Here is a 55940-nt window from a genome sequence, read left to right as displayed (position 1 = left end):
ATGTATAAGAAATATAAAATTAAGATGTAATGATATATAAAGGTGGGATAAAAGTGTATTGGATGTCATGTATTATATTTGTTTTTACATTATGTACTTTGTTCTTTGTTCTATGGAAGATATATAAAATAAATGTTATGAAAAAAAGTGCTGGAAAACTTATTGCAACATATCCTCGGGTGAAACGACGTTGGATTGCGTCACTTGGACCAGCGTATTTCATCGGACAATGTATGTATACGTATGCTCAATACGTAAGTGGTGATATTGGTACAGCTGATCAGTTTCTCGTTCAGTCAGGTAGTTATGCTGTAGCAAGTTGTTTTATGACTTTATCATTTTCCGACAGAAAACTCCCACCTCAAGGAATGGCGTTTAAAGGTTCTTCTTGTTGAAGAATCAGTATAGGTATCGTAATCAGTTCGTTCCTATAGAAAGAAGATGCTACATATCCGAAGCATTCTTACATCTATGGAATTGTTCCATTGTAAAAGTTCTTTCATTTGTATATTTTTTTGAAAGGGAAAGAGGACTTTCGACAAAAAAGAAGAAATGATACGTGATTAGTATTTTTTTGCTATATTCTGATATCGTTCTCATATATGTCGTGAAAAAGATTGTAAATAAGTAAAAATAAGAAGTGAGGTGAAAAGCGGTGCTCACCCATAAAGCGTATCAGTTTCGGATCTATCCTAATGTAGAACAAAAAATTGGCATTGCAAAAACAATGGGTTGTTCTCGTTTTGTATTCAATTATTTTTTGGAAAAGTGGAATGAGGTATATAAAGAAACAGGAAAAGGATTAACGTATGGCGCCTGTTCTTCGCAATTACCTACTCTCAAAAAAGAATTTGTATGGCTAAAAGAAGTGGACAGCATCGCCCTTCAATCCTCTCTTCATCACCTCGCTGATTCGTATACACGATTCTTCAAAAAACAAAATAAAGCACCCAAATTTAAGTCGAAAAACAATAAAGTCCAATCGTATACAACGAAGTGCACGAATGGGAACATCGCGATTGTAGGTAATAAAATAAAGTTACCGAAACTTGGCCTTGTCAAATTTGTGAAAAGTCGTAAGGTAGAGGGACGGATTTTGAACGCTACTGTCAAAAGGAATCCAAGCGGGAAATATTTTGTCTCGATTCTTGCTGAAGTGGAAGTACAAGGATTACTAAAGACAGGTTCCGCTGTTGGCATAGATGTTGGTGTGAAAAACTTTGCCATTCTTTCAACAGGCGAGGTATTTGGCAATCCAAAATGGTTTCGGATATTAGAGCAGAAGCTCGCTCATGCTCAGCGTATTCTATCTAGACGTACAAAAGGCGGAGCCAACTGGCATAAACAGCGAATTAAAGTCGCTCGTATTCATGAACGAATCAAAAATGCAAGAACGGATTACTTGCAAAAACTCTCTACAAGGATCATCAAAAACCACGATGTGATTGGGATAGAAGATTTGCAAGTAACCAATATGTTGAAAAACGGTAAGTTAGCGAAAGCGATTCAAGAAGTATCATGGTCACAATTCAGAGCGATGCTTTTGTATAAGGCACAATGGTATGAAAAGCAAGTAGTTGTAGTATCGAAAACATTCGCCAGCTCTCAACTTTGTTCACATTGTGGCAATAAAAATAAAGACGTAAAAGATTTGAACTTGCGTGAATGGAAGTGTCCTTCTTGTGGTATGCATCATGATAGGGATGTGAATGCAGGACAAAATCTGAGAAAAGAGGCCGTAAGGCTTCTAACCGTAGGGACTACGGAGATCGCCTACTCATATAACTGAGGGATACCTTGGTGTTCGTAGGAATCCCCCACTTCAAACAGTTCGTTAGAGTGTTAAGTGGGGGTAGTTCAAATCGCGGGCGAGAGAAAATGAATGATAATGTTAATTTACTTATTAGAGAAGAGGATATGGATGAGTTGGAAAATATCCTTCAAAGATATATTCCTAAACTAATGATGAAATAGAAAAACTCCGGTCTTATAACCGGAGTTTTTCATTAAAATACACGATTCACAACTTCTTTTACTTCTTCAAGATAGTGTTTGCGTACATCGTTGTCCACAGAAGGAACGCTTGTATAGAATGTATGCTCAAGTGTTTCAATTCCTGTAAATTCAAAAATACCAACATCAGTGGTTTTCTTCATTGCGTCAAACATACCGCCTGCTGTGTATGCTTCTTTCGTATTTCCCATTGTAGATAATAATAATCCTTTTTTACCGCTTAATAATTTTTCAATGCCACTTTCGCCGTAAGCATAAGCGAAACCGTAGCTAAATACACGATCAACGTATCCTTTTAAAATAGCAGGAAGTCCTGCCCACCAAACTGGATAAATAAATGTAATGCTATCAGCCCAAGAGATATGCTCTTGCTCTTCTTTAATATCTTCTGGTGTGTTTCCTTGAGAAAATGAGATGAAATCGGAAGCTCCTAATACAGGATTGAAGTTTAATTCGTATAAATCACGAACACGTACTTCATGGCCTTTACTTTCTAATTCGCTCTTTACAGTTTCTAAAATAGCATGGTTGAAGCTTTCTGGATTCGGATGTGCATAAACGATTACATGTTTCATTTTTCTTCCTCCTATTTGTGGATATGTGAATAGTTATATTTAACATACTCGTGTAACTATTATGATTACTTCATTTGCAAGAGTCAACTTTTCTGACGTGATAAATAAATGTTGATATATGACAAAAAAATACAAAATAGTAGGGATTTTGCATTCTTAATAGAATATATAGATTGGTAAATAGAAAGAGAAGGGGATAACTGGATGAATATTATTGAAATTGAAAGGTTAGAAAAATCGTTTGATATTGGCGATAGTAGAGTAAAGATATTAAAAGGTATCAATCTTCAAATTCAAAAAGGAGATTTTGTTTGTATTATGGGGGCAAGTGGGTCGGGGAAAACGACCTTACTTCAGTTGTTGGGTGGATTAGATATTCCAACAGTAGGTAGTATACGAGTAGATGGTACGGAGATTTCAGCATTAAAAGAAAAAGCGCTCGCTTTATTTAGAAGGCATAAAATCGGTTTTATTTTTCAACAGTTTAATTTAATCCCAGTGTTTAGTGCGGAGGAAAATGTAGGATTACCGTTACTGTTGGATAATGTTTCACAAAAGAAGGCGACGGTGACAGCAAATCGCTTATTAGATCTTGTTGGATTGAAGGGAAAAGAAAAGCATTTACCAGCACAGTTATCAGGTGGGCAACAGCAAAGGGTTGCAATCGCGAGGGCTTTTGCGAATGAGCCAGCTATTATATTAGCGGATGAACCAACAGGAGCATTAGATTCAGAAAATAGCAAGAATATAATTTCGGCCCTTCGTAACGCATGCGATGAGTTAGGACAAACAGCTGTCATTGTAACGCATGATCCATTCGTAGCAGCCCATGCAGATAAAGTTATTTTCTTACTAGATGGTGAGGTAATTCATGAACATGCAGAGAGTAAAGGATGGAAATTCCGTAATATTCAGCAGCAAGTTACTCAAATTCAAGAAATTATGAATCGTCACTTTAAAGTAGGAGGTAAAGGTGATGCGATGGGTAATTAAGTATGCTGTAAAATCGATGAAACAAAATTGGTTACGAAATATGTTGATTGCCCTTGGTGCAGCTTTAGGGGTTATGTTAGCGACTATGTTATTACTAGGTAATCAATCTGTCGAGCAAAGTGTGAAGGAACAAGTAGTAAGTCGTTATGGAGATTATAATTTGCAATTTGGATATATAAAAAATGATATGTATTTAAATAATGAAAGTTTAAAAGGGATAGATGGCCTAGAGAATGTTGAAAAAATATCAAAAGTACTTATACCGTATCCTTTGGCCAATTATAAAGAGTTATCGGGAAAACCATCTTATTGGGGTGTTGAGCAAGATTCTCCAGATATGCGTTCTTATAAAATAGCAGAAGGACGATATCCGAAAGAAGGTGCTGAGGTAGCGCTGACAAGAGGATATACAGACCGTGAAAATATACGTGTAGGAGATATGATTAAACTTCCATTTCCGCCAAATGGAGAAAAGACTGTTAAAGTTGTCGGGATTTTGAATCCACCGTTAATGTCGGCAATGGGACATAGTGCTTATTTTCCAATTCATTGGCTTCAAAAGGAATTAAATCTACAAAATCAATTCAATCTCGTTCAAGTTAAAACAACGGATATAGATGTAAAAAGAGCAATTGCTCTTGAGGTAAATAAGAAGATTGAAAATATAAAGGTAGACCAACGTACATATGTAGATAAGGCGTTTGAACGACTAAATGTGATGGAGCCATTGATTTTTAGTTTAGGTGGTATTGCCTTATTTGTTGTAGCACTTTTAATAATGGGAAGCTTTTTCTTATCTGTAAGAAGTCGATTTAAGCAGTGGGCGTTATTGCGTGCGCTTGGTAGTAATCCAAATCAAATCATATTGGTCGTTTTATTAGAGGCTGTATGCATTGGAGCAATTGGATCTCTGGCAGGTATTATTCTTGGGGTGAGTACGCACACAATTGCGGCATCTTTCATTAATAAGTGGGTGAATGTCGAGAGCACAGGGCAAGAATCTTTCTCTATTTCGGGTGAGATTTTACTCATTACGTTTTTATTGGGAGTTATTATGTCTGTCATAGGAGCGATTATACCAGCTTTTATGGTCAGAAAGATTCCTCCAGTTCAAGCACTTCGACCAGGTCTTCCTAGTAATGAACAGAAAGAGAAAAGATGGAGTGCTTTTAGTTGCAGTATTTTGATAATTGGTACTGTCATAGGATTAGCCGGCAACGTATTAGAGCGGTATATCGGTTTTAATCCAAGTGCGATAGGAGCACTTTTATTTGCAATTGGTTTGTTATTTGCAATTCCATTATTTATTCGTATGATAGCGCCAGTTATTGCGAAGCCTTTGCAAATGATATTTCGAATTGAAACGACGATTAGTAGTCGAAATGTAATTCGTTATCGTAATAAGGCAGCTGTTTCAGTTGCTATACTAGCATTTGGTTTTATGCTAGCACTTGTTGGAACGATGTATGTAAACTCTATGTATGAAGGCACGAAGAAAGGGTTACAAAAGCATTTACCAGCTGATTTAGTAATACGTGTACCGATGGAATCGCAAGGAATTGAAACTTTACCGTTTAGTTGGATGGAGAAGGTTAAAAAAGTTGACGGTGTAGAAGCGAGTGTAGGAAATGCTACTGACTTCACAGCAAAACTTGTAAATTATGATTTTAAAAAAGCTAATCAAGAATGGTATGAACATGTGAAAAAAAATAATCTTAATTATGATTCAATGGAAGTTGTAGGTAATGATATTGTAGAGTATCAGAAAGTAACAAAGGCAAAAGTGATTTCAGGACAAAATTTAAATAAGCCATTACAAGATGGTGAAGGAGTCGTGACGAAAGAAACGGCTAAAAATTTAGGTCTTCAGTTGCATGATACGATTGAAGTACAAGGGAAAGGAAAAGACAAACAAACGATTAAAGTCGTTTCGATTATTGAGCAAGGGTTAAGGTTAAGAGGATCAGATATTTTTGTAAATGAACAATGGGCCCGTGATAAGTTTCACGTACAAGGGTATGAAGCGATTCAAATTATGACAAATTCTAATCAATCATTTGAAAAGACTAAGAAGCAATTAAAACAAATTACAAATAATAAAGATAACGTAGAGGTTATTAATAGTTATGATTTATTGAAAGAGCAGGAGCAGTTATTATCGCAAATGGTAATGTTAATTCGTTTATTAGTTGCGATCATTTTTATTATTTCAGGTATAGGGCTAATGAATGCGATTGTTGCTAGTTTACATGAAAGACGTGCTGAAATTAGTATGATTCGTGCAGTAGGAGCTATTCCAAAGCAAATGAGACGGATTGTTTTATTAGAAGGTACACTGCTTGGAGCGATAGCTGGTTGTATCGGGGTTTTAGGTGGAATTTTGTTTAGTTATATTGTGCTATCAAGTCTAGAGCTAACGGTTATTATCATTCCGTATAATCAAGTTTTAATATTGGCTCTAGCTAGTATTATACTCGGAGCAGGAGCAGCAATTATTGCTTCATTACAATTAAGAAGGTTTAAATTGAGTGATACTTTAAAGGAATTATCAGCATAAAAAACTTTTATATCCCACTCATACAAAGAACAAAGAAGACGAATAAAATGATGATAATACCGATACCAAAATTGAATACAAGTGTAGTGTCCATATATGTAACCTCCTTGTTTGAAAGTAAAAAGCACCCTGGCTGGAGTGCTTTTTATTATCCGAATCTGTAGCAATTGACTTCAAAACCTATATAGAGGGATTAATGTGTTTAAAGAGTCATATTACTGTATGCATTTATTTTAATGAATGAGCAAGTCCTGTTAAGAAAGAAATAGTGAAATATAGAAAAAAAGACACTCTTTTGAGTGTCTTTTTCGATGACATAATGTGTCAATTGCTTGAGTTTGATAAGACGCTAATTTCCGTTTAACGCCTTTTCTTTAATCAAGAAGTGTAGCAACAGCGATTCACATAAATTGTAGCACTTTTCAAATGGAAGTGCGTATGTAATTATGCATATTACGATTAGAGGAGAATCAATTGTGAAAAATGAATGAGTAAATATATGTAAATCAGTAGAGTAGTTGATAAGGAGTGAGATGAATGGATATACATAAGTTAACAGGAGAAGAAGCAAACGAAATAAATGCGTGGGTATACGAGGAACCGTATACGTTATATAGCTTTTCAGGAGATGCTGAAGTAATAGAAGAATTATTAGATGGGACATATTACGGTTGTTGTGATGAGAAGGGAGACTTAATCGGCTATTTTTGCTTTGGAGAAAATGCACAAGTGCCAGGCGGAAGAGATGCCAATTTATATGAGGGCGAAGATGTAGTAGATATAGGACTTGGAATGAAGCCGGAGTTAACAGGGAAAGGGATGGGGGAAATGTTTTTTCAAGCAGGGATAGCATTTGCTGCTGAGGAATTCAATTCGAAAATGTTTCGACTGAGTGTGGCGACATTTAATAAAAGAGCGATTAAGCTATATAAAACAATTGGATTTCAAACAGGGCCTATTTTTTTGAGTCGAGGAAGAGAGTTTATACTTATGGAATATGAAAGACCGTCAGTATGAAACTGGCGGCCTAGAAAATGTTATTATCCGGCTAATGCCGGAGTGATGCGGGCTAATAATCAGTGAAGGAACAAAACCCTACTGATTACCGTTTCACTTCGAATGATCAGCTCGGTGCGCTAAACGACTTGAAGCAGCGGCAGCGATTCCGCCAACGATATCATCAAGGAATGTGTGCACCATTCCAGTTGATTTATCATTTAAGTACTCTAAAATACCCGGTTTTAATTTATCGATATATCCAAAGTTCGTGAAACCGATAGAACCGTACACGTTAACGATTGAAAGTGCGATAACTTCATCAATTCCGTATAAGCCTTCATCACGTTTTACGATATCTTGTAACGGCGCGCTTAACATTCCTTTTTCAGCAAGGACATCAAGTTCAATGCCTGTAATAAGTGCGTTTTGTACTTCGCGTTTGGATAGTACACGCTCAACATTATAGCGACATTCTGACATCTCTAATTTTGGATGGTATGTTTTTTGAAGAAAATGAACAAGTTCAGCAATATCGTCAATTGTTACACCGCGTTCTTGTAATAGTTGTAATGCTCTTTCTTGTAGTTGATTTGATTCTTTCATGTTTATCACCTTTTTTTCTTTTTAGTATTTATATACGTTTCGTTGCTTTATCATGTGCATAGGAATGAAAGGCGAGCACAAGCTCATATATATAAAGAAAAACCATAGGTGGCGACTGCGATGATTCAGCATATTTATGAGCATTATCACATGCATGTTAAAGAATTAATCCCCCTTGGCCCCTATAAAAGCTTTTGGATTCGCAACAAAATTTATGTACTTGTTCCAATTGGAGAAATGGAGGAAGAAGTACTTGTAGAGATGAAAAAGCTCAGTGATTATATGAACCAGCAAGGGGATATAACTGTTGCGACTTTCGTTCCGACTATACACGGCTACTATGTGAGTGAGATAGAAGAAAAAAATTATTGCTTATTAAAAGGTATGCGTATGTTAGAGCGACATGCTACATCATTAGGAAGCGAGCTTTCTATATTCCATAAACGTGGTGCATTCTTTCCAGAAGAAGTTGAGCAATTAAGCCGCATTGGTGAATGGAAAGCGTTATGGGAAAAAAGGCTCGATCAATTAGAAAAGTTTTGGCAATCGCAAGTGATGAACCATCCTTCAGATGTATTCGATCAATTGTTTATTGAATCCTTCCCGTATTACTTAGGAGTTGCAGAAAATGCTATTCAATATGTTGTCGATACAGAAATGGATGATACACCACAAATAACTGACGCAGCAACCATTTGCCAGGAACGATTTACACCTTTATTATGGCATCAAACGAAGCGTCTCAAACTTCCTTTTGATTGGGTGTACGATCACCCAAGTAGAGATATAGCAGAATGGATTCGCTACATGATGATAGAAAAAAAGCAAGACTGGGAGCAAACCGTAGTTCAATTCATTACAGATTATGAACGTAATTATTCGCTATCCTCATTTGGTTGGCGCTTATTATTCGCAAGGCTCCTGTTCCCGCTTCACTATTTTGAAACAGTCGAACGATATTATCAAACAGGAAACGAAGAGCAAAAAGGCATATATAGAGATCGCTTAGAAGCCATTTTACACGATGTGAACCGCTCTGAGCAATTTATGAAGCATTTTTATGAATCCTTTCGCTTACCAGTTGATAAGTTAGGGATTAGGAAATTAGATTGGCTATCTTAAAAGTATAAAAAAGAGGCCGATTGAGGTCTCTTTTTTATACCGCAATTTTATGTAATAAATTATGCTCCTACTTTTTGATCTGTACATATATTTAAAATGAGTTGATGTCTTTCAATTTTCTCATTTACCTTATTTAATAATTCTTGCTGAATTTCTTTAAATAAAAATTGATAGCTCGTATTCCATGTCGGTATAACGGGTGAAAGGCTTAATAAATATTCTTTTTTCTGTTCTAATTCTTGAAGTGTAGAAGAGATATTTATAATTTTTGGCATGTGTCGTCCCCCTATGTTTTACTTTTCTTTCTGTGAACGATTTACTATATAAATAATTATCACATTTTTTGAGAAGGATTTCCAATTATGTTTTATGATGTTAAAAGTGGTGAGGTGCGGATTTACTATTTGGAGGAGAAGTGCATGCGAAAAAAGAGACCAAAATTGGTCTCTTTTTGAGAAGGGGTTCTAAAGATCCGCTCCTGCTTTTAAATGATATCTAGCTCCAGCGGCTAAAATGTTCGGTGGCTTCACTTCTTCCGCCGAGGCAAAAAGCGCCTCTATGTCAGAAGCTCCATCCCCCTCACATTTTGAACGATCCGCTCCTGCTTTTAATTAAAATACTTGTTCTACTTCAATAACGCCTGGTACTTCTTCAAGTAGTGCGCGCTCGATACCAGCTTTTAGTGTGATTGTAGAACTTGGGCAGCTTCCGCATGCACCCATAAGGCGTAGTTTTACGATACCTTCTTCAATATCTACTAATTCAACGTCACCGCCATCACGAAGTAAGAACGGACGTAATTTATCTAATACTTCTAGTACTTGTTCTTGCATATTTGGGTTTTCCATTTTTATCGACTCCTTTCATCAGTTTTATTATAATCAAGATACAGAGGAAAATCTATTTTTTCTGTTCTTGTTTTATTGTCGAAATATTGTATCATGTTTACAACGTGTTTTTTCAGTATAGGGGTATAGAATGAATTTGTAAAACGATGTGCTTATGTAGTAAGTCATCTGAATATACTGTTAGGACAAAGAATTGGGGGAGAAGAAATGGTTAATGTTCAAGTGTATGGGGCGAAAGTAATTTGTGCAAGCTGCGTTGGAATGCCATCTTCAACAGAAACGTTTGAGTGGTTACAAGCGGCGATTGGTCGTAAATATGAAGGACAAGAAAATAAATTTAAGTTCGAGTATATTGATATTCAAGAAGATCAAGAAGATAAAGATAAAAAAGCATTCGCAGAGCGAGTGGTGGAAGAAGATTTATTTTATCCAGTCGTTCTTGTAAATGGTGAAATCGTTGGAGAAGGAAATCCACGTTTGAAGGATGTTTATGAAGAAATCGAGAAATATTTATAAAGCAGGAAGTCTTTGCGAATTTGCAAAGGCTTTTTTATATGGAGGGATAGATATGGAAAATGTAATAAAACATGCTTTGCCAGAAGAAGTAAAGCAGTTAATGAAGCGGTACATAGTAGAATTAAGAGAAATCTTTTCGGATGAAAAGTTAGTCGGCGTATACGTTTATGGATCCATTGCTTTAGGGGCATTTCATATAGAAACGAGCGATGTTGACTTTGTTACGGTAATAAGTGATTCCGTGAATGAAGCTGAAAAACAACAAATTATAGAACTGCATAAAAAACTTAGTAAAAATACGTTAGGTAAAAGAATGGACGGTATGTATATTCCGCTTGCTGACTTAGGAAAATATAATCATGAAATGGACGAGTACGTATATTGCGCAGATGGTAAGGCAGATATTGGCCATTGGGATATTAATGCGGTCACATGGTGGACGTTGAAAAACCAAGGTATTACTGTTATCGGGAAAGAAGCAGATGAACTCCCGTTTCAAATAAAATGGGATGATGTAGTAAATACGATGAAATATAATGTAGAACATTACTGGAGTGAAAAAGCGAAGCGTCCCTATTTATTTTTTATAGAAGAATGGGTAGAATCAGCTGTCGTTACAATGGGGCGTATTTTATATACGTTAGAGCATAAAACGATCGTTTCAAAAGATAGAGGATTACAGTATATGTTAGAGTTTTACCCTCATAAATGGGAACCTTTATTAAAAGAAGTAGAGCGAATACGACATAATCCAAAAGAAAAGCGAAAGCTCTCAAGTTGGAGAAGGGCTGATATGACGAAGAGGTATTTGCTTAGTGTGATAGAGGAGTGTAGGGGGAAGTGGTAGGAGAGGATAAAATGTTTCCAATTGGTGATCAGCCGAAGATTATGAAAGACTTAGCAAGTATAGCAGGTGATTTAGAAGAACTAGCGATTGATGGGAAAACGAAAAATATAGAACTGTTATAAAGGATTAGTAGAAAACGCAATGTGAAATCACATTGCGTTTTCTAGTAGTTTTTTCATATACATATCAACTTTATGAAAGAATATCGGCTCTTTTTTCTCGTTATTAAGATGCACAGAGCAATGTAAATATTGCTGTAAGTAGTGATTAGCTTGTTCGTACTGTTTTAAGTTGTAGAAAGCGAAACATGTAAGAAGCAAAAATGCTTTTTCTTGTAATATCGGAACGACAGATAGTATTGGAGTAATGGAATGTCTATTTGTATTTACTAAATTTTTATATGAAGTCCATGTTTGAAACCAATCTTGAATGATAGAAAGGTAATACGGAATATGTGTAGTTTCATGTGAAACATTATGTAATAGACGGTTGGGGTACAATAGTGGAATAGTAATTTGACATAAGTATCTGTAATTAAAATAGGGAAAAGAACTCTAAAAGGGGTTCTTTTTTGTTAAACATATAAAATGTTTAACATGGTGTATTAAATGTTTTATATATAAGTATTCTAATATATTTAATGATAAAATGGAATATAAAATGAGGAATTGTCGGAATATATTCAATTTCTGTTCATTTTCATGAAATATGGCTACTTTTTGTTAGATTCCTTCTTTTTATTTCTTTACAATAAAATTATATAGAAATAAGAGAAGGATGATGTATGTGAAGGAAACTGCTGTAGAGGGAAAAATTTCTTCGCCAGAATTACATAAAGTTGTGCGCAAGAATACGGCGTATTACGACTTTAAATGGGGACAAGTGAAGAATCCTGAGAAAGAAAATACGTGGAATTGGGTAGCATTTATCTTTCCGCATTTTTGGTTAGCTTATCGTAAAATGTATAAGTTATTTATTATACTTACATTAATAGGAGTACCTACTTTAATTACACCTGTTTTTATTGATATGCCAATGTGGATAGATTTTATAATATATGTTGGAACCATGCTATTTACTGGATGGCAAGGAAATCGTTTATATTATAAGCATATTGTTCGTATTTTACATAAGGCAGAAGATGTGCCTGATTATAAGAAAGAGTATTATTTACAATCAAAGGGCGGCGCTCATATCGGAGTTATGCTTGGTTTACAAGCGATAGTAATTGCGGTATTTGGTGCAATTAGTTTTGGCTTATCTTATTTACCAACTGAACCGAATATTAAAAACGTTGTTCGTTTAAGTCTTGAAGGAGATGCTTTAGAAACTATAACGGATAATCCAAATTGGAAGTATGTTAAGAAAGAAAAAGATTATGATGTAGTAGAATTTACTGGCTATGATTTTGAAGAAAAAAAGAATGTGAAAATTAAATTCGCTGTATATTTAAATGATGATTACTTCGAATGGCAAGAGGTGTATTTAAATAATAAGAAATTAAGTGAAGAAGAACAAGAAGAGTATCAAATTTACGTTGAAGAAAATATGTGGTTTTTCTAGAGAAAAACTCGTTTATTTAGAATAGAAAAGAAGAATCTTGTGAAGGTTCTTCTTTTTATTTGTAGAAAACCGGAATACTAATTAAAATTTTGTAAAATACAATAAAAAATGAGAATTTGAGGTAGGCTTGTCAATAACGTGAGACTATGGCAGTATAAAGAAATGCTATACAAATTTTATTTATCGAGATGTAAAAATCAGATTTGATTTTTACGTATAAATAATGAACGGAGGAAATGAATTTATGGCTACTTTACCAAATTGTCCAAAATGTAATTCAGAATATACGTATGAGGATGGCGTTCTTTTCGTATGTCCAGAATGTGCTCATGAGTGGGGCCAAGAAGCAGAGGCTGAAAATAATGATGGTGCAAAAGTTGTAAAAGATGCGAATGGAAACGTTCTTCAAGATGGCGATGCTGTTACTGTAATTAAAGATTTAAAAGTAAAAGGAACTTCTTCAGTTGTAAAGATTGGTACGAAAGTAAAGAGTATTCGTCTAGTTGAGGGAGATCACGATATTGATTGCAAAATCGACGGTTTCGGAGCTATGAAGTTAAAATCACAGTTCGTTAAGAAGGCGTAAGGTTAGTAAAGAAAAGAAAAGAAAAGACATTCCTTTAAGTACATCTGTTACTTATGGAATGTTTTTTTATTTTTAATTTAGGTAAAGGTTAACTTGAAGCAATTTACGGATGATAATAAACTGTGTGATTGGTCTTTGGGAGAATGGATGGAGACATGGGGAAATAGAAGAAAGCAAAGCTAGCTATGATTAGTCAGCTTTACTTTCTTCTATTTTTACGGAATTGCTAAAAAAGTCATTCATAAGTCGATCGTACAATTTTGAGTTTTTTGGTATAGTATATAATTCTTTATCACCGTTTAATTTCATTCGTAAACTACCTGTTTTTGTGTTAAGCCAAAAGCGATAGTTCCCTTCATGGTATAAATTTTCGCTACTTTTCATTGTGCTCCTCCTACTTACAGCCATCTTATTTAATACTAGTTTTTTTATGAGTGCCTTTCAACTTCATTCAACTGACACCGCTTATTAAAGAACGTTTTATATCCAAGTTGTAAGAAGATAATGACAGAGAAAGCTGTACTTCCAGAAATGCCAAGTATAATTGCGATTTGATATTGAATAGCTGTAAATGGTGATACACCGGATAAAATTTGTCCTGTCATCATACCTGGAAGGCTTATAATTCCCATTCCGACCATGGAATTAATTGTCGGTAAAATAGCAGAATCAAAAGCGTCTCTTATGAGCGGAGCAACTGCTTGTTTTGGAGTTGCCCCGAGCATAAGTGCACCTTCAATATGATTTCTTTGCGATTTCATATTGTTTAAGAACGTATTTGCTCCGAGAGAAACTCCCGTCATTGCATTCCCGACTAACATTCCGGTAATTGGAACGATATATTGCGGAGCATACCAAGGATCGTGTCCGATAATAACAAAGATAAATAGTAGAAGCGGCCCGATTGATCCAGCAATCATGGAAATAGCGGCTACTCGTTTTAATTCTTTTGACATCGGAATATTAACTCGTTTATAAATGTTAAAAATTGCAAATGTAGTAATAGAAGTAATGAGAGCAATTGTATAAAATGGATTACTGTTTTCAAATACGTATGTAAGAATATATGCAACAAGTACGAGCTGAATGGTCATACGGAATGTTGCAATTGTAATTTGTTTCTCACGCGGTATTCCTTTTAATTTCACAAGTCCGATTAAAATAAGAATGAAAATATATGCAGCGGCAAGTTGCCAAATTTGGAGTTCAATAACGCCCTTCAACTGAGAGCACTTCCTTTCGAGTAGCACCATTTGTTTTACTAATTTCAATAATATCGTCTGCAATTTCTTCTGGAAGTTGTTGCGAATGCGTGATGAAGATAACTGTTTTTTTCTTTTCTCTTGCTAGTTCAGTAAATCGTTTCATTACGCGGCGTTCAGTGTCACTATCTAATGCCGAAGTTGGTTCATCTAATAAATAGACGGGTGGATCCATTAGTATAATGCGAGCGAAAGCAAGTCTTTGCTTTTCACCGCCTGATAAAGAGGAGGCGCTATCTTCTAATTGTTTATCTAGGCTTACAGTCGTTAATGCGCCCTGTAAAGAATCGTCATTTGGAAATGGTTTTTCAGAAAGGCGAAGTCCCATTAATAAATTATCTTTAATCGTCCCATCAAAAATAGGCGGAGTTTGTCCGAGCATGACAACTTCACGGCGTAATTGAATGGGAGGATAATTTAAAATAGATTTTCCGTTATATTCAATTGTGCCGGATGTTGGGGATTGTAAATCATTTAGCATGCGAAGTAACGTGCTTTTTCCGCTACCGCTCTCTCCGATAATACAAGTGATATTTTCTTTATGAATTTGTAAATAAGGAATGTTTAGAATATCTTTATATTTGATGTCTTTTAATATAAACATAATTTACTCCTTTCTGATTCTAGTTATATCGTATCAAAAAGAGAGAAAAATAGAAAAATAAAGTGTATTTAGAAGGAACATCTTTTTTCTTTGCTTGTGGTGCTAGGGAGTCTTGAGACGGAAGTATTTAGCTTCGTTAATAAGTTTAGCAAACGATCTAAGTCTTGACTGAGAGAAATGACTTTATCGTGAGTAAATCCATATTTTTCAACGAGGTGGATTAATTCTTTCTTTTTCACTTCTATTCGATTATTTAGTTTTGTTAAGTTCATAAGTGAAACGGAATGCCCCCTATATGTATAGTATTTATAGCATAAAAAATAAGACCGAACGCATTCGGTCCTAAAGAAAATAATAAATTGAAATAACTCTTACATATAGCATACACTTTGTCATCGACAGTTTTTAATATAAAAATGGAAAATCTTATGAATCTATATTGAGAAAATTATTTCTGAAAATTATTATTTTGTACAAAAATTTTCTTTTTAGATGAATATAAAAAGACTGTCTACTATGTAGGCAGCCTTTAAAGTATTAACCGTTATGATGTTTGTACATCCAAAGAATACCGGACTTCAATAATCTAGGAACACGTCCCATTAATGGTTGGTTTGCTAGTAAACCAAATCCGTGCTTTTTACCGAGAGAGCCGAGAACTCCTTTTAATTTAATAACAGGCAGTTCATCAGGAAGTGGTTCGTTATTCCAACGTTTTAATAATATTTGGACAATTTGTTCTCCTTGACCCTCAGCAAGTTGAGCAGATGGTGCGTGTGGAAGTGCTGCACAATCCCCTACAACATAAACGTGCTCGTTGTTTGGAATATTGTGATATTTTGTTAAAACAACCCGTCCGCTACCATCTTGTTCAACTGGAAGATTTCGAACAACTGCATTTGCTTGAATACCAGCCGTCCATACGATTGCATCACATTCAAGTGGTTCATCGTGGTTGTATACAATGTTTGGTTCCACTTTTGTAATGTTAGAGTTTCGTATAATGGTAACGTTATGTTTTACAAACCATTCTTCTACGTATCTACTTAACTTCTCTGGGTATGGGAATAAAATCCTATCTTTTCGGTCAAATAAATAGATTTTTAAATCAGAACGGCTCTCGCGAAGTTCACTTGCTACTTCAACGCCGCTTAAACCAGCCCCAACGACAGCTACTGTTGCATTTGGTTCTAAGCTATTTAATCGTTCATATGTTTTGCGTGTTTGTTCAATCGATTGTAGGCTATGTGTATATTCCTTCGCCCCAGGAACGTTATGATATTTATCTTCACAGCCAAGCCCGATAATTAAATCATCATATTGGATTGTTTCGCCGCCATCGAGATGAACAGCTTTTGTTTCAAGATCAATATTTGTTACTGTACCATATTGAATATTGAGACGTGGATGTTCAGGAAACGGTATGCGAATATGCGTTTCTGAAATTGTACCCGCAACTAATGCATAATATTCAGTCTTGAAGCAATGATATGGTACTTTGTCGATTAATGTCACTTGTACATCATCTGGAAGTTGATTGCTTGGAAGTAGCCGCTGAAGAATTCTCATTCCACCGTAGCCGCCACCTAGTAGTACGAGGTGTTTCATGATGGATTACCCCTTTTCTGTTGAAATATCCCCTAATCATACAATTTTATATTGAAAAAATATTTTGACTTTACTCAATCAAATTATATCGAATTTGTGAACAAATAACAATGCATGAATGAATACTCTGTTGTACAATAAGAAGAAAAGTAAAGTAAACTGTTTTCATTTTCTAGTTACTATTTCATTATGAGCAGCATGTTACATAAAAAAAGACATCTATTTTGAAGTGAAACAGTGAAGTAACTAAATAGTTTAGAATGTATAACGAACACAACAAGAAACAGCTTAGTTTTCTTCTTATAAATAAAATGAAATGGGATTAAGTAGATAAGGTTACTTATCCATTTTTACCAATTAGGCATGTACTTCGTTTTGAGGCATATATGCTATTGCCCGCGAAAGTAAAGGGTAATTTGTTTAGAGATATAGGGGGGAGAGTTTTGATTAAACCATTAATCGAATTTTGTGTAGGTAACCTTGCAAGTGGCTCACAAGCAGCTTTAGAAAAATTAGAAAAGGATCCTAATTTAGACGTAATGGAATATGGTTGTTTAGGATATTGTGGTATTTGTTTTGAAGGTCCATTTGCACTTGTAAATGGTGAAGTTGTACAAGGTACAACAGTAGAAGAACTTGTAAATAATGTATATGATTATTTGGATGAAAATCCAATGTTTTAAGACGTTGCAAATAGGCAACGTCTTTTTCTTTTGCTATTTATTCCGCTATTTGCGGTAATGTTTGTTTAAACAAAAAAAGGCCCTTTTTAGAAGGGCTTTTTTCTTACACGATTTGTGTAAGAATGGCTTATCGCCAAAACGTTGTCAAATATGAGAAACGGGGGACATTCATATTGTGTTCTAAAAGCATGCATTTTATACTTGAAATAATAAATTATTTTTGGAGTGAATAAAAATGAGCCAATTTTCTTTTACAAAAATGCATGGTCTTGGCAATAGTTATATATATGTAAATATGTTTGAAGAACAAATTCGCGAAGAAGATTTAGCTCTTGTAGCGGAAAAGGTTTCAAATATTAATACTGGTATTGGCGCAGATGGAATGATTTTAATTTGTCCTTCTGATGTAGCGCCAGTGAAAATGCGCATGTTTAATAATGATGGTTCAGAAGGAAAGAGCTGTGGTAATGGTTTACGCTGCGTAGCGAAATATGCGTATGAGCATAAACTAGTAGAGGAACCAGTGTTCACAATTGAAACGTTAGCTGGTATTGTTACCGCAGAAGTAACGGTAGAGGATGGAAAAGTTACATTAGCGAAAATTGACATGGGAGCACCTCGTTTAACACGTGAAGAGATCCCGATGCTTGGTGAAGGAGAAACACCATTTATTCGTGAAAACTTCTTATACAATAATCACCGTTATGCATTTACAGCTGTTTCAATGGGAAATCCGCATGCGGTTATTTTTGTTGATGATGTAGAAAAGGCGCCCCTTACAACGTTAGGTCCAGTTCTTGAGACGCATGAAATGTTCCCAGAGCGAGTAAATGTTGAGTTCATCGAGATTTTAAACGATGAAGAGATGAACTTCCGCGTTTGGGAACGTGGATCTGGTGTAACGCAAGCTTGCGGGACAGGAGCATGCGCCGCTGTCGTTGCAGCTATTTTAAATGGGAAAATGGAACGTGGTAAGGAAATTACGGTTCATTTAGCTGGCGGCGATTTAATGATCGCATGGACAGAAGAAGGGAATGTGTTAATGAAGGGACCTGCGGAAGTAATTTGCCGCGGAGTGTATGAGTACAAGATAGAAGCGTAAAGATGTATAATAGAATAAGAACAGAAAGGATGGTGTATTTCATGATTGAAGTAACAGAACAAGCAGCTTTTCAAATTAAAGATATGTTAAAAGATGCTGAAGATGGAGAGAAGTACGTGCGCCTTGCTGTACACGGCGGCGGATGTAGTGGTCTTTCTTACGGCTTAGGATTTGAAGTAGAACCAAAAGAAGACGACACAGTTCTTGAGTTTTTCGGTGTTGAATTTGTTATCGATAAAGAAAGTGCTCCAATTGTTAAAGGAGTAAAAATTGACTATAAACAATCTATGCTTGGCGGCGGATTCACAATCGACAATCCAAACGCAATTGCATCATGCGGATGTGGATCATCTTTCCGTACAGCGTCGAATGCTGGTAAGCCGGAAGAGTGCTAAGTTTTTAGTCGAAATAGAAAATGACCTTCTTAGCGATGAATTTTAATCGTTAGGGAGGTCTTTTCTTTTGCCGTTAAACAAGAAAGAGTGTATTACAAAGGTGGCGAATGCTAGCCCCAAATATCCGCAACTGCCAACAGTGTTTGAATAAAGAAGCGCCCCATCAATCGTATTTTCCAGTAGTCCTATGTTTAATACGTGAACTTTAACTCCTTTTTGCGTAGTTTATTATGACACCGTTCGTTATAAAAAATCAAAAAAGCCGCCTTCCAAAATTGGAAACCGACCTTAAGATACGTTGTACAACTATCGCATGCTGTAGTTGTACAAGGAATTTTAAAATCTTAATCTAATTTACCTTTGCATAGATGCATGTATCAGTTAGTTGTTTGCCGTCAGCTGAAAGATCTTCATTACGTAATATACCTTCAAGCTCAAAACCTAGTTTTTCAGGAATCGTACGACTTTTCGTGTTAGTACATTCACATCGTATTTCAATCCTTCTAAATTTAAATGATTGAAATCCAAGGTTTGTTAACGCACTTACTGTTTCTGTCATATATCCATTGCCACTAAATTGCGTGTTAATCCAGTAGCCAATTTCACATTTAGAAATACTCCAATTAATTCCGTGAAGGCTGGCAGTTCCAACAAAATCATTTGTCTCCTTATGATAGATAAGATAGCGAAAGCTTTCTCTTTTCAAAAAATCTATATGCGCATTTCTCAGGAGAATTTCCGTTTCTTCAACAGTAGGGATTGACTGGAATAAAAACAACCATTGCTTTAATTCATTAATTGAATCTTTAATAGCTTGGTGTACTACATTCCCTTCACCAGCTTGAAGTGGTGCTCGAAGAATAAGTCTGTCTGTTTCTATTTGTAACGGAACATCTAATAAAATAGGATTCATATTATTTCTCCTCTCGACAACTTTAAATGATGACAGAATGAAACTTATATAATAAAAAAACTTTCACCCAAAAGAAATAATTCTTGAGGAAGAGTGTTGCAATTTCTATAATAAATGAATTAAAAAATACCTTATCGCACTATAGGAAATCCCGTTACAGCATCACTATAAGTTATTATAGAATCGTGCGAAGCTCCTAGTCTTTCTTCATTAAGCACTTGATATACAGCAATACAGTAAAATTTATCTCCCATAAAGGGAATTCCTAAAAATTAGTAAACGGTAAATATATATTCAATTCATCACTTAGAAATCCCTTTTCACATATTGAAAACTAAACTACCAGTTGGTACAAAAAAATGGCTACCGAAGCAGCCTTAGGTTGTTCAACTAATGCATGTGTTAAAGGAGATTGCATGATAAAATCCGTAACAAGTGTCGTATATGATTGGTGCTGCTTTACAAAGTCTCGAAAAATTAGCCGTGGATAATAAACAATTTGATTTCTTTTTTATCGATGCTGATAAAGAGAACTATGAAAATTATTTAACGTACTGCATTGAACTTGCTAAGCCGGGTGCTTTAATTGTTACAGATAATGTTTTAGCTGGTAGTGTAGTAGATGAAGATGCGAAGCGGAAACGTTATACAGAAATTATGAAGAAATTTAATGAAACGGTAGCAACTCATCCAAATTTAGAATCCGTACTGATTCCAATTGGTGACGGGATGACTGTTTCTAGAGTGAAGAAATAATTATTATCTTACAAAAGTGTAATGTTCATGTCATGTTTTTGAATTTCTTCTTTAAAGCTTAGGCTTTAAGATAACAATATAAGAAAGCATATGGGGTGAAGGAATTGAAAAGATATATTGCACTTTTTAGTATTTTAGTTGTATTTGCAAGCCTTTTAGTTGGCTGTGATATTAACCGTTTAGGGAAAGATGAGTATTACGTTCAAATTACAGTAGATGGAAAAGAGTATAATGGTAAATCTGATAATGGTGAGCCATATAAAGATTACCAATATAAGCTAACTGGTTTTGATAAAGATGGTAAAGAGAAAGAATTAGAATTTACTGCACAAAAAAATCTTCGTAAAGAAGCATTTTTACGCGTATACTACTCAGATAAAAAAGGTGTAACGGCTTGGGAAGAAGTGAAGAAAGACGAGCTTCCTGCGAAAGTGAAAGAAAAATTAGGTGTGAAATAAAGAATGAGGAAAAGGAATTGACGAGCGTAGTCAATTCCTTTTTTCATTCTCAAAATCTTCTTCTGAAATGACTTTAAATCCATTTCTTTTAAATAAAGCTGTTGTTACCCCGTAACCAGTTTGTTTATTACCGTTAAATTCTCCTGTGTAAATAGTAGAACTACCACAAGATGGACTACGCTCTTTTAAAATAATATATTCTGGATTTAAATCTTTTATTTGTTCTAATGCTTTATAAGCACCATGCACGAAAGCCTCCGTGACATCTTGTCCCTCCTTCGTCATCACTTTTGCTTTTCCATCTAAAACGTCATCGCCATTCCCACCAATAATTTCAGCTGAAGGACGAGGTGTCGGTAAGCCGCCCAATACTTCGGGACAAACAAGTATCGTATCTTCTCTTTGTAATAACTCCTCTATTTTTGAAACGAGATTGTCGTTGCCGTCATACCGACAAGCAATACCACCTAAACAAGCGCTAATTACAATCATATTTTCATCTCCAATAAAAAAATATTAAATATCACGCCAAATTCCATTTCTGTTTCCTACATATAGATGAGGTGATAAAAATGGGAAACTTATATAACTTAATGAAACCATATAGTGAATTTCGAAGTAAAGAGGAGTTTAATGCATATCAAAAACAACTTTTTAAATGCTATCAATTTCAACTAAATAAGACAGATTCTTTCGTTATTCATTTTTTAGGAAAGTATGCGGTTAATGAAAAGAACGAAACCGTTGGTGTTGCTTGTCCATTAATGGAGACGATTGCGACGAAAATCGGAAAGAGTATTCGTACTGTACGCCGTTCGATTGCAAAGTTAGAAGAGATGGGAATTATAAAGCGTATTGCGACAAAAGAAAGGTATAAGCGTGGCGGGTATAGTGCAAATTTATATGTTTTTCTTAAATCTGCGATTGACCGTATGGATGACCGCATGGAAATGTCCGCATGTGAAAGTGGTGATTGTACGGATGGCTGTAGTGGAAATGAGCAAAAAAATGAGAGGGAAACAATTCTTTCTAAAAACATTCCACAAATAAAAGAGAAAAGAGTAATAACGTACGAGCTTGATGAGACGTATTGTCGCCATGATATACCGAAGCCTTTTATATACGCACTTATACCGATGACGAGTCATCCGAAGAAGATTAATACACTTTGGAGTAAAGTAGAGCTTGCTTATAAAAAAAGCGGATTACTAGAGCAATGTGTTTTATTAGAGCAGATCTTAGCTGATGAAGAAGTGCATGGAAATTTAATTTGGCGGGTGAAAAGTGTTGTGAGGGCGTATAAGTACGGAGAAATTCGTAAAGATGTTGGAGCGCTTTTGTATAGTACGATGCGAGATTTATTTTTAGAAATTGGATTAGAATGGGGAGCGGCTTTGAGGCGGAGTAAGGGGATACCGTTATTCGATCCATTTAAAAAAGAGTCATGCGTATAATACATGACTCTCGGTGATTAATCGAATTTCCTTACAACTGGAACACGAATTGCTACAAATAGTACGAAGACGATAACGGCAATTGCACCGCTTTTCATAACTGTTACAATTGGAATGCCTATCCCAAGTGCAAGCGATGTAAATGCGTAAGAGAGCGGGATGAATCCCATTGATGAAAGCATGAGTAAACTCATAACGCGTCCCATCATTTCTTCTTTTACTGTTGATTGAATCATTGCCATAAGTGGAACGATAGCCATTGCAATTGTAATGCCGTAAAACATTCCAGCTAATAATGCTTGCCAGAGTACGGTGCTAAAGTTGATGGATAGGAAGAATACACCAGACAGTAGCATCATGATAATACAAAATAGCCCGCGTCTACGATTAATATTTTTTAATCCGACAATGACAGCGCCTATTGCCATCCCGCCACCAACAGCTGCTTCTAAGTAACTAAACTGGAGTGAGTCACCGTGCAGCACGTTTTTGACGAAGAGTGGGAAGCCTACTTGCATCGGACCGATTAAAAATAAGTTTAAAAAGGCGCTACAAATAAGGAAAGTTGAAAGAAATGGTGATTCTTTTACATATGAAATTCCCTCTTTAATAGAAGTAAACATGCCTTTATCTGCTTCAGTTTTTTCGGGCACTGTAAATTGTATTTTTTGAACGAGTATTGCAGCGATAATAAGTAGCAGGATTGTAATTGAAAAAATTGTTTCATAGTTCGTAAATTTAATGAGAATTCCGCCAAGTACAGGGCCCAAGATAACCGATCCTTGGTTTGTCATTTGTGTAAGTGAATTCGCTTGTGTTAAACGGCTTTTTTCTACGAGTTCAGGCAGAATAGATCCGTCTGCGGACCAGAAGAAAGCATCAGCAAGTCCGAAGAATAAAGCGAACAAAGCAAATGTATATAGTGTTACATCACCGACGATGAACCATGTGAGAATGGTTGCGACAAGAATAGCACGAATAATATTAGAGTAAAACATAATGTTCTTTTTCGGGAATTTATCAGCTACTGCGCCGCCGACAATCATAAAAATGAGCCTTGGGACACTAAGTGCCACGAAAACAATACCGAGTGAAGCTTCAAGGTTTAATGTTTTTGCTATGTACCATGTTTGTGAAAAAGTAAAAAAGGCTAAAGCAAAGCTTGAAAAGAGAGTAGCTGCCCAAAGAAAAAGGAAATTCGTATTTTTCAATAACGGCTTTCCGCTTCCTTCTAAAGCAGATTTATTTTGTTGTAGTTCCTCCATATTGCTTCCTTTCTATGTACCAATTTTAGACTAAAACCTATTAACAATCGTTTTATACAGTTTCTAATATTTCTATACTGCACTTTCTCATTGTAGACAATAATAATGAATTTGCCCAGTAGCTATTTAACGACAAAAAAAGATGCCGAAGGGCACCTTTTTTTAAGCTAATGCAATATAAATATCTACTTGTGCGTTATTTGGATCCATTGCTCTTTCGTCATAAAGCTCAAAGTCTGTTGTGAAAGCACGTTTGTTTTCTTTCGACCATTGCCAAATATATTCCCAAGCTTCACAAATAACTTCGGATACAGGGCCTTTTCTTGTTGTAAATACTGCATACGTTGCGGCAGGTATTGTTAAAGCTGTCATATTTTCAGGAACATCTTCTAATGAAGAAACGGGCATGCCAATTGTAAATTTGTATGTACCAGTTTCATCTGATTCATAGTTTGAATAGAAGGAACATGTTTCTTTTGTTTGTTGATTTGGAATGTGATGCATGATTTGTTCTTGGAAGTAGCGATCCCAAAGCTTTGGAATTTTTCCTTCAGTAGACGCCTCTTCTTCGTTTGTCGTCGTAATAGAAACGCCGATAGCCCGGAAAGCTTCTTTTTTTACGATAATAGGTTCTTTCATTGTAAAACCTCCTTTATTAAATAAGGAACGTTTGTTCTGTTTTATTGTAACATATTTTTGGGAAAAAGTAGTGTTTTTTTAGGAGAGAGTATGAAATGAGGGAGTGCTTTACTATTAGCAGTTTAAAGGACTGAGATAATTTGGATTAAGAATCTTTATAAGAAAGAAAAGAACTCCTTCCATACGTGAAAGGAGTTCTTTTTATTTCTATATTAAAACATACTTGAGCTATGCATTGGTTGAAGTTTTGCGTTTGGATCAAAGTAAGCTTTTGCGTTGTTTACTGCTGTCGGTGCTTCCCCGAAGCCACAAGCAATGAGTTTTACTTTTCCTTCATATGTACAAATGTCACCAGCAGCGTAAATGCCCGGAATATTTGTTTCCATTTTCGAATTCACGAGAATGCTGTTCTTTTGAATGTCTAAGCCCCAATTTTTAATTGGACCAAGAGAAGAAACGAAACCGTAGTTTACGATTACGTCATCAACATCGATGATAACTTTTTCTTCTGTTTTTACGTGTTGAAGAACGACTTGCTCAATAGTGTCCTCACCAATAAGTTCAATTGGAACATACGGTGTGCTTACTTCTGCGCGGGAATTTATTAAGTTTTCTACACTATGTTCATGTGCACGGAATTTATCACGGCGATGGACGATTGTAACTTTGTCTGCAATCGGTTCTAACATCATTGTCCAGTCTACTGCTGAGTCACCGCCGCCAAATACAACGACACGTTTTCCAGCAAATTTATTCATATCATCAACGAAATAATGTAAGTTTTTCTTATCGTATTTTGTCGCGCCTTCTAATTCTAAGCGGCGTGGTTGGAAAGCACCATTACCAGCAGTAATAATGACAGATTTAGAATAGTGAGTTTGTTTATTAGTAACAAGTTTAAATATGCCATCAGCTTGTTTCTCAAGCGTATCAACAGCTTCTTCTAAACAAACAGTTGGATCGAATTTCTTCATTTGTTCTTTTAAGTTATCAACTAACTCTTGTGCGCGTACTTTCGGGAATCCAGCTACATCATAAATGTATTTCTCAGGATATAGTGCGGATAATTGTCCACCAAGTTGAGGTAAGCTTTCAATAATTTTTACACTTGCCTGTCTCATTCCGCCATAAAATGCAGTGAATAGTCCTGTTGGGCCACCACCAATTATTGTTATGTCGTAAACTTTTTGATTTTCTGTCATTTTCATTCCCCCTATAGATGGAAAATTAATATTGATTTCATATATTGTTCATATGTACACGAAAATCCTGCAAATGATGACACTTTCAAAATAAATGATAGCATACTTCAGTTAATAATACTTCTGAAAACGACTGAATTATAAGTAAGTTTATGCATAGACGTTTTAGAATTGTATAAAATATAGCGAAAGGAAAATACATGAAAAAAAGGATGGAAAACCCTTGAAAACGCTATGTTATTTTAAAATATTGATAATTCCCCAGACGCTTGAATTCTAGAATAAAACCGACTAATATAGGGAAGTATTATGTTAATTTTCTATGACAAATTTCGTACGATTTTTTGACTGCGTTTTGTTACGATATAGAATGTGATAAATTCCACATTCTTGACAAATAGAGATTTTAGTACTTGGTATTATTTTTTCATTACTATTATATAAAGAAAAGGGTTGTGATTTGGTGAAGACTCCAAAAATCGTAGTTTTAGGTGCAGGTTATGGTGGGATGATTACGACTGTTCGTCTGCAAAAAACATTATCTGTAAGTGAAGCTGAAATTACGTTAGTAAACAACAACAGCTATCACTACCAAGCAACTTGGTTACACGAGAGTGCAGCTGGTACATTACAGGATGATAAAATCTGTCTAGATATTCAAGACGTTATCGATACAAATAAAGTAAACTTTGTACAAGATACAGTAGTAGAAATTAAAGCTGCTGAAAAACGTGTTATCTTACAAAATGGTGAATTAGAGTATGATTACTTAGTAATCGGACTTGGTTTCGAGTCAGAAACGTTCGGAATTAAAGGATTAAAAGAGCATGCATTCTCAATCACTAACATTAATGCAACTCGTCAAATTCGTGAGCATATGGAAGAAAAATTCGCTCAATATGCGACTGAAAAACGCGATGAGTTAATAACAATCGTTGTTGGTGGTGCTGGATTTACTGGTATCGAGTATGTAGGTGAGCTTGCAAATCGTATTCCTGAACTTTGCAAAAAGTACGATATTCCACGTGAAAAAGCACGCATCATCTGTGTAGAGGCTGCTCCAACGGCACTTCCTGGTTTTGATCCAGAACTAGTAGAATACGCCGTAAAACAACTTGAGAAAAAAGGTGTAGAATTCCGCATCGGTACAGCAATTAAAGAAGCAACTGAAGAAGGTATTATCGTTGCAAACGGTGATGATTCTGAACTTCTTAAATCTGAAACTGTAGTTTGGGCTGCAGGTGTTCGTGGTAACGGTATTGTAGAAGAGTCTGGATTTGAAGCAATGCGCGGACGTATTAAAGTGGATGAGTTTATGCATGCTCCAGGTCATGAAGATGTATTCATGGTTGGTGACGCAGCGTTAATCATCAATGAAGAGATTAACCGTCCATACCCACCAACAGCACAAATTGCAATTCAACAAGGTTATAACATCGCACACAACTTAACTGTATTAGTTCGTGGCAAAGGTGAAATGAAAAAATTCGCATTTGATAATAAAGGATCTGTATGTTCATTAGGTCATGACGATGCAATGGGCGTTGTTATGGGTAAAAAGTTAACAGGTTGGAAAGCTTCCTTCATGAAGAAAGTAATCGATAACCGTTACCTATTCTTACTTGGTGGACCTTTATTAGTTCTTAAAAAAGGTAAATTAAAGTTCTTTTAATATATAGTAGAAAAAGCAGAAACGGCTATGAGCTGTTTCTGCTTTTTTTTGTATCATACACGTTTCCGATATAGTAATAAAAAGAGGATGAAAAGAGAGAGGAAGACTGGTGCAATACTTTCTTCAAGGCTTGTTGTGTCATGAAATGAATGAATCCAATGTCTGAATCCGAAAATGAGTCCAGCTTGAAGGGAAGCGAAAGAAATTACATATAGAATAATTACGTTTCCAGAGAAAGAAAATGCAGATTCGCGAAGCCATTGTTTCGTTTTCTTCATATGTGCTTCTCCTTCCGTATAGTTCTTTATTAACGCTATATCAAAAATATGGAAGGGGATATTATACTCTAAGAAAGGAAAAGTCACAGTGTATTTAAAAATATAGTATAATATATAAAAAAGAAAGAATATTCTGTCCGTTTTGGCGGAGGAGGTTACGTCATGGGGAAGCGAGGGAAAGTGTGGTTAGCTGTCAGTGGCTTAGTAGCTACAAAAGATGGGAGATGGCTATTCGTTAAGAAGAAATACGGTGGATTGAAAGGACAGTGGTCTTTACCAGCTGGTTTTGTTAATGAAGGTGAGACTGTTGATGAAGCTGTGAAACGTGAAATTTTAGAAGAGACAGGCATTGTTGCTCATGTAAAGGGGATTATCGGTATTCGTTCGGGTGTCATTCGTAATGAAATTAGCGATAATATGATTATTTTTCTTTTAGAGCCAGAGGGAGAAGACGTTATTGTACAGGAGAAAGAATTGTCGGAAGTAGCTTTTTTACGTCCAGAAAATATTGCAGATGATCAAAATACTTCTGTACTCATTAAATATTTATTAGAAGGAAGAGCAGAGTCGCATCTTGAGATGGATAAAACATTAAATCCAGGAGAGCAATTTGGTTACACGGCTTATCATGTGTTTACGGCGTATGCGAAGGAGAGGGAGAAGAAGTGAGTATACCGGTACTACTTATTTCAATGATGTTATTCTTTATTTTGTTTTTTGGCATTGGATTTTTACTCAACATGATTTTGCGGGCTACATGGGTAATGGTTATTGTTTATCCAATTATTTGTATGCTTATTATTAATAAAGCAAGTGTATGGGATTATTTTTCAAAACCAAAAGAAACATTTTCTTCATTTGGAACGAGTGTATCGCATTTAGGACAAGCAGATATGTTTATTTTATCTACTGGATTAGTAGGAGCAGCTTTAGCGGGAGTTGTAATAAAGAAACTTCGGAAAAGTGGGTATCAAATGTTTTAATCTCCAATTTCATTGGAGATTTTCTTTTGCATATTTCTTTATCGTATAGGGAATGATTAACGATGAAGGAGTGTGGAATATAAAAATGTTAAAACGATATTGTATTCGCATTATGATGACTTGTTTACTTGCATTCGCATTATGCGTAACATGGAAGGCTTTCACAGGAGTTTCTTTATTAGAAATTATAAAATCATATGAAGAAACGAGTGCAAAAGAAGTACATGCAGCAGAAATTGAGAAAAAAGTTGCTCCGAGTAAAGAAGTGATAAATGCTTTAGAACAGGCAAATGACTGGTCTAAATATCGTGTTATAGAAATGACTGCAACAGGCTATACATCAGGTGTTGAGTCGACTGGTAAGAGGCCGGGGCATCCAGAGTATGGTATTACATATTCAGGTGTTAAAGCGAAAAGAGATTTATATTCTACGATAGCTGCTGATTTACGTGTATTCCCAATTGGAACAATTTTATTTGTACCAGGTTACGGATATGGAGTTGTAGCGGATAAAGGCGGCGCTATTAAAGGAAATAGGCTTGATTTGTATTACGATACGGTTCAAGATGTGTATAGTCAATGGGGCAAGAAAAAAGTAAACGTATATGTAGTGAAAGTCGGAGATGGCAAGTTTACAGAAGAACAGTTAACGATGTTAAACCAAGATGAAACGATGCAGGTGTTTCGTGGTCAATATTTGAAATAGGATGTATAATCGATGGGGCTTCCTCCTGTATTTTTTAGAAAGACCAATACAGGAGAGAGCCCTTTATTAGTCTTTAATAACTGTTTCTCAATGTTAGATTTATATGGTATAATCTTTCCTGTAATAGAAAGAAATAACAATTGAATAGGGAGGGACGGAAGAGAGTGAAAGGAATAGAAGCTCTCTTATTATTATGAGAGAAGGAACTTTATCTCAACAGAATATAGTTGTATTGTTTTTTAAACAGTTACGCCCGAAGCAATGGACTAAAAACTTGCTTGTATTTGCAGCGCTAGTCTTTTCTATAAAACAAGTATCTTTAACTATGGTAGCACAAGCTGCAATTTGTTTTGCGTTATTTTGTGCGATATCTGGCTGTGTCTATATTTTAAATGATTTTATGGATATTGAGGCGGATCGACAACACCCTGTTAAACGATATCGACCGATGGCATCGGGTGCTTTAAATCCGTATTTTGCTATTATTGCAGGCTGCGTTATTTTAGTAGCGTCTTTAGTAGTTTCATATGTATTAAACCCATTATTGTGTTTAGTGTTAGCTGTATATTTCACTTTAAATGTAGCGTATTCAATTCGTCTAAAGCATGTTGTAATAATTGATCTTTTAATTATTGCAGCTGGATTTGTTTTACGGGCATTAGCCGGGGGATTAGTCATTCAAGTGCCATTTACACCATGGTTTTTATTATGCACATTATTACTGTCACTATTCTTGGCTATTAATAAAAGAAGACATGAATTAGTGTTGTTACAGGCTAATAAAGGTTCTCATAGAAAAGTATTAGAAAGTTACTCTCCTGCTTTATTAGATCAATTAAGTACAATCGTTACTTACGCTATTTTTACTTTTAATGCAGGGAAAAGTATCTATTTAATGTGGACAATTCCATTTGTAATTTACGGGATCTTTCGTTATTTATATTTAGTTCACATGGAAGATAAAGGTGGAGAACCTGATAAAGTTTTATTAGAGGATCAGCATATTCTAATAACAGTGTTGTTATACGCGATAACAGTTATTATTATACTATTGAACTTTTAATTACTCTATTCGGGTTTGTTAAAACGTTTAAGAAGAGTGTCTTAAACGTTTTTTATTTGGAATAAAAACAGTTAAGGAGTATAGAGATGCAACAATTTTTAATGATTATGTTATCAGTTTGTATGGGAGTTGTAGGACAAATTTTATTAAAGTTTGGTGCAATGAAATCGCAAAATTCAGCGGCTTTAGGTATTATGAATTTTGTTAATTTACCAAACTTTTTTGGATTAGCTTTTTACGGTTTAAGTGCATTATTATGGATGATTGTACTGAGAAAGGTTGATCTAAGTTATGCCTATCCAATGGTGAGCTTTGGATATGTATTTGTTATTATTGCGTCAGCACTATTATTTGGTGAAACTATCAATTTCATGAAGATTGCTGGAATGGTATTCATAGTGATTGGGATTTTATTTATCGCAAAATCATAGGAGGTAAAGCAATGGGAACATATTTATATTGTGTACTTCCATTTATCGCTTGGGTAGCTTCGGGAGTATTGAAATTTTTGGTGAATTATCTTCGTTCGGGAAAAGATGCTTTTCGTTTAGTTGGAAACGGTGGATTTCCTAGTACACATACAACGATTTTATCAAGTATGGTCATGACAATAGGGTTTCATGAAGGTTTTAATACACCGATGTTTGGAATAGGAATGGCGATTTTAACAATTGTTATCATTGATGCCACAGGACTTCGACGTACAGTTGGTAAACATGCAAAAATGTTGAATAAACATATTAGTTCGGAAGAAGAGAAATTAAGAGAGCGCCAGGGACATCATTGGCATGAGATTTTTGGTGGATTGATGTTAGGAACAGTTATTGGGTATGTAGCACATTTAATTATGGTATTTTTACCTTAGAGAGGAGAAGAAGTATTGAATATTTGGAATGGTTATAAAGGAAAGGGAATATTAGCCCTTGTCCTTTTCGTTTTTTATTGTTCATTTTATTCTTTTATCGGTTGGAAAATGGAAAACGACTCTAAGATGTTAACAGCTTCCTGGTATGATATGTATTTTTCTTTTGATCAGGGTTATTATATTTTAAGTTTTTTCTTGTCTAAAATACCGATTGCAGATGAAGTGTTGTTTCGACACCCATTTTTAAATTTTATAACTGAGGGAATAGCAACAGTGCTATCGTCACTAGGTGTAAAAAATGTAGTGCAAGGTATTATATTTTTTCAAGCGTTCTTAAGTACGGTAAGTGTAGTTATGATTTACATGTTATGCTGTAAAATTTGTAAGAACGCAATTGTTTCTTTCCTACTAGCGGTCATGTACGGATTTTCAGCTACTCTGTTAGTTATTACGTGGACACCAGAATCTTTTGTCTATGCGAATTTTACATTGGTACTTATGTGCTTTGTGTGCTATCCATTCATTACAGGAGAAAAAGAAGCGAAAACGGGATTCAGCATTGCTAATATGTTATTGGCAATAGGAATATCGGGGGTTACATTAACTAATTCGTTTATGTGGTTTTTAGGTAGTGTAATGAGTTATAAAACAATAAAGAAAAGGGTCATTTGGACTGGTATTTCGATCGTTGTGGTCGTTCTGCTCTTCGTATTAGTAATTATAGAAAATAATATATCACTTATTGATGTGATCAATACTAATATTAAATTTACAGGGAATCAAAGTTTTTCAGAGGAATATGTAGGGTCTAAGTATATACTAGTATTTCATTTGTTATTGGGATCTTCATTCATCTTTGGACCGTTTTCGGAGGTTACTTTAAGACAAGGTGAGCAATTTGCGCAATTAAATATGCTCCCATCGCATACTATAATGGGTTGGATTGCGATTGTATCTGTGTATGCTTCTCTAATGGTAGTTGTCTGGAGGAATTTTAGAAAAGAACCTTTCGTAAGGTTTTTAAGTTTATGTTTATTATTTAATATTGTTTTACACGGAATTGTTGGTTTCGGAGCATCTGAAGCATTTATTTATGGCGCGCATATGGTATTTACAATACCTTTATTATTGGCATATGGCTTTAAAGTGATGAGACGTATAAAAGTAGTTGCTCTATGTGTGATATTGATATTAATAATGATAAATAATTTTGATAGTATGTTATATTTCTATCATTTTGCAGTCTCGAATTATTCTTTATAATAAAATAGATTTTTAATAAAAGGGTACTTTAGATAGGATTTCTAAAGTACCTTTTTTACTATTTCTTAAAAATAGATATAAAACAAAAGTCCGAAGTATCACAGAGCAGAAAAATATAATCGTCATGAAAGAGGTCTGAACATGTTTCAAGTACAAAAAAATTAGCAATTTATGAAGTGAGAATTGTTGCACTTAAAACATTGCTGAAATATTTGAAATGATAGGAACACATGATTTAGGACCAGCTGGAGCAATAGTACATACATTTGCAATACTTGATGAGCATTTTATAGAAGAATAACTTTTCTTATTGATACGGTATACCTATTTGTTAGTAAGTCGATATAACTTCATTTACTATTGTACAGTTCAAAAAAGGTGCTACATGGTGAAAGACCTTTCTTATAAAGAAATCGTATATAAGGTCCCATTTAAAGCAAATGAAGTACGGCCCGTTTCTTCAGAGACAACTAATATAAGTGCATCACTTTTTTCTGATAAGCCAATTGCAGCTCTGTGGCGTGTCCCAAGCTCAGAATCAACTTCTGTGCTTGTCGTTAACGGAAGAATATTAGCAGCTGAGACAATATGATTATTTTTAATAAGAACGGCTCCGTCATGAAGAGGATTACCTGGATAAAAAATCGATTCGAGTAGTGGAGCGGTTAAGTGTGCGTTTAGTGTCGTTCCAGTTTGAATGAAAGAATCAAGAATATCGTTTCGTTCCACAACAATAAGAGCACCGTGTTTTCGGGTGCTTAAATGTTGAACAGCTGTTGTGATAAAATACGAACTTTCCGTATAAGGTGATAAGTAGGCTTGAATATAATATGTAGCCGCTAACGTTTGTACGTTCGTTAACATATGATGAATATCTTCCATTTTACATAAAATACATTCATCTTCTTTATCGATTGCTTGTCTCATATTTGATAATTCTTTTTCGGCAATTTCGATCATCTGCTTTGTTTTTATTTTGAGTTCTTCTGACAAGCCCCATTCATGCATAATCCTCATTCCCTTTGGTGGAGTATTTAACCATAGTGTATACAAATATTTATAGTAAAATCCTGCTAGAGTTTAAAAAATATTGAGATACAGGTTGTTTTTTTCATATAATGAAGTTATGACACGTGAGAGGGGATAGAAGGATGAATTGGAAACAAGAATTTAGTCGATGGCTTTCATATGCAGAATTAGATGTAGAATTAAAAGAACAGCTAGAAAACATGAGACAAGATGAGAAGAAGATTGAAGATAGCTTCTATAAAAACTTAGAGTTTGGTACAGGTGGTATGCGCGGTGAACTTGGTGCTGGTACGAATCGTTTAAATGTATATACAGTTCGTAAAGCAACAAAAGGATTAGCAGTATTTATTGAAAAATTAGGTGAAGAAGCGAAAAAACGCGGTGTTGTTGTAGCGTATGATTCTCGTCATAAATCACCTGAATTTGCAATGGAAGTAGCTGCTACACTTGGTGCACACGGTATTACAACATATGTATTTGAAAGCTTACGTCCAACGCCAGTGCTTTCTTTCGCAGTTCGTCATTTACATACAGTAAGTGGAATCGTTCTTACGGCGAGTCATAATCCACCTGAATATAACGGTTATAAAGTATATGGTGAAGATGGTGGGCAGTTGCCTCCAAAAGAAGCTGATGAGTTAATTAGCTACGTAAATGCAGTGAAAGATGAACTAACAGTTGAAGTTGCTGATGTGGAGCAATTAAAAGCTGACGGTTTATTACATATAATTGGACAAGAAGTAGATGATGCATATGCAGCAGAATTGAACAATGTCATTATTAATAAAGAAATGGTACAAAAAGTTGGTAAAGATTTAAAAATCGTCTTTACTCCCTTACACGGAACGTCAAATATTTCTGTACGTCGTGGCCTAGAAGAAGTTGGATTTACAGATGTAACGGTTGTGAAAGAGCAAGAGTTACCAGATCCAAACTTCTCTACAGTAAAATCGCCGAATCCAGAAGAGCATGCAGCGTTTGAGTATGCAATTCGTGACGGTGAAAAAGTTGGCGCAGACGTGTTAATCGCAACTGATCCTGACGCAGACCGTCTAGGCGTAGCAGTTCGTAATCACGATGGTGAGTTCCAAGTATTAACTGGTAACCAAACAGGTGCATTAATGCTCGATTACTTATTATCACAAAAGAAAGAAAATGGAACTCTTCCGGCAAACGGTGTTGTGCTAAAAACAATCGTAACGTCTGAAATTGGCCGCACAATTGCAAAAGCATACGGTTTGGATACAGTTGATACGTTAACTGGATTTAAATTTATCGGTGAGAAAATTAAACAGTATGAAGAAAGTGGACAATATGAATTCCAATTCGGTTATGAGGAAAGCTATGGTTATTTAATTCGTCCATTCTGCCGTGATAAAGATGCGGTACAATCTGTCTTATTTGCATGTGAAGTAGCTGCATACTACAAAGCGCAAGGAAAAACGTTATATGATGGTCTATTAGAAGTATTCGAGAAGTATGGTTTCTTCCGTGAAGATCTTGTATCGTTAACGTTAAAAGGAAAAGACGGTGCGGAACAGATTCAAGAGATGATGGCAACATTCCGTGAAAATCCTCCGAAAGAAGTAGCGGGCTTCACAGTCGTTGCGGTTGAGGATTATAAGGCAAGCATTATTACAACTTTACAAGATGGAAATAAGGAAGAGATTCACTTACCGAAATCAAATGTGTTAAAATATAAATTAGAAGATGGTTCTTGGTTCTGCTTACGTCCATCTGGCACAGAGCCAAAAATTAAATTCTACTTTGGTGTACAAGATGATTCCTTACAAAATAGTGAACAAAAGTTACTTACTATTAAAGAAGACATTATGAATCGTTTATAATAGAATAGAGTGCTACTGATAGGAAAAGAGGAGAACGGAGAACGACCTCCTCTTTTCTTATAGTTTTGTATGATGTAGAGGATTATTAAGAGTTGATGTTATAAATTTGCACCTTACTAAGAGAATTAGAATGAAAAGCGAGGGTATTTGTCATGAAAAAAGTGAGAAAAGCAATTATCCCGGCAGCGGGATTAGGAACACGCTTTTTACCAGCAACAAAAGCAATGCCAAAAGAAATGTTACCGATAGTAGATAAACCAACTATCCAATACATTGTAGAAGAAGCAGTGAAATCAGGAATCGAAGATATTATTATCGTTACTGGTAAAACAAAGCGCTCTATCGAAGATCATTTTGATAACGCATTTGAACTAGAGCAAAACTTATTAGAGAAGAAAAAATATGAACTACTTGAGAAAGTGCAAGCTTCTTCTAAAATGGTAGATATTCATTATATCCGTCAAAAAGAACCGAAAGGGCTAGGACATGCTGTTTGGTGTGCACGTAAATTCATCGGTGATGAGCCATTTGCAGTATTATTAGGTGATGATATTGTTCAAGCTGAAACACCATGTTTACGTCAATTAATGGACGAGTATGACAAAACACTTTCTTCTGTTATTGGTGTACAAACTGTTCCTGAGGCAGAAACACATCGCTACGGAATTATCGATCCGTTAGAGCAAGAGGGACGTCGTTATCAAGTTCGTAATTTCGTTGAAAAACCAGCGCAAGGTACTGCACCTTCAAACTTAGCAATCATGGGACGTTACGTTTTAACTCCTGAAATCTTTATGTTCTTGGAACAGCAACAAGTTGGAGCGGGTGGCGAAATTCAGTTAACGGATGCAATTCAAAGCTTAAATGAAATTCAACGTGTATTTGCGTATGATTTCGAAGGAAAGCGTTATGACGTTGGTGAAAAATTAGGATTTGTTCAAACAACAATTGAAATGGCATTGCAGCACGAAGAATTACGTGATGATATGCTTGTCATGATGAAGAAAATTTTAGATGAGCAAACGAAGCAAGAGTCTTAATATAATAAAAAGGAGTTGTTCCTATGGGAACAACTCCTTTTTATTATGAAATCGTCGAATGAGAATGTTGATAGGCTGAACGGCGTACAGCATAGTATATGCGAGGTGCGATAATAGCACCGATAATAGTAAATGCAATATCTTTTACTGCAAACCACATCATAATCATCCAAGCGGCTTTATAACTCATATTACCGCCCATGAAAATATTGACCGCCCCGTACATATAAGTAGTACCGATAATATACGTTAAAATGATTCCGGCGAAAGAAGCAATTGCAAAGGTGCTGAATGTTGGTCTTTCTTTTCGTTCCACTAGTTTTCCTGATACGTAAGCAACGATAATAAATGCGATAATAAAACCACCAGTAGGATCTAAAAGTGCTCCAAATCCAGCCTTGAAGTTAGCGAAAATTGGCGCACCTGCTAATCCAACAAGCATATAAACAGTCATTGATAATGCCCCAAGTCTACTTCCAAGAAGAAGCCCTGCTAAAATTGCGAAAAATGGTTGCATAGATAATGGAACGCCCGCTATTTGTAGGAATGGTGCCCAAGATACAATATTTGCACCAATAGCCATAAGAGCGACGAACATGGCAGCCAATGCTAGATCTAAAACATGAAATCTCCTCATATTGTTAACCTCCTGTTGTGTTTAGGTTAACAATATCGTAGCGAAAATATTTACTTGTTGTCAATCAAAATATTTTGATAAGAAGACTTTAAATAGTCTCTCAGCAATGTATATGGAATACGAAATTGCGGGATTCCGCTTGAATAAGGAGCAATTTCATATAAAGGGAAGTAAATAACGAGATTATCTGGTTCTAAAAAGTAGTGGAACTTTTTAGCGCTCATTACCTTTTCGGATGCGTCAGGAAAATAAATGCTTTCATTTTGTTTAATTTGTCTTACAATCTCTGTACGAATTGTTTCTTTGTATTTCTCCTCTTGTTGAAATAGATCGTCTAAGTGTAATAATTTTTTTTCGTTTAAATCAAATGTATTTGCCTTCCACGTATAAAGTCCGTGCGCTCCTCCTGTATATTGATAGTAATTCACATATAGGCTGAGAAAAGGTGGTTTGTTTAAAGCTACTTTATAGTCAACATTTGCAACGTATGGATGAAAAGGTGTGCTAGATCCTTCTGTTTCTTTATAATATTTCTTCGCTTCTTTCTCTAAATTACTTTTAAATTTATCAGTAGAATTTTTGTAATAGGAATTCAGCTTATTTTGAAATTGTGAATCAGAAAAATTGTGAAAAGAAGGCCTATTAATTTGATATTCTATATAAGGTTTCTTACCTTTTTGCGTTACAGTCTTAACATCAATTGTCAGGTTAGATGCTTTGGCTGCATGCGTACAATTTGGTACAATAGTCAGCAAGGAGAATATAAGCAGTAGTATACAAAATTTTTGTTTCATTTAGGTGAAACCTCCTTATATAAGTGTTATAGGTAGTTTGAAAGTAAATAGGTAAAAATATACATTTAATTAAAAGTGAGAGAAGGGGGGAAACGATATGTCAAAAACTTTAATGGATTCGCTTGGAATTGAGTTGTTAGAAATGACAGAAGATAAGGTAGTTGCTACGATGCCGGTGGATGGACGCACGCATCAGCCGTTTGGCTTTTTACATGGCGGTGCATCTGTTGCTTTAGCAGAAACTGTGGCAAGTGTTGGTTCATACAATTTAATTGATCAAGAAAAATGTATTTGTTTCGGATTAGAAATTAACGCAAACCATATTCGTTCAAAGCAAGATGGAATTGTAACAGCGATCGGAACACCGATACATAGAGGACAAACAACGATGGTTTGGGATATTCGTATCATTGATGAAAATGACGATTTATTATGTATTTCAAGATGTACAGTAGCAATTAAAGAAAAACGTGAAAAATAGAAAAGAGGCGGCTCTTATGAGCTGCCTCTTTTTTATAATTAGAACTGGATTTTCTTCTCTAAGAAACCTTTTAGTTCGCTAATTGGCATACGAACTTGTTCCATTGTGTCACGGTCACGTACTGTAACAGCTTTGTCTTCAACTGAGTCGAAGTCATATGTGATACAGAATGGTGTACCGATTTCGTCTTGACGACGGTAACGTTTACCGATAGAACCAGTTTCGTCAAAGTCTACCATGAAGTCTTTAGCTAGTTCTGCGAATACTTCAGTAGCACCTTCAGATAGCTTTTTAGATAATGGTAAGATCGCTGCTTTGTATGGTGCTAAAGCAGGGTGGAAACGAAGAACTGTACGAGAATCATTTTCTAATTGCTCTTCTTCATATGCATCACATAAGAATGCTAATGTTACACGGTCTGCACCTAGAGATGGCTCGATGCAATATGGTACGTAACGCTCATTCGTTTGTGGATCAATATAGTTAAAGTCTTCGTTAGAGTGTTCCATGTGACGTTTTAAATCGAAATCTGTACGAGATGCAACGCCCCAAAGTTCGCCCCAACCGAATGGGAATCTGAATTCAATATCAGTTGTTGCATTACTGTAGTGAGATAACTCTTCTTCACCGTGGTCACGAAGACGCATGCTTTCTTCAGTCATACCAAGTGAAAGTAACCAGTTTTTACAAGTTTCACGCCAGAATGCGAACCACTCTAAATCTTCACCAGGTTTACAGAAGAATTCAAGTTCCATTTGTTCGAATTCACGTGTACGGAATGTGAAGTTACCAGGTGTAATTTCGTTACGGAAACTTTTACCGATTTGGCCAATACCAAATGGAAGTTTCTTACGCATAGAGCGTTGTACGTTTTTAAAGTTTACGAAAATACCTTGTGCTGTTTCAGGACGAAGGAAGATTTCGTTTGTGCTAGACTCTGTAACACCTTGGAATGTTTTGAACATTAAGTTGAACTGACGGATTTCCGTGAATTCTTGACTACCGCAATCTGGGCATTTTACTTCATGTTCTTTCATTAAGTCAGCCATTTGGTCGAAAGTAAGACCGTCAACGACCATTTCGATGCCTTTTGCATCTAATGCATCTTCAATTAATTTGTCAGCACGGTGACGAGCTTTACATTTTTTACAGTCGATCATTGGGTCATTAAAGTTACCAACGTGACCAGAAGCGATCCAAGTTTTTGGGTTCATTAAGATAGCAGCATCTAACCCAACGTTGTATGGAGATTCTTGAATGAATTTTTTCCACCAAGCTTTTTTAACGTTATTTTTTAATTCGATTCCAAGTGGACCGTAATCCCAAGTGTTTGCAAGACCACCGTAAATTTCAGAACCAGGGAAAACAAAACCGCGATGTTTCGCTAAGTTTACAACTTGTTCCATTGAATACATAATAAAATCCTCCTTTTGAAAGTTAACGTATTGGTGATGACGTGATGGGTACTTGTGAAACGAGCTATTTCCGCCTCACATTTTGAATGAGCCGCTTCCGCTTTTAAATTATCCAGCTCCGGTGACTAGAACAGTCGGTCATTTCGCGCCTTCCTGTGAGGCAAAAAGCGCCTCTTCGTCAGGAGCTCCAATGCCCTCCTGTTCTGAGCGAGTCACCTCCGCTTTTAAATTAAATACAAAAAAGCTCGTCTCTAGGCAATTTTGCCTAGGGACGAGCTTGTATATACCCGCGGTTCCACCCTAGTTGATGCGCATTTCGCACATCCACTTTCATCACGTATTGCTCGAGACTGCCGTTTCCTTGCGGTTTCAGGCTTTCACTATCCCTGAATCGCTTTTGTGCAAGTACTTATAAGTCCGTCATCGCTACTTATATTAATAATAATGAACATATTCTATCACGTTCTTTTTTAAATCACAATAGAGGAACGTGCCTATCTATGATAGAGTCTCGCCTATTTTTTCGTTATTTATTCCGTAAGTTTGTTTAATGTGCTTAATTGCTTCGCGTTTACTTAACGGAGCGAGTTTGTTAGTTTGAACGTATTCCCAAACTACATCAGGCCTTGTTTTTGCGTATTCACGAAGGACCCAGCCGATCGCTTTTTGAATGAAAAATTCTTTTGATGAGTTCAGTTGTCCGATAATCCAGAAAAGGAGTTCTTCATCCATCTTTTGTTTATATTTCAGCTGGAATAAAATAGCGGCACGTTGTAGCCATATGTTTTCTGATGCAATCCATTTTGGAATATATGCGGAAATTAATTCTGGATGTTTTAAAAAGATGTTACCTAAAAATGTAGGGACGATGCCGTCGACAGTATCCCACCAAGATTTTGTAACAATAAGTTCTTCTAAAAAGGGGATATGAGTTTCATTTATATGTTTTCTATATTTTTGTAGTATGTCGAGTGCGGCAGCTTGAAATTCACGTTCTGGTAAGTCCCAAAGCTCACGTACGATAATTTGAAAGTCCTTTTTATCTGGGAGAGTATGTATTTGAATGACGTCTTTCAATAATTGTCTTCGCTCGGGAGTTTGAATACCGAGAAAGGGGAAGTGATTTTTCATATAACGTGCCATCGGTTCTGCTTTTTCAGGATTTTTATGAGCTGTAAAATGCTCTTGTAATGCTTTTACAAATGGATGCATAAGTACGTTCTCCTCTCTTATTGTCTTTCTCATATTATTATACAGAGAGTTTGGATGAATTTTAAAACATAACTTGTAGGTTAATGAAATATGTTGAGAAGAGAGAGGAGAGGATAAGATGGAAGATCAAGGCGTACTAGCAGGTTTCTTTGCTCTTAGTTTTGCGTTTATTATTGTCGTTTTACTTTGGATCATTATTTCGTATTTGTTAACGGCTTTTGCACTTTATACGATGGCGAAAAATGATGGTGCAACTGATGGTGTTCTTGCGTTTATTCCTTTTTTAAATAGTAAGACGTGGGGGGACTTAGCGAAAGATAAATTGCCGGATTTCTTGAAAGAAGAAGCAGGATGGAAAGTATTCGGCATATATGTCGCATGCTTTATTTTTAATTATGTACCAATTATAAGTTTGCTAGCAATGGCTGTGTCGATTGTGCTGTCTATTTATCTCATCTACGCTATTTTAGATAGATACGGAACGAATGCCATACTATTTACTATCATTCATACAATTACATTTTCGGTGTTCTTGCCGATTCATTTATTCATTATTCGAAATGAGCCGGTGAGGTATAACGAGTAGATTTGTCATTCTTTGTTGATAAGTCGATATAATGAGAAAATAGCTGATATATTTGAAATTGCGCTTATATATTGAGCTTTGTTCCAGAAAAAAAGCGCCCTGCTTGGCAGGGCGCTTTTTCTACTACATAAGGTAGCGTAAGTAAATGTAAATGTGAGAAATGATTAATGAAACGATCATAATTGGGAAACCGACTTTTAGGAAGTCCATGTAGCTAAATTTATGCCCTTCACGGCTAGCGATACCGGCTACGATTACGTTAGCGGAAGCCCCGATTAATGTTCCATTTCCACCTAGGCAAGCACCTAATGCTAATGCCCACCATAGTACGTCGATTTGTGCGTCAGAAGGTGATAAACCTAGCCCGACTGCCATATCGTTAATAAGTGGGATCATTGTTGCAACGAATGGAATGTTATCGATTGTTGCAGAGGCGATACCAGATACCCATAGAATAAGGATAGATGCGTGAGAAATATCTCCACCTGTTATTCCAATTACTTTTTGAGCTAACATTTTGATAAGACCGATATCGATAAGTCCTCCAACGAGTACGAATAGTCCCGCGAAGAAGAAGATTGTTACCCACTCTACACTAGCGAATACCTCTTCAATTTCATGTTCTTTCACACCGATTAGCATAAGTACAGTAGCGCCAGTTAAGGCAATGATAGCTGCATCAATATGGAAAATGGAATGAGTCATGAAACCTAAAATAGTAAGTCCAAGTATTGTTAAAGATTTCTTCATTAATACTGGATCTTTAATGTATTGTTTTTCATCTAAGCTCATTAATTTTTTAACTTGTACAGGATCAGCAATTAATTGCTTACGGTACATGAAGTAAAGCATTGTCGCTGTAACAGCAATGATAATAATTACGATAGGTGCTAAGTTTAATAAGAAAGCATTGAAATCTAAATGCTTATTTGCAGAACCAATCATAATATTTGGTGGATCACCAATTAATGTTGCTGTTCCTCCGATGTTTGAAAAAATAATTTCAGAAAGTAAATATGGAACAGGATTTACTTGCAGTATGCGCGTAATAGATAAAGTAACTGGAACAACAAGAAGTACTGTTGTAACGTTATCTAAAAATGCGGAGCCAAGCGCGGTAAGTAAGGAAAGTGAAATTAAAATTTTAATTGGATTTCCTTGTGCTCCTTTTGCAGCTTTAATGGCAACGTATTGGAAGACCCCTGACTTACTTGTAATGTTTACTAGAATCATCATACCGATGAGTAACGTAATAGTTCCCCATTCAATATGTTTCGTAAAGGCGTTGTGTAAGTCAACGACACCCACAATTACCATGAGTGCTGCACCAAGAAGTGCGATGACAGCGCGGTTAATTTTTTCAGAAATAATAATGGCATATGTAATTAAAAAGACTGCGATAGCAAAATAATACTGCCAGTTTGCGAGCTCTTGCGTTGTTTCGTGCAAAACTCTCATCTCCTTTCATTCACTTTTCTTAGTGTGTCAAAAATGTTCTAGAAGAAACACACATAACGTCATTATAAAGTAGGAAAATGGCGGATGTAAATGAAAGGGGCTATTTTGTCATATTTTCTGCATAGGTCATTTTTTCTTATTTTTTAAAATATTTGCGGGCATTTGACATATATATAAGATACATCCAATCTGAATATTTAAAATGGAATCAGCGTTCGAGCTTGTTCGTGTAGGAGTGTCAAATAGAAAGGAATGACAAAAATGATAAGGAAGGGATCGTATGGATGAACAACGATTTTTATTTTTAGACTTTGAGTTTACGATGCCCCAGCATAGAAAAAAACCAAAAGGTTTTTTCCCAGAAATTATTGAGGTAGGACTCGTTTCAGTTGTTGGTTGTAAGGTGGAAGATACGTATTCGTCACATGTCAGGCCAAAAACATTTCCGTCCTTAACAGATCGATGTAAAAAATTTTTAGGAATTAAACAAGAAGTAGTGGACAAAGGAATTTCTTTTCATGAACTTGTTGAGAAACTTGCCGAATATGAAAAGAGATGCAAACCGACAATTGTAACGTGGGGAAATATGGATATGAAAGTATTGAAGCATAACTGCGAAATGGCGGGAGTAGTATTTCCATTCTTCGGGCAGTTCCGTGATTTATCGCTTGAGTATAAAAAGTTTTTTGGGGAGCGAAATCAAACAGGATTGTGGAAAGCGATTGAGGCGTATGGAAAAGTAGGAACAGGAAAGCATCATTGTGCGCTTGATGATGCGATGACGACATATAATATTTTTAAGTTAGTAGAAAAAGATAAAGAGTATTTAGTCAAACCAGCACCTCCAACATTAGGGGAGCTTGTTGATTTTTCGAAAGTGTTAAAGAAAGTCAGTACACAGTAACGACCAAATTGCACAATATGTAATTTGGTCGTTTTGTTTTTTTAGAGTTTGTAATCTTGCTTCAATTGCTGAAGTGTTTCTAGACTACGCCCTGCAAAAGGTGAATCATCTTCAGAAAATGAATTCATTTGAGTTTCTAATGCTAATTTTAGTGACTCTGTATAATCCGGGATTTCTCCTTCATATTTTTTCACCATTTGTTCTGGAATGTTCGTCTGTTCACGGAAAGCTAAAGCGCGTCTTTCATGGAAAAATGGTACATCAGCTTGTTTTACATTATGTAAATCACCCTGCACTGGATGTTTTAAAACAGCTAATACTTTTACGACGTAACTGCCAGGGCGGCTATTTGTAATTTCGCCGATATATTTTCCAGTTTTATAAATACCAGTAACGATTTCACCAATTTCAAATGTTTCTCTCATATTTTTCACCTCAAATTAATAGTAAGGAAAGTGCGTGAAGGAGTCAAAGAAATCATTCGTTCACGGAATGTCCTTGAGAATATGAATGGGTTCAACTATAATTTAAAATAATATGACAGAAAATTCTGATGTTGTTTTTTATGAATCCCTGATAAGGAGTGTTCCCTATGATGCCTTTATATTTTCCGGAAGATAAAACAGAATATATTATTCCAGGTATTGTTTGCGTTCTATTTATCATCGGTGCGGTTGCTACGTGGCGTATGTTCATTCGTGTATCAAAACGAGAAGCAGAGCGATTACAGAAAGTAGAAGAGAAGCTTTTAGCTGAGAAGAAACACTAATTCATTTTTGTATGTTTCCCTCTATGCTCGGACAATCTAAGGGCAGAATGTATTTTGGAGGGAATAGAATGAAAAGACGGCTTTTTTTTAGTTGTTGTTTGTTATTTCTGATGGCGGGTTGTGACCAAGGAAAGCCGAAAGAAATTGATGTGAAATTACATAATGCTTCAGGTGATGAAGTTGGGACTGCAAAAGTCGTTCAACAAACAAGTGGAGTGAAGATTAAGATTAAAGCGGAAGGTTTTACACCAGGCCCGCATGGAATACATGTACACGAAATTGGAGAGTGTAAAGCACCTCGTTTTGAATCATCTGGGAATCATTTTAATCCAGATAAGAAAAAGCACGGACTCCTCAATCCGAAAGGTGCAGAAAACGGTGATTTACCGAACGTAGTTGCAGACGGTTCTGGAAAGATTAAAGCGGAAATCGACGCGCCGCATATAACACTTGAAGAAGGGAAAACGACGATTCATAGAAAAGATGGAGCGTCTATTATAATTACAGAAAACCCTGATGATGGTATGACACAACCAGCAGGAAAATCTGGTAATCGAATTGCTTGCGGTGTTATTGTTAAAAAAGCGTCAGAAATGAAGAAAAAATAGAAGCTACCATTAAGGTAGCTTCTGTTATATTACGATGAAAATGTATTACGAAGTCTGTTTAAAATCTCTTCTAAGACGGACCTTGGACAGCCGATGTTGATTCGAATATGCTCAGTTCCACCCAATCCATATTTCTCACCAGGTTCAACGATGATTTTTCCTTTCTCTTCGAGTAATGTTGTTCGCTCATTTTGAGAAAGGTTCAAGCGTGAACAATCAATCCACAGTAAAAAACTACCTTCTGGTTTCATTACAGAAAGAGTTGGTATGTGGTTTTGAATATACTCACAAGCAAATCGAGCGTTCTCTTCAACGTATAATCGAATTTCACTTAGCCAATCATTACATTCTGTATATGCACTTTGCATTGCTGTATAAGCAAATATATTTAATCCGTGAAATCCTTGTCTATATTGAATAGACGTAAAGGCATTACGGAGTTTTTCATCCGGAATAATAATGATAGATGCTTGTAACCCGGCGATATTAAATGTTTTGCTCGGAGCCATACAAGTAATTGTGCGCGCTGCTAATTCTTCAGATAAAGAGGCAAACGGTGTATGGGTATGACCTGCGTAAATAATATCAGCGTGAATTTCATCCGCGACAACGGTTACATTATATTTTGTACATAACGTACCGAGCTTTGTTAGTTCCTCTTTCGTCCAAACGCGTCCGATAGGATTGTGAGGGCTACAAAGAAGCATCAGTTTTACACCTTGTTGAAATTGCGTTTCTAAATGCTCAAAGTCTATCGCATATGTGCCATTTTGTTTCTTTAATGGACTTTCACATAATTTCCTGTTATTCGTTGTGACCATTTCAAAAAATGGTGGATAAATAGGAGGTTGTACGAGTACGGATTCACCTTCTTTCGTTAAAGCTTGTATGCTCGTACTAAGAGCTGGAACGATGCCTGCGCTAAATACAATCCACTCTTTTTGTATATCCCAATTGTATTGGCTTTGTGCCCAATCACAAATAATATCTCCAATATTTTCGGGAGGAAGTGTATAGCCGAAAATAGGATGTTCTATCCGTTTTTGTAATGCAGCTTGAATTGGTTTTGGTACTTCAAAATCCATATCGGCAATCCAAGCATGAATGAGTTCTTCGTTTTTATATGTATCCCATTTTGTACTATGTGTTCCGCGACGATTTACCGTTTTATGAAATAGCTGCATATGTTTTCCCCTTTCTTCTGTAAAACCGTTAAGTTATGAAAGTTCTCTCTCTTCTTATAGAATAGCTGATGTGATACGATAAAGAAAAGCACTAAAAAGTGAAAAGGCGGGAAGTAGATGGGTGCATATGAAAAGATGATAGATGTTGTGAAAAATTGGGACCCGTTTCAAATGGGACCGGAGTTTTACGAAACAGAAGCGAGCGATGTTGTGAACGTTGTAAGTGTGTTTGACGATCCGAAATATATCGCAAAGAAGATTCAACATATATACTTTATGTCTTTTGAGGAAGTGCCTGCGCTTGAAAAGTGTGAGAAGTTAGCTGTGGAATTACTTGTACTAAAAGAAGGCGGAAGCTGTTCATTATAGGCTGTCGGAATTTCCGACAGCCTTTTTGTTTATTTTAGTTCGTTCGGATTAATTAAAGTTTCACTTTATCCCGCTTTATCGCGCGGAAAATGCCATGATTTCTTCATAAACATGTTCGGGTTTTTCTTCAGGTAGTAAGTGACCTGTATTTTCGTAAGAGATAAATGTTGAATTAGGTAAATCTTTGTGTAAGCGACGTCCTACCTGTAAAGGGACGACGCGGTCTTTTTCACCCCAAATGAGTAATATTGGCGTTTCGATTTTTTGTAATTCAGTTGAGGATAAGTCACCTTCACGGTCTCTTATCATTCGAGTTAAGGCAGGGAATATACGATTATCATAAAAAGGAGCAGCGTAGCCTTCCATCATTTCATTATCAATTAATGAATGGTCATGAACGACATTCATTAAGTTATGAACGATGCCTCTTCGAATAATCCAGTTCTTCACGTATAAATGGAAGAACGGTAAATAAGAAGAGTACAGTAAAGGCAAATTTGCGCGTGCTAAATAACTAGAACTGCATAGTAAAATCGTCTTTGATATTAATTCAGGGCGTAGGCGGTTTACATAGAGTGAAATTTGTCCACCCATAGAGTGACCAACTAATACAATATCCGAGAGAGCTAGATGTTCTATCAGATCGATAATAATAGCCGCTAAATTGTGATAAGAATACTTAAAGAGATGAGATTTATCACTTTTTCCGAATGGAGGTAAATCCAGGGCAATTACTGTACCTTCTTTCATTAATAAAGGAATGAGGCGTCGATAGCTAAATGAGGAAGATAGGAAGCCGTGAACGAGTACGAAAGTAGGTCGCCCTTTATTAATATTATTATTATGTTCATACAATTCGTAATGGATAGTAGTGCCGCGAGTGGAAAAAGTGAAGTAAGGGCATTTGCATTCATGGTTCATTTTTTGTCACTCCATTGATTTTTGTTCATATCATCTCCAAGTAAGAAAAAAATATGTTAACAAAAAAAGGCAAGATGACTATGCCATCTTGCCTTACATTTATTTATCCCGCTATTTGTGGGAGTCGTGCTAATAATCAGTGTGGATGGACAACTCCACCAATGATTAAAGTTTCACTTTATTATCCACGCACAATATTAGGTGGTGTTTTTCCTTGTAATCCTGCCACTAAATTTTCAGCAGCTGTCATTGCCATTTGCTGTCTTGTTTTTAATGTTGCAGATCCGATGTGCGGTAAAGTCACAACGTTTTGCAATGATAAGAGCGGATTATCTTTTTGGATAGGCTCTTGTGTAAATGTATCGATACCAGCTGCAAATATTTTCTTTTCTGCTAATGCATGAATTAATGCAGTTTCATCTACTGTTTTCCCTCGAGAGGCATTAATGAAGATTGCTGTTTCTTTCATTAATGAAAATTCTTTTTCTCCGATAAGATGATACGTTTCATCTGTTAATGGAGTAAGAAGAATAATAAAATCAGATTGTTTGATTAGCGTTTGTAAATCACAATATGTAGCGTCAAATTTTTGCCCAGCGTCTTCCTTACGACGACGATTATAGTAAAGAACGTTCATATCAAATCCAAATTTCGCACGTTTTGCGACCGCTTCTCCGATTCGCCCCATTCCAATAATACCGATTGTACTATGGTGCACATCTAGTCCGAAGTGTTCTTTTCCGATTTCAGCATTCCATTCACCGTTTTTTACATATGAATCGAGTTCACACACGCGGCGACCAGCAGATAGCATAAGAGCGAAAACGAGGTCAGCTACCGTATCATCTAATACGTATGGTGTATTCGTTCCGATGACATTTCGACTTTGCATTGCTTTTAAATCAAAATTATCGTAACCAACAGAAATGTTGCTCACTACTTTCAAGTTAGGAGCTGCTTGTAACAACTCTTCATTTATGGCTGAGCCGAAATTAAGTAATCCATCTTTATCTTTTATTTTTTCTAATAAAACATCACGAGGTACTTTCTCATTTTGATCCCATTTTTCGTAATCGCAGTGTTCCGATAAATAAGTTTCTACAAATGTTGGAACTGGCTCAGCAATATATACTTTTGGTTTCACGGTTCCATCCCCTTTCATCTTTATCCCGATTGGTGCGGGCTAATAATCAGTGGGGATGGACAACCCCCACTGATTAAAGTTTCACTTTATTTTTACATAATTCTCTAAAAAAATCTTCTTTTCAAACAGGAAAGGCTATTTGTATAATTTAGACACAAACAAAAGAGAGGATGAGTTATATGATGACTGAAAAGGAATTAGAATTGTTAGCTTGCCTTGAAAAAAATAGTCGTTTATCTGTAGAAGTATTAGCGAAGCTGTTAAGTATAGATGTAGAAGAAGCGAAAAAGATGGTTGCGAAATTAGAAAGTGAAAAAATTATCGTGGACTATGTAACACATATCGATTGGACAAAAGTGAAAGAACATACTGGTTTAACAGCAATGATTGATGTGAAAGTTACACCGAAGCGTGGCGTTGGTTTTGATGCGGTTGCTGAACAAATTTATCGCTATTCAGAAGTGAAATCAGTTTATTTAATGTCTGGTACATATGATCTTTCTATTACGTTAGAAGGAAAAACGATGGGCGAAGTAGCGATGTTTGTTTCTGAGAAATTAGCAACAATTGAATCCGTTGTTTCTACGACAACTCATTTTATTTTGAAGAAGTATAAACATGAGGGCATTATTTATGAAAAAACTGATGATGATAAGAGAATTGTGGTGACACCATGAAGCAATTTGAACTATCTAGAGTAGCAGAATCTTTACAACCATCCGGCATTCGAAAGTTTTTCGATTTAGCGGCGAGTATGAAAGGTGTTATTTCACTCGGAGTGGGAGAGCCTGACTTTGTTACACCTTGGAATGTAAGGCAGGCATGTATTCGTTCTTTAGAGCAAGGATATACAGCATATACAGCAAATGCAGGATTATTAGAGCTCCGTCAAGAAATAGCAAAGTATCTAAAAAAACAATTTGCAGTATCTTATGATCCAAATGATGAAATCATTGTTACAGTTGGAGCGAGCCAAGCGTTAGATGTAGCAATGCGCGCTATTGTAAATCCTGATGATGAGGTACTTATTATTGAACCAAGCTTCGTTTCGTATGCACCGCTTGTTACGTTGGCTGGCGGAGTCCCGGTTCCAGTAGCGACTTCATTAGAAGATGAATTTAAAGTACAACCAGATCAAATTGAAGCAGCTATTACAGCAAAAACAAAGGCGATTTTACTTTGTTCTCCAAATAACCCAACAGGTGCAATGTTAAATAAATCCGAATTAGAAAAGCTAGCAGTCATTGTGGAGAAATATAATTTAATCGTATTATCTGATGAAATTTATGCAGAGCTCGTATATGACGAAGCGTATACAAGTTTCGCGAGTATTAAAGATATGCGTGACCATACGATTTTAATTTCAGGGTTTTCAAAAGGATTTGCGATGACAGGATGGCGTCTTGGTATGATTGCAGCCCCTGTTCAATTTTCAGAATTAATGCTCAAAATTCACCAATATTCAATGATGTGTGCACCGACGATGTCTCAATTCGCAGCACTGGAAGCATTGCGTGCAGGTAATGATGAAGTAATTCGAATGAGAGATAGTTATAAAAAGCGTCGCAACTTTATGACGACATCTTTCAATGAAATGGGCTTAACATGTCATGTACCGGGCGGAGCATTTTATGTCTTTCCTTCCATTGCTTCAACTGGACTATCTTCAGCAGAATTCGCAGAACAGTTATTATTAGAAGAAAAAGTGGCTGTTGTCCCAGGAAGTGTATTTGGAGACAGTGGTGAAGGATTCATTCGTTGTTCATATGCGACATCGCTTGAGCAACTTATGGAAGCAATGAAGAGGATGGAACGGTTCATAGAGAATAAAAAAAGGACAAAACACAATACGTTTTGTCCATAAAAGGGGGGGAATACTAGAAAGCCATGTGTTAGTATTCTATCCCAATATTGGAGAATTATACGTATTATAGGAAATTTCTTCATGAATTTTGAATGAGTTCTATCATAGTGGTATAATTTACTAATATAAGGTGTACTTATTCTAGATAGCTTTACTGAGGATAAGTATTAACCAATCGGATATTTAACAATAAATACATCTGCTTTGCTATCTACAATTGTAGAGAAAATGGTAAACGTATGGGAGTGTTTCATATGTCAGAACAATATACAACAGGAGTGGTTGTAACAGGGAAAGTGACTGGAATTCAAGATTACGGTGCATTTGTAGCGTTAGATGCAGAAACACAAGGACTTGTGCATATATCTGAAATTACAAATGGATATGTAAAGGATATTCATGACTTTTTAAAGGTCGGCGATACAGTAGAAGTAAAAGTACTTTCAATTGATGAAGAGCACAGAAAAATGAGTTTATCGTTAAAAGCGGCGAAAAGAAAACAAGGAAGGGTTCTTATACCGAAGCCAACCGATAAAGGGTTCAATACGCTGCGTGAAAAGCTAACGGAATGGATTGAAGAATCAGAGTTAACAAAGTAAAAGAGGAGCGCATATGAGCGTTCCTCTTTTACTTTGTCTTATGATATATATTTGCAAATATGATTGCATGCAATCATATTCGTATGTCGGAGATGAAAAAGACATACTGACTATCGAATTTCATGTGTTTCTGGGTGAGTACCAAGATTTTCGGATGGTTTAAACAGTAAACCAAGATTGATAAGCCCAGAAATACCAACGATGCCATAAATAATACGTGCGAGAGCTGAACTTTGTCCACCGAAAATGGCAGCCACTAAGTCAAACTGGAAGAACCCGATTAGTCCCCAGTTAACAGCACCGATTACAGTGAAGACTAATGCGATACGTTGCAGAGTACTCATGAAAAAGCCCCCCCTTAATGTGAAGCATGAGCAAGCGAAGAGTTAATAAGAAAATGTAACTCCTTTATAGAATGGTGTAGTTTTGGTGTTTTTATACATAAAAAATGTACGAAAAAAGGATGTATATACATCTATACCGAAAAATACGAATTTTTATGCAAAAAATGAACTTTTTCTAAAAAATAAATAATGGTTACGTTTACAATTGTTGAATCGCTTGATTTACAACTTTAGTTTCGCTAAAGTGAATACAGAAATACATATACATAATTGGAGGGAAAAAGATGAGTACACATGTAACGTTCGACTATTCTAAAGCGTTATCCTTCATCAGTGAACATGAACTAACTTATTTACGTGATGCAGTAAAAGTATCACACCATGCAATCCACGAAAAAACTGGAGCTGGGAACGATTTCCTTGGGTGGGTAGAGCTTCCGCTTCAATATGACAAAGAAGAATTTGCTCGCATTCAAAAATGCGCAGAAAAAATTAAAAATGACTCTGACATTTTACTTGTTGTAGGTATCGGTGGTTCTTACTTGGGAGCACGTGCAGCAATCGAAATGTTAAACCATTCTTTCTACAACACGCTTTCTAAAGAACAACGTAAAACTCCACAAGTGCTATTTGTTGGACAAAACATTAGCTCCACTTACATGAAAGATTTAATGGACGTACTAGAAGGTAAAGACTTCTCTATTAACGTTATTTCCAAATCAGGTACAACAACAGAGCCTGCAATCGCATTCCGTATTTTCCGTAAATTATTAGAAGAGAAATACGGCAAAGAGGAAGCTCGCAAACGTATTTATGCAACTACAGATAAAGCGCGTGGTGCTTTAAAAACATTAGCTGATAACGAAGGTTACGAAACATTCGTTATTCCAGATGATGTTGGCGGTCGTTTCTCTGTATTAACACCAGTAGGTTTATTACCGATCGCAGTAAGTGGCCTAAACATTGAAGACATGATGAAAGGTGCAGCTGCTGGTCATGATGACTTCGCGACATCAGAACTTGAAGAAAACCCAGCTTACCAATACGCAGTAGTTCGTAATGCTCTATACAATAAAGGGAAAACAATTGAAATGCTTGTTAACTACGAGCCAGCACTTCAATACTTCTCTGAGTGGTGGAAACAGTTATTTGGTGAAAGTGAAGGAAAAGATCAAAAAGGTATTTTTCCATCTTCAGCAAACTTCTCAACTGACTTACACTCATTAGGTCAATACATTCAAGAAGGTCGCCGTGATCTATTCGAAACAGTTCTTAAAGTAGGTAAATCTACACATGAACTAAAAATCGAATTAGATGACAACGATTTAGATGGATTAAACTACCTTGCTGGTGAAACTGTAGACTTCGTAAACACAAAAGCATACGAAGGTACATTACTTGCACATAGCGACGGCGGAGTACCAAACTTAATCGTAAACATTCCAGAACTAAACGAGTATACATTCGGTTACCTTGTATACTTCTTCGAAAAAGCATGTGCGATGAGCGGCTACCTATTAGGCGTAAATCCATTTGATCAACCAGGAGTAGAAGCATACAAGAAAAACATGTTCGCTCTACTTGGAAAACCAGGATTCGAAGAACTAAAAGCAGAATTAGAAGAGCGTTTAAAATAAAAAAAACTGTTGGGGACGAGCCCCAACAGTTTTTTTTTATGGAATTTTTTGACGAGTAGCCGACATTCCGGATTGAATCTCATATATATTCAGAATGGAATGGGTATGCTAAAGGAAAGGTCTAGGAGGGATTGATTTGATTCCGATTCAATCAAATTTAGTAGGGCGTACATATGCGTTATATAAGTTAGAAGAGGTTATGAAGCCACTTGGATATAGTATTGGTGGCAATTGGGATTATGATAAAGGATGCTTTGATTACAAAATTGACGAAGAAGATGGTTACCAATTTTTACGAGTGCCATTTACGGCTGTGGATGGAGAGCTAGATGTGCCTGGTGTAGTAGTTCGTCTTGAAACACCGTATATTATTTCGCACGTATATCAAGACGAACTAGATAATGAAGTAAATACGTTAGCTGCTGGGACGAGCTTAGATCAGTTTGCTGAACCGAAAGATCCAGATGGAGATGTGAAAAGAAAGTATATCGATATTGGTAAAGTGCTAGTACAAGAACTAGAAAAGCATTTTTTTAATGGCGAATAACAATGAGTACGTCACTTTCAATGATAATAAAAGAATGAACTGGATTAATCATATATTGTTCATCACGCTTTATACCCAATAGGAGGATATTTTGTTTTAAAAGAGTGTAGCTGCAATTAGCGAAAGTTTGTCCTATACATGATGGAGCTAGTTCCATCAGTTGTAATTTGTTATCAGAGATTTCATCGTAGAGCGAAAATAATACACCGGAAATAGAAGGGAATAAAAGGGAGGCGGTAAATACATAGCTTGTCAATTTATTTCCTTCTATAATTTCTGATGCCCCTGCTCTCGTTGCATTTTGTATTTGCTCTGAAGTAAGTAGTTCGGCAATACAGTGAATGTTTGGATTAAGTCCTTTTGCAGTTAAGATATTTAAAATGGACTGTGTATCTGCTAAGCTTTCATTTTTTTCTTTATCAGCCGTTATTAATATTGTGTGTGCTGTTGTAATGTTTGCTTTTTGTAAAGTTTGATCGTGATGTGGACAGCCTTTTATAAATTCTAAATGATGAAATGGTTTTGGAAGTAAAGAGAGTGTTTCATCAATTAAAACGATATCAAGATTTGGCTGTAATACATGCATTTGTTTCACAACGTGTTTGGCACGTTCATTCCAACCGACGATAATCATATGTCCGCTAGACGTAGCCGCTTCTTCTCCTTTAATCTTCATATATTGTTTACTAATCATTTCGGTAGCAAATAGAACCATATAATAAGAACAAAATCCAGTTCCTAATAAAATAATGCCTATTCCAATAAGTTTCCCTATCGTTGTATGCGGGGCAAAGTCACCATAGCCAACGGTGAAGATTGTAACGATTGACCACCAAATCCCATCGAACCATGTAATAAAGTGAGTGGGTTCTAGTGTATGTATAAGAAAACCAGAGAAAGTAGTAAGTACAATAATAAAACAAATTAAACGAAAAATAATGGAATCACGAAATGTATCTACTAAGTTCGGGCGCGATTTCAATTTTGTATTCCTCCTTACTTTGCAGGACTACATTCATTGTTACCATTATAGAAAAAAGAAAAACTCCCTAAGTAAAAAGAGAGCTTGTTTCATGTTACATACTTTCAACTTCAGTTTGTTGAACACTTTCGAGGTGTTGCAGGGCGTAGTAAACATCAGCGGTATGTCTTTTTTGATCGATAGACAATTTAAGATGCAAATAGTGAGAACCACTTTCTAATGTTTTGAGCTTCATATTCTTAACCTTTATATCCATTGCTTTTATTTCCTCAATGACAATAGGGATATTGTCCATATCTCGTACAACAAGTTTGACGGCAATATCGCGTTGGCGTAATGACCTGGGGCCTAAAAAATTCATTGCTAATGGGATGAGTTCTACACTAATCATAAGGAAACACATCCCGAAAATGGCTTCGAGATAAAAGCCAGCTCCGACGGCAATGCCGATACCAGAAGCACCCCAAATCATAGCTGCGGTAGTTAGTCCTGCAATACTATCATTTCCTCTTCGTAAAATAACACCAGCACCTAAAAAACCAATTCCTGACACAATTTGAGCCGCCAGTCGAAGTGGATCCATATTCATATGGTCAGTGTGTGGTAAATTGTAAGCTGCTTTAATAGAAACAATGGTTAAGAGGCAGCTAATAATAGAAATAACTAAACAAGTTTTTAAACCGAGTGGTTTACGTTTTAATTCGCGTTCTAAACCGATAGCGAATCCTAAAATAGCTGAGAGACCTAGTTTTATTAATAAATCGGTGTAGTCCATGTATATTCCTCCTTGTATGATATGGTATATGAATAAAACGTTTATATAGAAAGAAACGTTTTTGGACAGAGTGACTTTCTATAGAATATATGTAGGAATTACTTAGAAATGAAAGAGATATTTCGTTTAAGTATATGATATTAAAAAAGAAATGTAGTTGTTTTAAAAAAAGTTTTCAAAAGGTGTTGCATTTCGTTTTTCTGCATGCTATATTAATAAACGTCGCTGATGCAGAAACGCAGAAAACGACAAAAAAGAAATTAAAAAACTTGGTTGACATCGAAAAACGAAGATGTTAACATAAGGAAGTCGCAAATGAGCGGCTAAGTAGTTCTTTGAAAACTGAACGAAACAAACAACGTGAAACGTCAATTTTTATTTTAGATGCTAGACAAACTAAC

The 55940-nt window shown here is 35.9% G+C and carries 63 protein-coding genes and 5 pseudogenes; 39 read left to right on the top strand and 29 right to left on the bottom strand.

What is annotated here, in order from left to right:
* Positions 1-53: 53 nt before the first annotated feature.
* From BAU28_RS08810 to BAU28_RS08800, 3 genes and pseudogenes are all read left to right on the top strand, one after another.
* Positions 54-335: pseudogene (locus BAU28_RS08810) on the top strand (iron ABC transporter substrate-binding protein); the annotation flags it as partial.
* Between the two features lie 320 nt (positions 336-655).
* Positions 656-1789, top strand: a complete 1134-nt coding sequence (tnpB, locus tag BAU28_RS08805) for an IS200/IS605 family element RNA-guided endonuclease TnpB (protein ID WP_071718353.1) — start codon at positions 656-658, stop codon at positions 1787-1789.
* Positions 1790-1863: 74 nt separating this feature from the next.
* A pseudogene (locus tag BAU28_RS08800) lies at positions 1864-1974 on the top strand (iron ABC transporter substrate-binding protein); the annotation flags it as partial.
* A 32-nt stretch (positions 1975-2006) separates the two neighbouring features.
* On the opposite strand, the gene BAU28_RS08795 reads toward BAU28_RS08800, so the two are convergent.
* A complete protein-coding gene (locus BAU28_RS08795; protein WP_071718352.1) occupies positions 2007-2588 on the bottom strand; it encodes an NAD(P)H-dependent oxidoreductase in 582 nt (193 codons plus the stop codon).
* A gap of 204 nt (positions 2589-2792) precedes the next feature.
* Here BAU28_RS08795 and BAU28_RS08790 point away from each other — a divergent pair, with 204 nt between their 5' ends.
* The 3 genes from BAU28_RS08790 to BAU28_RS08780 all read left to right on the top strand — a co-directional run bounded on the left by BAU28_RS08790 (position 2793) and on the right by BAU28_RS08780 (position 7155).
* A complete protein-coding gene (locus BAU28_RS08790; protein WP_025149585.1) occupies positions 2793-3581 on the top strand; it encodes an ABC transporter ATP-binding protein in 789 nt (262 codons plus the stop codon).
* Positions 3565-6138: an ABC transporter permease gene (locus tag BAU28_RS08785; RefSeq protein ID WP_071718351.1), complete on the top strand. Its 2574-nt coding sequence runs from the start codon at positions 3565-3567 to the stop codon at positions 6136-6138. Before BAU28_RS08790 ends, BAU28_RS08785 begins: the two co-directional genes overlap by 17 nt.
* 537 nt (positions 6139-6675) lie before the next feature.
* Positions 6676-7155, top strand: a complete 480-nt coding sequence (locus BAU28_RS08780) for a GNAT family N-acetyltransferase (RefSeq protein WP_071718350.1) — start codon at positions 6676-6678, stop codon at positions 7153-7155.
* Positions 7156-7248: 93 nt separating this feature from the next.
* On the opposite strand, the gene BAU28_RS08775 is transcribed toward BAU28_RS08780, so the two are convergent.
* Entirely contained in the window at positions 7249-7740 is a 492-nt protein-coding gene (locus tag BAU28_RS08775; RefSeq protein ID WP_071718349.1) for a phosphatidylglycerophosphatase A family protein, read from the bottom strand.
* A 120-nt stretch (positions 7741-7860) separates the two neighbouring features.
* Here BAU28_RS08775 and yutH point away from each other — a divergent pair, with 120 nt between their 5' ends.
* Positions 7861-8862 carry a spore coat putative kinase YutH gene (gene yutH, locus BAU28_RS08770; RefSeq protein ID WP_071718348.1) on the top strand — a complete coding sequence of 334 codons (1002 nt, stop codon included), beginning with the start codon at positions 7861-7863 and terminating at the stop codon, positions 8860-8862.
* 59 nt (positions 8863-8921) lie between these two features.
* Here yutH and BAU28_RS08765 read toward each other — a convergent pair whose 3' ends face one another.
* Both BAU28_RS08765 and BAU28_RS08760 read right to left on the bottom strand, forming a co-directional pair.
* Positions 8922-9137, bottom strand: coding sequence for a hypothetical protein (locus BAU28_RS08765; RefSeq protein ID WP_048375342.1), 216 nt, complete (start codon positions 9135-9137; stop codon positions 8922-8924).
* A gap of 336 nt (positions 9138-9473) precedes the next feature.
* Positions 9474-9710 (bottom strand): NifU family protein, encoded by a 237-nt coding sequence (locus BAU28_RS08760; protein WP_000431179.1) that lies wholly within the window; start codon positions 9708-9710, stop codon positions 9474-9476.
* Positions 9711-9917: 207 nt separating this feature from the next.
* Between BAU28_RS08760 and BAU28_RS08755 the strand changes: the two genes are divergently transcribed.
* From BAU28_RS08755 to BAU28_RS29780, 3 genes and pseudogenes are all read left to right on the top strand, one after another.
* Positions 9918-10226, top strand: a complete 309-nt coding sequence (locus tag BAU28_RS08755) for a YuzD family protein (RefSeq protein WP_071718347.1) — start codon at positions 9918-9920, stop codon at positions 10224-10226.
* Positions 10227-10278: 52 nt separating this feature from the next.
* Positions 10279-11073 carry a nucleotidyltransferase domain-containing protein gene (locus tag BAU28_RS08750; RefSeq protein WP_071718367.1) on the top strand — a complete coding sequence of 265 codons (795 nt, stop codon included), beginning with the start codon at positions 10279-10281 and terminating at the stop codon, positions 11071-11073.
* Positions 11074-11084: 11 nt separating this feature from the next.
* Positions 11085-11192 (top strand): annotated as a pseudogene (locus tag BAU28_RS29780) (leucine-rich repeat domain-containing protein); the annotation flags it as partial.
* 30 nt (positions 11193-11222) lie between these two features.
* On the opposite strand, the pseudogene BAU28_RS30895 reads toward BAU28_RS29780, so the two are convergent.
* Positions 11223-11564, bottom strand: a pseudogene (locus BAU28_RS30895) (DUF4304 domain-containing protein); the annotation flags it as partial.
* A gap of 286 nt (positions 11565-11850) precedes the next feature.
* Between BAU28_RS30895 and BAU28_RS08740 the strand changes: the two are divergent.
* Positions 11851-12636 carry a DUF2628 domain-containing protein gene (locus BAU28_RS08740; protein WP_276561276.1) on the top strand — a complete coding sequence of 262 codons (786 nt, stop codon included), beginning with the start codon at positions 11851-11853 and terminating at the stop codon, positions 12634-12636.
* 244 nt (positions 12637-12880) lie between these two features.
* Positions 12881-13222, top strand: a complete 342-nt coding sequence (gene phnA, locus BAU28_RS08735) for an alkylphosphonate utilization operon protein PhnA (RefSeq protein WP_002174031.1) — start codon at positions 12881-12883, stop codon at positions 13220-13222.
* A 189-nt stretch (positions 13223-13411) separates the two neighbouring features.
* Here the strand turns inward: phnA and BAU28_RS08730 are convergent, their stop codons facing one another.
* The 5 genes from BAU28_RS08730 to BAU28_RS08710 form a co-directional block, all read right to left on the bottom strand.
* Positions 13412-13606, bottom strand: a complete 195-nt coding sequence (locus BAU28_RS08730) for a hypothetical protein (RefSeq protein WP_002174030.1) — start codon at positions 13604-13606, stop codon at positions 13412-13414.
* 44 nt (positions 13607-13650) lie between these two features.
* Entirely contained in the window at positions 13651-14445 is a 795-nt protein-coding gene (locus BAU28_RS08725; RefSeq protein ID WP_048375332.1) for an ABC transporter permease, read from the bottom strand.
* Positions 14429-15088, bottom strand: coding sequence for an ABC transporter ATP-binding protein (locus BAU28_RS08720; RefSeq protein ID WP_071718345.1), 660 nt, complete (start codon positions 15086-15088; stop codon positions 14429-14431). Before BAU28_RS08720 ends, BAU28_RS08725 begins: the two co-directional genes overlap by 17 nt.
* A 68-nt stretch (positions 15089-15156) precedes the next feature.
* Positions 15157-15360 carry an aspartyl-phosphate phosphatase Spo0E family protein gene (locus tag BAU28_RS08715; protein WP_053081453.1) on the bottom strand — a complete coding sequence of 68 codons (204 nt, stop codon included), beginning with the start codon at positions 15358-15360 and terminating at the stop codon, positions 15157-15159.
* 265 nt (positions 15361-15625) lie between these two features.
* Positions 15626-16696, bottom strand: a complete 1071-nt coding sequence (locus BAU28_RS08710; RefSeq protein WP_071718344.1) for an NAD(P)/FAD-dependent oxidoreductase — start codon at positions 16694-16696, stop codon at positions 15626-15628.
* A 443-nt stretch (positions 16697-17139) separates the two neighbouring features.
* On the opposite strand from BAU28_RS08710, the gene BAU28_RS08705 reads away from it, so the two are divergent.
* The 3 genes from BAU28_RS08705 to BAU28_RS08695 all read left to right on the top strand — a co-directional run bounded on the left by BAU28_RS08705 (position 17140) and on the right by BAU28_RS08695 (position 18876).
* Positions 17140-17379, top strand: coding sequence for a YuzB family protein (locus BAU28_RS08705; protein ID WP_025149573.1), 240 nt, complete (start codon positions 17140-17142; stop codon positions 17377-17379).
* 235 nt (positions 17380-17614) lie between these two features.
* Entirely contained in the window at positions 17615-18481 is an 867-nt protein-coding gene (gene dapF / locus BAU28_RS08700; protein WP_048375328.1) for a diaminopimelate epimerase, read from the top strand.
* A 41-nt stretch (positions 18482-18522) separates the two neighbouring features.
* On the top strand, positions 18523-18876 hold the full coding sequence (locus BAU28_RS08695) for a HesB/IscA family protein (protein WP_000573821.1): 354 nt from the start codon (positions 18523-18525) through the stop codon (positions 18874-18876).
* Between the two features lie 349 nt (positions 18877-19225).
* Here BAU28_RS08695 and BAU28_RS08690 read toward each other — a convergent pair whose 3' ends face one another.
* Positions 19226-19789 carry a GNAT family N-acetyltransferase gene (locus BAU28_RS08690; protein ID WP_071718343.1) on the bottom strand — a complete coding sequence of 188 codons (564 nt, stop codon included), beginning with the start codon at positions 19787-19789 and terminating at the stop codon, positions 19226-19228.
* Positions 19790-20221: 432 nt separating this feature from the next.
* Between BAU28_RS08690 and BAU28_RS08685 the strand changes: the two are divergent.
* Positions 20222-20545: pseudogene (locus BAU28_RS08685) on the top strand (O-methyltransferase); the annotation flags it as partial.
* Between the two features lie 104 nt (positions 20546-20649).
* A complete protein-coding gene (locus BAU28_RS08680) occupies positions 20650-21003 on the top strand; it encodes a YxeA family protein (protein WP_071718342.1) in 354 nt (117 codons plus the stop codon).
* A gap of 30 nt (positions 21004-21033) precedes the next feature.
* Here BAU28_RS08680 and BAU28_RS08675 read toward each other — a convergent pair whose 3' ends face one another.
* On the bottom strand, positions 21034-21495 hold the full coding sequence (locus BAU28_RS08675) for a 2-thiouracil desulfurase family protein (protein ID WP_025149567.1): 462 nt from the start codon (positions 21493-21495) through the stop codon (positions 21034-21036).
* Between the two features lie 80 nt (positions 21496-21575).
* Here BAU28_RS08675 and BAU28_RS08670 point away from each other — a divergent pair, with 80 nt between their 5' ends.
* Entirely contained in the window at positions 21576-22457 is an 882-nt protein-coding gene (locus tag BAU28_RS08670) for a helix-turn-helix domain-containing protein (RefSeq protein WP_071718341.1), read from the top strand.
* Positions 22458-22474: 17 nt separating this feature from the next.
* Here BAU28_RS08670 and BAU28_RS08665 read toward each other — a convergent pair whose 3' ends face one another.
* From BAU28_RS08665 to BAU28_RS08655, 3 genes are all read right to left on the bottom strand, one after another.
* Positions 22475-23722 (bottom strand): MFS transporter, encoded by a 1248-nt coding sequence (locus BAU28_RS08665; protein WP_071718340.1) that lies wholly within the window; start codon positions 23720-23722, stop codon positions 22475-22477.
* A 162-nt stretch (positions 23723-23884) separates the two neighbouring features.
* A complete protein-coding gene (locus BAU28_RS08660) occupies positions 23885-24361 on the bottom strand; it encodes a GyrI-like domain-containing protein (RefSeq protein ID WP_048375316.1) in 477 nt (158 codons plus the stop codon).
* A 212-nt stretch (positions 24362-24573) separates the two neighbouring features.
* Positions 24574-25563, bottom strand: coding sequence for an NAD(P)/FAD-dependent oxidoreductase (locus tag BAU28_RS08655; RefSeq protein ID WP_071718339.1), 990 nt, complete (start codon positions 25561-25563; stop codon positions 24574-24576).
* A gap of 463 nt (positions 25564-26026) precedes the next feature.
* Between BAU28_RS08655 and BAU28_RS08650 the strand changes: the two genes are divergently transcribed.
* Positions 26027-27235 carry an NAD(P)/FAD-dependent oxidoreductase gene (locus BAU28_RS08650; protein ID WP_071718338.1) on the top strand — a complete coding sequence of 403 codons (1209 nt, stop codon included), beginning with the start codon at positions 26027-26029 and terminating at the stop codon, positions 27233-27235.
* A 53-nt stretch (positions 27236-27288) separates the two neighbouring features.
* Here the strand turns inward: BAU28_RS08650 and BAU28_RS08645 are convergent, their stop codons facing one another.
* Positions 27289-27513 carry a hypothetical protein gene (locus tag BAU28_RS08645; protein WP_071718337.1) on the bottom strand — a complete coding sequence of 75 codons (225 nt, stop codon included), beginning with the start codon at positions 27511-27513 and terminating at the stop codon, positions 27289-27291.
* Between the two features lie 162 nt (positions 27514-27675).
* Between BAU28_RS08645 and BAU28_RS08640 the strand changes: the two genes are divergently transcribed.
* The 7 genes from BAU28_RS08640 (at position 27676) to BAU28_RS08610 (ending at position 32393) form a co-directional block, all read left to right on the top strand.
* Positions 27676-28182: an NUDIX hydrolase gene (locus BAU28_RS08640; protein ID WP_025149562.1), complete on the top strand. Its 507-nt coding sequence runs from the start codon at positions 27676-27678 to the stop codon at positions 28180-28182.
* Positions 28179-28496 carry a YuiB family protein gene (locus BAU28_RS08635; RefSeq protein ID WP_002174012.1) on the top strand — a complete coding sequence of 106 codons (318 nt, stop codon included), beginning with the start codon at positions 28179-28181 and terminating at the stop codon, positions 28494-28496. Before BAU28_RS08640 ends, BAU28_RS08635 begins: the two co-directional genes overlap by 4 nt.
* 85 nt (positions 28497-28581) lie before the next feature.
* Positions 28582-29202 (top strand): 3D domain-containing protein, encoded by a 621-nt coding sequence (locus BAU28_RS08630; RefSeq protein ID WP_071718366.1) that lies wholly within the window; start codon positions 28582-28584, stop codon positions 29200-29202.
* 193 nt (positions 29203-29395) lie between these two features.
* The gene (locus tag BAU28_RS08625) at positions 29396-30265 is read left to right on the top strand and encodes a decaprenyl-phosphate phosphoribosyltransferase (protein ID WP_071718336.1); all 870 of its coding nucleotides are present in this window, start codon (positions 29396-29398) and stop codon (positions 30263-30265) included.
* Positions 30266-30351: 86 nt separating this feature from the next.
* Entirely contained in the window at positions 30352-30696 is a 345-nt protein-coding gene (locus BAU28_RS08620; RefSeq protein WP_071718335.1) for an SMR family transporter, read from the top strand.
* Positions 30697-30707: 11 nt separating this feature from the next.
* Positions 30708-31130, top strand: a complete 423-nt coding sequence (locus tag BAU28_RS08615) for a divergent PAP2 family protein (protein ID WP_033714045.1) — start codon at positions 30708-30710, stop codon at positions 31128-31130.
* Positions 31131-31145: 15 nt separating this feature from the next.
* Positions 31146-32393, top strand: a complete 1248-nt coding sequence (locus BAU28_RS08610) for a DUF6080 domain-containing protein (RefSeq protein ID WP_071718334.1) — start codon at positions 31146-31148, stop codon at positions 32391-32393.
* Positions 32394-32795: 402 nt separating this feature from the next.
* Here BAU28_RS08610 and cdaS read toward each other — a convergent pair whose 3' ends face one another.
* Positions 32796-33401 (bottom strand): sporulation-specific diadenylate cyclase CdaS, encoded by a 606-nt coding sequence (gene cdaS / locus BAU28_RS08605; RefSeq protein ID WP_071718333.1) that lies wholly within the window; start codon positions 33399-33401, stop codon positions 32796-32798.
* Positions 33402-33544: 143 nt separating this feature from the next.
* Here cdaS and BAU28_RS08600 point away from each other — a divergent pair, with 143 nt between their 5' ends.
* Together BAU28_RS08600 and galU are read left to right on the top strand one after the other, a co-directional pair.
* On the top strand, positions 33545-35269 hold the full coding sequence (locus tag BAU28_RS08600) for a phospho-sugar mutase (RefSeq protein WP_071718332.1): 1725 nt from the start codon (positions 33545-33547) through the stop codon (positions 35267-35269).
* A 152-nt stretch (positions 35270-35421) separates the two neighbouring features.
* Positions 35422-36309 (top strand): UTP--glucose-1-phosphate uridylyltransferase GalU, encoded by an 888-nt coding sequence (gene galU, locus BAU28_RS08595; protein WP_048375303.1) that lies wholly within the window; start codon positions 35422-35424, stop codon positions 36307-36309.
* Positions 36310-36352: 43 nt separating this feature from the next.
* On the opposite strand, the gene BAU28_RS08590 is transcribed toward galU, so the two are convergent.
* Positions 36353-36946 (bottom strand): biotin transporter BioY, encoded by a 594-nt coding sequence (locus tag BAU28_RS08590; RefSeq protein WP_071718331.1) that lies wholly within the window; start codon positions 36944-36946, stop codon positions 36353-36355.
* Positions 36947-36996: 50 nt separating this feature from the next.
* On the bottom strand, positions 36997-37740 hold the full coding sequence (locus BAU28_RS08585) for a DUF3298 and DUF4163 domain-containing protein (RefSeq protein WP_071718330.1): 744 nt from the start codon (positions 37738-37740) through the stop codon (positions 36997-36999).
* 97 nt (positions 37741-37837) lie between these two features.
* Between BAU28_RS08585 and BAU28_RS08580 the strand changes: the two genes are divergently transcribed.
* On the top strand, positions 37838-38221 hold the full coding sequence (locus BAU28_RS08580; protein ID WP_002174004.1) for a hotdog fold thioesterase: 384 nt from the start codon (positions 37838-37840) through the stop codon (positions 38219-38221).
* A gap of 38 nt (positions 38222-38259) precedes the next feature.
* On the opposite strand, the gene BAU28_RS08575 is transcribed toward BAU28_RS08580, so the two are convergent.
* Both BAU28_RS08575 and BAU28_RS08570 read right to left on the bottom strand, forming a co-directional pair.
* Positions 38260-39636, bottom strand: a complete 1377-nt coding sequence (locus BAU28_RS08575; RefSeq protein WP_000287156.1) for a glycine--tRNA ligase — start codon at positions 39634-39636, stop codon at positions 38260-38262.
* A 498-nt stretch (positions 39637-40134) separates the two neighbouring features.
* Positions 40135-40848 (bottom strand): DNA alkylation repair protein, encoded by a 714-nt coding sequence (locus tag BAU28_RS08570; protein WP_071718329.1) that lies wholly within the window; start codon positions 40846-40848, stop codon positions 40135-40137.
* A gap of 118 nt (positions 40849-40966) precedes the next feature.
* Here BAU28_RS08570 and BAU28_RS08565 point away from each other — a divergent pair, with 118 nt between their 5' ends.
* A complete protein-coding gene (locus BAU28_RS08565) occupies positions 40967-41434 on the top strand; it encodes a hypothetical protein (RefSeq protein WP_048375293.1) in 468 nt (155 codons plus the stop codon).
* Positions 41435-41557: 123 nt separating this feature from the next.
* Here the strand turns inward: BAU28_RS08565 and BAU28_RS08560 are convergent, their stop codons facing one another.
* Positions 41558-42883: an ArsB/NhaD family transporter gene (locus tag BAU28_RS08560; protein WP_071718328.1), complete on the bottom strand. Its 1326-nt coding sequence runs from the start codon at positions 42881-42883 to the stop codon at positions 41558-41560.
* A gap of 289 nt (positions 42884-43172) precedes the next feature.
* Here BAU28_RS08560 and kapD point away from each other — a divergent pair, with 289 nt between their 5' ends.
* Positions 43173-43796, top strand: a complete 624-nt coding sequence (kapD, locus tag BAU28_RS08555) for a 3'-5' exonuclease KapD (protein ID WP_025149554.1) — start codon at positions 43173-43175, stop codon at positions 43794-43796.
* Between the two features lie 41 nt (positions 43797-43837).
* On the opposite strand, the gene kapB is transcribed toward kapD, so the two are convergent.
* Positions 43838-44221, bottom strand: coding sequence for a kinase-associated lipoprotein KapB (kapB, locus tag BAU28_RS08550; RefSeq protein WP_001209324.1), 384 nt, complete (start codon positions 44219-44221; stop codon positions 43838-43840).
* Between the two features lie 167 nt (positions 44222-44388).
* On the opposite strand from kapB, the gene BAU28_RS30350 reads away from it, so the two are divergent.
* Together BAU28_RS30350 and BAU28_RS08540 are read left to right on the top strand one after the other, a co-directional pair.
* A complete protein-coding gene (locus BAU28_RS30350; RefSeq protein WP_002173998.1) occupies positions 44389-44565 on the top strand; it encodes a hypothetical protein in 177 nt (58 codons plus the stop codon).
* Positions 44566-44633: 68 nt separating this feature from the next.
* Entirely contained in the window at positions 44634-45173 is a 540-nt protein-coding gene (locus BAU28_RS08540) for a superoxide dismutase family protein (protein WP_071718327.1), read from the top strand.
* 29 nt (positions 45174-45202) lie between these two features.
* On the opposite strand, the gene BAU28_RS08535 is transcribed toward BAU28_RS08540, so the two are convergent.
* A complete protein-coding gene (locus BAU28_RS08535) occupies positions 45203-46357 on the bottom strand; it encodes a MalY/PatB family protein (RefSeq protein WP_071718326.1) in 1155 nt (384 codons plus the stop codon).
* 117 nt (positions 46358-46474) lie between these two features.
* Between BAU28_RS08535 and BAU28_RS08530 the strand changes: the two genes are divergently transcribed.
* Positions 46475-46726 (top strand): YugE family protein, encoded by a 252-nt coding sequence (locus BAU28_RS08530; protein WP_071718325.1) that lies wholly within the window; start codon positions 46475-46477, stop codon positions 46724-46726.
* 75 nt (positions 46727-46801) lie between these two features.
* On the opposite strand, the gene BAU28_RS08525 is transcribed toward BAU28_RS08530, so the two are convergent.
* The gene (locus BAU28_RS08525) at positions 46802-47647 is read right to left on the bottom strand and encodes an alpha/beta fold hydrolase (protein ID WP_002173994.1); all 846 of its coding nucleotides are present in this window, start codon (positions 47645-47647) and stop codon (positions 46802-46804) included.
* 181 nt (positions 47648-47828) lie between these two features.
* On the bottom strand, positions 47829-48809 hold the full coding sequence (locus tag BAU28_RS08520; RefSeq protein WP_071718324.1) for a 2-hydroxyacid dehydrogenase: 981 nt from the start codon (positions 48807-48809) through the stop codon (positions 47829-47831).
* 161 nt (positions 48810-48970) lie between these two features.
* Between BAU28_RS08520 and BAU28_RS08515 the strand changes: the two genes are divergently transcribed.
* The 3 genes from BAU28_RS08515 to yugI all read left to right on the top strand — a co-directional run bounded on the left by BAU28_RS08515 (position 48971) and on the right by yugI (position 51254).
* On the top strand, positions 48971-49468 hold the full coding sequence (locus BAU28_RS08515; RefSeq protein ID WP_002173992.1) for an Lrp/AsnC family transcriptional regulator: 498 nt from the start codon (positions 48971-48973) through the stop codon (positions 49466-49468).
* A complete protein-coding gene (locus BAU28_RS08510; RefSeq protein ID WP_071718323.1) occupies positions 49465-50655 on the top strand; it encodes an aminotransferase in 1191 nt (396 codons plus the stop codon). Before BAU28_RS08515 ends, BAU28_RS08510 begins: the two co-directional genes overlap by 4 nt.
* A 254-nt stretch (positions 50656-50909) precedes the next feature.
* Positions 50910-51254: a S1 domain-containing post-transcriptional regulator GSP13 gene (yugI, locus tag BAU28_RS08505; RefSeq protein ID WP_002173990.1), complete on the top strand. Its 345-nt coding sequence runs from the start codon at positions 50910-50912 to the stop codon at positions 51252-51254.
* A 110-nt stretch (positions 51255-51364) separates the two neighbouring features.
* Here yugI and BAU28_RS08500 read toward each other — a convergent pair whose 3' ends face one another.
* Entirely contained in the window at positions 51365-51598 is a 234-nt protein-coding gene (locus BAU28_RS08500; RefSeq protein ID WP_002173987.1) for a DUF378 domain-containing protein, read from the bottom strand.
* 284 nt (positions 51599-51882) lie between these two features.
* Between BAU28_RS08500 and BAU28_RS08490 the strand changes: the two genes are divergently transcribed.
* Both BAU28_RS08490 and BAU28_RS08485 read left to right on the top strand, forming a co-directional pair.
* Positions 51883-53235, top strand: a complete 1353-nt coding sequence (locus BAU28_RS08490) for a glucose-6-phosphate isomerase (protein WP_071718322.1) — start codon at positions 51883-51885, stop codon at positions 53233-53235.
* Between the two features lie 136 nt (positions 53236-53371).
* On the top strand, positions 53372-53782 hold the full coding sequence (locus tag BAU28_RS08485) for a YugN-like family protein (RefSeq protein WP_048375275.1): 411 nt from the start codon (positions 53372-53374) through the stop codon (positions 53780-53782).
* Here BAU28_RS08485 and BAU28_RS08480 read toward each other — a convergent pair.
* A complete protein-coding gene (locus tag BAU28_RS08480; protein ID WP_002173984.1) occupies positions 53769-54764 on the bottom strand; it encodes an ion channel in 996 nt (331 codons plus the stop codon). The genes BAU28_RS08485 and BAU28_RS08480 overlap by 14 nt on opposite strands.
* 94 nt (positions 54765-54858) lie before the next feature.
* Complete coding sequence (locus BAU28_RS08475; protein WP_002173983.1) at positions 54859-55539, bottom strand: MgtC/SapB family protein; 681 nt, start codon at positions 55537-55539, stop codon at positions 54859-54861.
* Positions 55540-55940 lie beyond the last annotated feature (401 nt).

The sequence above is a fragment of the Bacillus paramycoides genome, assembly GCF_001884235.1.
In the GTDB taxonomy this organism is placed as follows: Bacteria; Bacillota; Bacilli; order Bacillales; family Bacillaceae_G; genus Bacillus_A; species Bacillus_A paramycoides.
This window is presented reverse-complemented; position numbering and strand designations above follow the sequence as displayed.

Coding starts and splice junctions, on each gene's coding strand:
- BAU28_RS08795 (WP_071718352.1), bottom strand. CDS start 2,588: ATGAAACATGTAATCGTTTATGCACATCCGAATCCAGAAAGCTTCAAC.
- BAU28_RS08790 (WP_025149585.1), top strand. CDS start 2,793: ATGAATATTATTGAAATTGAAAGGTTAGAAAAATCGTTTGATATTGGC.
- BAU28_RS08785 (WP_071718351.1), top strand. CDS start 3,565: ATGCGATGGGTAATTAAGTATGCTGTAAAATCGATGAAACAAAATTGG.
- BAU28_RS08780 (WP_071718350.1), top strand. CDS start 6,676: ATGGATATACATAAGTTAACAGGAGAAGAAGCAAACGAAATAAATGCG.
- BAU28_RS08775 (WP_071718349.1), bottom strand. CDS start 7,740: ATGAAAGAATCAAATCAACTACAAGAAAGAGCATTACAACTATTACAA.
- yutH (WP_071718348.1), top strand. CDS start 7,861: ATGATTCAGCATATTTATGAGCATTATCACATGCATGTTAAAGAATTA.
- BAU28_RS08765 (WP_048375342.1), bottom strand. CDS start 9,137: ATGCCAAAAATTATAAATATCTCTTCTACACTTCAAGAATTAGAACAG.
- BAU28_RS08760 (WP_000431179.1), bottom strand. CDS start 9,710: ATGGAAAACCCAAATATGCAAGAACAAGTACTAGAAGTATTAGATAAA.
- BAU28_RS08755 (WP_071718347.1), top strand. CDS start 9,918: ATGGTTAATGTTCAAGTGTATGGGGCGAAAGTAATTTGTGCAAGCTGC.
- BAU28_RS08750 (WP_071718367.1), top strand. CDS start 10,279: ATGGAAAATGTAATAAAACATGCTTTGCCAGAAGAAGTAAAGCAGTTA.
- BAU28_RS08740 (WP_276561276.1), top strand. CDS start 11,851: ATGATGTATGTGAAGGAAACTGCTGTAGAGGGAAAAATTTCTTCGCCA.
- phnA (WP_002174031.1), top strand. CDS start 12,881: ATGGCTACTTTACCAAATTGTCCAAAATGTAATTCAGAATATACGTAT.
- BAU28_RS08730 (WP_002174030.1), bottom strand. CDS start 13,606: ATGAAAAGTAGCGAAAATTTATACCATGAAGGGAACTATCGCTTTTGG.
- BAU28_RS08720 (WP_071718345.1), bottom strand. CDS start 15,088: ATGTTTATATTAAAAGACATCAAATATAAAGATATTCTAAACATTCCT.
- BAU28_RS08715 (WP_053081453.1), bottom strand. CDS start 15,360: ATGAACTTAACAAAACTAAATAATCGAATAGAAGTGAAAAAGAAAGAA.
- BAU28_RS08710 (WP_071718344.1), bottom strand. CDS start 16,696: ATGAAACACCTCGTACTACTAGGTGGCGGCTACGGTGGAATGAGAATT.
- dapF (WP_048375328.1), top strand. CDS start 17,615: ATGAGCCAATTTTCTTTTACAAAAATGCATGGTCTTGGCAATAGTTAT.
- BAU28_RS08695 (WP_000573821.1), top strand. CDS start 18,523: ATGATTGAAGTAACAGAACAAGCAGCTTTTCAAATTAAAGATATGTTA.
- BAU28_RS08690 (WP_071718343.1), bottom strand. CDS start 19,789: ATGAATCCTATTTTATTAGATGTTCCGTTACAAATAGAAACAGACAGA.
- BAU28_RS08675 (WP_025149567.1), bottom strand. CDS start 21,495: ATGATTGTAATTAGCGCTTGTTTAGGTGGTATTGCTTGTCGGTATGAC.
- BAU28_RS08670 (WP_071718341.1), top strand. CDS start 21,576: ATGGGAAACTTATATAACTTAATGAAACCATATAGTGAATTTCGAAGT.
- BAU28_RS08665 (WP_071718340.1), bottom strand. CDS start 23,722: ATGGAGGAACTACAACAAAATAAATCTGCTTTAGAAGGAAGCGGAAAG.
- BAU28_RS08660 (WP_048375316.1), bottom strand. CDS start 24,361: ATGAAAGAACCTATTATCGTAAAAAAAGAAGCTTTCCGGGCTATCGGC.
- BAU28_RS08655 (WP_071718339.1), bottom strand. CDS start 25,563: ATGACAGAAAATCAAAAAGTTTACGACATAACAATAATTGGTGGTGGC.
- BAU28_RS08645 (WP_071718337.1), bottom strand. CDS start 27,513: ATGAAGAAAACGAAACAATGGCTTCGCGAATCTGCATTTTCTTTCTCT.
- BAU28_RS08640 (WP_025149562.1), top strand. CDS start 27,676: ATGGGGAAGCGAGGGAAAGTGTGGTTAGCTGTCAGTGGCTTAGTAGCT.
- BAU28_RS08630 (WP_071718366.1), top strand. CDS start 28,582: ATGTTAAAACGATATTGTATTCGCATTATGATGACTTGTTTACTTGCA.
- BAU28_RS08625 (WP_071718336.1), top strand. CDS start 29,396: ATGAGAGAAGGAACTTTATCTCAACAGAATATAGTTGTATTGTTTTTT.
- BAU28_RS08620 (WP_071718335.1), top strand. CDS start 30,352: ATGCAACAATTTTTAATGATTATGTTATCAGTTTGTATGGGAGTTGTA.
- BAU28_RS08615 (WP_033714045.1), top strand. CDS start 30,708: ATGGGAACATATTTATATTGTGTACTTCCATTTATCGCTTGGGTAGCT.
- cdaS (WP_071718333.1), bottom strand. CDS start 33,401: ATGCATGAATGGGGCTTGTCAGAAGAACTCAAAATAAAAACAAAGCAG.
- BAU28_RS08600 (WP_071718332.1), top strand. CDS start 33,545: ATGAATTGGAAACAAGAATTTAGTCGATGGCTTTCATATGCAGAATTA.
- galU (WP_048375303.1), top strand. CDS start 35,422: ATGAAAAAAGTGAGAAAAGCAATTATCCCGGCAGCGGGATTAGGAACA.
- BAU28_RS08590 (WP_071718331.1), bottom strand. CDS start 36,946: ATGAGGAGATTTCATGTTTTAGATCTAGCATTGGCTGCCATGTTCGTC.
- BAU28_RS08585 (WP_071718330.1), bottom strand. CDS start 37,740: ATGAAACAAAAATTTTGTATACTACTGCTTATATTCTCCTTGCTGACT.
- BAU28_RS08580 (WP_002174004.1), top strand. CDS start 37,838: ATGTCAAAAACTTTAATGGATTCGCTTGGAATTGAGTTGTTAGAAATG.
- BAU28_RS08575 (WP_000287156.1), bottom strand. CDS start 39,636: ATGTATTCAATGGAACAAGTTGTAAACTTAGCGAAACATCGCGGTTTT.
- BAU28_RS08570 (WP_071718329.1), bottom strand. CDS start 40,848: ATGCATCCATTTGTAAAAGCATTACAAGAGCATTTTACAGCTCATAAA.
- BAU28_RS08565 (WP_048375293.1), top strand. CDS start 40,967: ATGGAAGATCAAGGCGTACTAGCAGGTTTCTTTGCTCTTAGTTTTGCG.
- kapD (WP_025149554.1), top strand. CDS start 43,173: ATGGATGAACAACGATTTTTATTTTTAGACTTTGAGTTTACGATGCCC.
- kapB (WP_001209324.1), bottom strand. CDS start 44,221: ATGAGAGAAACATTTGAAATTGGTGAAATCGTTACTGGTATTTATAAA.
- BAU28_RS30350 (WP_002173998.1), top strand. CDS start 44,389: ATGATGCCTTTATATTTTCCGGAAGATAAAACAGAATATATTATTCCA.
- BAU28_RS08540 (WP_071718327.1), top strand. CDS start 44,634: ATGAAAAGACGGCTTTTTTTTAGTTGTTGTTTGTTATTTCTGATGGCG.
- BAU28_RS08535 (WP_071718326.1), bottom strand. CDS start 46,357: ATGCAGCTATTTCATAAAACGGTAAATCGTCGCGGAACACATAGTACA.
- BAU28_RS08530 (WP_071718325.1), top strand. CDS start 46,475: ATGGGTGCATATGAAAAGATGATAGATGTTGTGAAAAATTGGGACCCG.
- BAU28_RS08525 (WP_002173994.1), bottom strand. CDS start 47,647: ATGAACCATGAATGCAAATGCCCTTACTTCACTTTTTCCACTCGCGGC.
- BAU28_RS08520 (WP_071718324.1), bottom strand. CDS start 48,809: ATGAAAGGGGATGGAACCGTGAAACCAAAAGTATATATTGCTGAGCCA.
- BAU28_RS08515 (WP_002173992.1), top strand. CDS start 48,971: ATGATGACTGAAAAGGAATTAGAATTGTTAGCTTGCCTTGAAAAAAAT.
- BAU28_RS08510 (WP_071718323.1), top strand. CDS start 49,465: ATGAAGCAATTTGAACTATCTAGAGTAGCAGAATCTTTACAACCATCC.
- yugI (WP_002173990.1), top strand. CDS start 50,910: ATGTCAGAACAATATACAACAGGAGTGGTTGTAACAGGGAAAGTGACT.
- BAU28_RS08500 (WP_002173987.1), bottom strand. CDS start 51,598: ATGAGTACTCTGCAACGTATCGCATTAGTCTTCACTGTAATCGGTGCT.
- BAU28_RS08490 (WP_071718322.1), top strand. CDS start 51,883: ATGAGTACACATGTAACGTTCGACTATTCTAAAGCGTTATCCTTCATC.
- BAU28_RS08475 (WP_002173983.1), bottom strand. CDS start 55,539: ATGGACTACACCGATTTATTAATAAAACTAGGTCTCTCAGCTATTTTA.